Annotated in this window: 47 protein-coding genes (1 of these 47 running past the window's edge); 22 read left to right on the forward strand and 25 right to left on the reverse strand. The window is 72.2% G+C overall.

Features of this window, described 5'->3' with window-relative positions:
• Positions 1–1023: 1023 nt before the first annotated feature.
• From QSK31_RS37605 to QSK31_RS37650, 10 genes are all read right to left on the reverse strand, one after another.
• Positions 1024–2640: a tetratricopeptide repeat protein gene (locus QSK31_RS37605; protein WP_285689476.1), complete on the reverse strand. Its 1617-nt coding sequence runs from the start codon at positions 2638–2640 to the stop codon at positions 1024–1026.
• Positions 2633–3649 (reverse strand): hypothetical protein, encoded by a 1017-nt coding sequence (locus QSK31_RS37610; RefSeq protein ID WP_285689477.1) that lies wholly within the window; start codon positions 3647–3649, stop codon positions 2633–2635. Before QSK31_RS37610 ends, QSK31_RS37605 begins: the two co-directional genes overlap by 8 nt.
• Positions 3646–5130, reverse strand: a complete 1485-nt coding sequence (locus QSK31_RS37615) for a hypothetical protein (protein WP_285689478.1) — start codon at positions 5128–5130, stop codon at positions 3646–3648. Before QSK31_RS37615 ends, QSK31_RS37610 begins: the two co-directional genes overlap by 4 nt.
• Before the next feature lie 177 nt (positions 5131–5307).
• Positions 5308–6558, reverse strand: a complete 1251-nt coding sequence (gene mmsB, locus QSK31_RS37620) for a multiple monosaccharide ABC transporter permease (RefSeq protein WP_285689479.1) — start codon at positions 6556–6558, stop codon at positions 5308–5310.
• Positions 6555–8081, reverse strand: a complete 1527-nt coding sequence (gene mmsA / locus QSK31_RS37625; protein ID WP_285689480.1) for a multiple monosaccharide ABC transporter ATP-binding protein — start codon at positions 8079–8081, stop codon at positions 6555–6557. The genes mmsB and mmsA overlap by 4 nt, the downstream gene beginning before the upstream one ends.
• A complete protein-coding gene (chvE, locus tag QSK31_RS37630) occupies positions 8078–9208 on the reverse strand; it encodes a multiple monosaccharide ABC transporter substrate-binding protein (protein ID WP_285689481.1) in 1131 nt (376 codons plus the stop codon). The genes mmsA and chvE overlap by 4 nt, the downstream gene beginning before the upstream one ends.
• Positions 9209–9225: 17 nt before the next feature.
• Complete coding sequence (gene araA / locus QSK31_RS37635) at positions 9226–10710, reverse strand: L-arabinose isomerase (RefSeq protein ID WP_285689482.1); 1485 nt, start codon at positions 10708–10710, stop codon at positions 9226–9228.
• Positions 10707–11381 (reverse strand): L-ribulose-5-phosphate 4-epimerase, encoded by a 675-nt coding sequence (locus QSK31_RS37640; RefSeq protein ID WP_285689483.1) that lies wholly within the window; start codon positions 11379–11381, stop codon positions 10707–10709. The genes araA and QSK31_RS37640 overlap by 4 nt, the downstream gene beginning before the upstream one ends.
• Positions 11378–13003 carry a ribulokinase gene (araB, locus tag QSK31_RS37645; protein WP_285689484.1) on the reverse strand — a complete coding sequence of 542 codons (1626 nt, stop codon included), beginning with the start codon at positions 13001–13003 and terminating at the stop codon, positions 11378–11380. The genes QSK31_RS37640 and araB overlap by 4 nt, the downstream gene beginning before the upstream one ends.
• Before the next feature lie 70 nt (positions 13004–13073).
• Positions 13074–14051: a LacI family DNA-binding transcriptional regulator gene (locus QSK31_RS37650; RefSeq protein ID WP_285689588.1), complete on the reverse strand. Its 978-nt coding sequence runs from the start codon at positions 14049–14051 to the stop codon at positions 13074–13076.
• Positions 14052–14231: 180 nt separating this feature from the next.
• On the opposite strand from QSK31_RS37650, the gene QSK31_RS37655 reads away from it, so the two are divergent.
• The 5 genes from QSK31_RS37655 to QSK31_RS37675 all read left to right on the forward strand — a co-directional run bounded on the left by QSK31_RS37655 (position 14232) and on the right by QSK31_RS37675 (position 24614).
• Positions 14232–15629: a DUF2252 domain-containing protein gene (locus QSK31_RS37655; RefSeq protein WP_285689485.1), complete on the forward strand. Its 1398-nt coding sequence runs from the start codon at positions 14232–14234 to the stop codon at positions 15627–15629.
• 28 nt (positions 15630–15657) lie between these two features.
• Positions 15658–16077 carry a TIGR03618 family F420-dependent PPOX class oxidoreductase gene (locus tag QSK31_RS37660; protein ID WP_285689486.1) on the forward strand — a complete coding sequence of 140 codons (420 nt, stop codon included), beginning with the start codon at positions 15658–15660 and terminating at the stop codon, positions 16075–16077.
• Between the two features lie 9 nt (positions 16078–16086).
• Positions 16087–17034 (forward strand): pirin family protein, encoded by a 948-nt coding sequence (locus tag QSK31_RS37665; RefSeq protein WP_285689487.1) that lies wholly within the window; start codon positions 16087–16089, stop codon positions 17032–17034.
• Between the two features lie 162 nt (positions 17035–17196).
• Positions 17197–17634, forward strand: a complete 438-nt coding sequence (locus tag QSK31_RS37670; RefSeq protein ID WP_285689488.1) for a hypothetical protein — start codon at positions 17197–17199, stop codon at positions 17632–17634.
• 698 nt (positions 17635–18332) lie between these two features.
• Positions 18333–24614: a hypothetical protein gene (locus QSK31_RS37675; RefSeq protein ID WP_285689489.1), complete on the forward strand. Its 6282-nt coding sequence runs from the start codon at positions 18333–18335 to the stop codon at positions 24612–24614.
• On the opposite strand, the gene QSK31_RS37680 is transcribed toward QSK31_RS37675, so the two are convergent.
• The 4 genes from QSK31_RS37680 to QSK31_RS37695 all read right to left on the reverse strand — a co-directional run bounded on the left by QSK31_RS37680 (position 24544) and on the right by QSK31_RS37695 (position 28863).
• Positions 24544–25608, reverse strand: coding sequence for a GGDEF domain-containing protein (locus QSK31_RS37680; RefSeq protein ID WP_285689490.1), 1065 nt, complete (start codon positions 25606–25608; stop codon positions 24544–24546). The genes QSK31_RS37675 and QSK31_RS37680 overlap by 71 nt on opposite strands.
• A gap of 65 nt (positions 25609–25673) precedes the next feature.
• Positions 25674–26858, reverse strand: coding sequence for an ABC transporter permease (locus QSK31_RS37685; protein ID WP_285689491.1), 1185 nt, complete (start codon positions 26856–26858; stop codon positions 25674–25676).
• Complete coding sequence (locus tag QSK31_RS37690) at positions 26855–27535, reverse strand: ABC transporter ATP-binding protein (RefSeq protein ID WP_285689492.1); 681 nt, start codon at positions 27533–27535, stop codon at positions 26855–26857. Before QSK31_RS37690 ends, QSK31_RS37685 begins: the two co-directional genes overlap by 4 nt.
• Positions 27532–28863: an efflux RND transporter periplasmic adaptor subunit gene (locus QSK31_RS37695; protein WP_285689493.1), complete on the reverse strand. Its 1332-nt coding sequence runs from the start codon at positions 28861–28863 to the stop codon at positions 27532–27534. The genes QSK31_RS37690 and QSK31_RS37695 overlap by 4 nt, the downstream gene beginning before the upstream one ends.
• A 164-nt stretch (positions 28864–29027) precedes the next feature.
• Between QSK31_RS37695 and QSK31_RS37700 the strand changes: the two genes are divergently transcribed.
• On the forward strand, positions 29028–29237 hold the full coding sequence (locus QSK31_RS37700) for a hypothetical protein (protein ID WP_285689494.1): 210 nt from the start codon (positions 29028–29030) through the stop codon (positions 29235–29237).
• Here the strand turns inward: QSK31_RS37700 and QSK31_RS37705 are convergent.
• Positions 29234–29956 (reverse strand): L,D-transpeptidase family protein, encoded by a 723-nt coding sequence (locus QSK31_RS37705; protein ID WP_285689495.1) that lies wholly within the window; start codon positions 29954–29956, stop codon positions 29234–29236. The genes QSK31_RS37700 and QSK31_RS37705 overlap by 4 nt on opposite strands.
• Positions 29957–30202: 246 nt before the next feature.
• Here QSK31_RS37705 and QSK31_RS37710 point away from each other — a divergent pair, with 246 nt between their 5' ends.
• From QSK31_RS37710 to QSK31_RS37720, 3 genes are all read left to right on the forward strand, one after another.
• Complete coding sequence (locus QSK31_RS37710; protein WP_285689496.1) at positions 30203–31570, forward strand: ABC transporter substrate-binding protein; 1368 nt, start codon at positions 30203–30205, stop codon at positions 31568–31570.
• Positions 31571–31678: 108 nt separating this feature from the next.
• On the forward strand, positions 31679–32686 hold the full coding sequence (locus QSK31_RS37715; RefSeq protein WP_285689497.1) for a carbohydrate ABC transporter permease: 1008 nt from the start codon (positions 31679–31681) through the stop codon (positions 32684–32686).
• A complete protein-coding gene (locus tag QSK31_RS37720; protein WP_285689498.1) occupies positions 32683–33606 on the forward strand; it encodes a carbohydrate ABC transporter permease in 924 nt (307 codons plus the stop codon). The genes QSK31_RS37715 and QSK31_RS37720 overlap by 4 nt, the downstream gene beginning before the upstream one ends.
• 45 nt (positions 33607–33651) lie before the next feature.
• Here QSK31_RS37720 and QSK31_RS37725 read toward each other — a convergent pair whose 3' ends face one another.
• Positions 33652–34521, reverse strand: coding sequence for a CAP domain-containing protein (locus tag QSK31_RS37725; protein ID WP_285689499.1), 870 nt, complete (start codon positions 34519–34521; stop codon positions 33652–33654).
• Positions 34522–34748: 227 nt separating this feature from the next.
• Between QSK31_RS37725 and QSK31_RS37730 the strand changes: the two genes are divergently transcribed.
• The gene (locus tag QSK31_RS37730) at positions 34749–35120 is read left to right on the forward strand and encodes a DoxX family protein (RefSeq protein ID WP_502873071.1); all 372 of its coding nucleotides are present in this window, start codon (positions 34749–34751) and stop codon (positions 35118–35120) included.
• On the opposite strand, the gene QSK31_RS37735 is transcribed toward QSK31_RS37730, so the two are convergent.
• Positions 35114–35512, reverse strand: coding sequence for a nuclear transport factor 2 family protein (locus QSK31_RS37735; protein WP_285689500.1), 399 nt, complete (start codon positions 35510–35512; stop codon positions 35114–35116). The genes QSK31_RS37730 and QSK31_RS37735 overlap by 7 nt on opposite strands.
• A 69-nt stretch (positions 35513–35581) precedes the next feature.
• Here QSK31_RS37735 and QSK31_RS37740 point away from each other — a divergent pair, with 69 nt between their 5' ends.
• The 8 genes from QSK31_RS37740 (at position 35582) to QSK31_RS37775 (ending at position 45324) form a co-directional block, all read left to right on the forward strand.
• Entirely contained in the window at positions 35582–36160 is a 579-nt protein-coding gene (locus QSK31_RS37740; RefSeq protein ID WP_285689501.1) for a TetR/AcrR family transcriptional regulator, read from the forward strand.
• Positions 36161–36254: 94 nt separating this feature from the next.
• Complete coding sequence (locus tag QSK31_RS37745; RefSeq protein WP_285689502.1) at positions 36255–36737, forward strand: chemotaxis protein CheW; 483 nt, start codon at positions 36255–36257, stop codon at positions 36735–36737.
• Entirely contained in the window at positions 36734–38116 is a 1383-nt protein-coding gene (locus QSK31_RS37750; protein ID WP_285689503.1) for a CheR family methyltransferase, read from the forward strand. The genes QSK31_RS37745 and QSK31_RS37750 overlap by 4 nt, the downstream gene beginning before the upstream one ends.
• A 55-nt stretch (positions 38117–38171) precedes the next feature.
• Entirely contained in the window at positions 38172–38729 is a 558-nt protein-coding gene (locus tag QSK31_RS37755) for a chemotaxis protein CheW (RefSeq protein WP_285689504.1), read from the forward strand.
• Positions 38726–40192, forward strand: coding sequence for a methyl-accepting chemotaxis protein (locus QSK31_RS37760; RefSeq protein WP_285689505.1), 1467 nt, complete (start codon positions 38726–38728; stop codon positions 40190–40192). The genes QSK31_RS37755 and QSK31_RS37760 overlap by 4 nt, the downstream gene beginning before the upstream one ends.
• Positions 40192–42231: a hybrid sensor histidine kinase/response regulator gene (locus tag QSK31_RS37765; protein ID WP_285689506.1), complete on the forward strand. Its 2040-nt coding sequence runs from the start codon at positions 40192–40194 to the stop codon at positions 42229–42231. The genes QSK31_RS37760 and QSK31_RS37765 overlap by 1 nt, the downstream gene beginning before the upstream one ends.
• An 85-nt stretch (positions 42232–42316) precedes the next feature.
• Positions 42317–43375: a chemotaxis-specific protein-glutamate methyltransferase CheB gene (cheB, locus tag QSK31_RS37770; RefSeq protein ID WP_285689507.1), complete on the forward strand. Its 1059-nt coding sequence runs from the start codon at positions 42317–42319 to the stop codon at positions 43373–43375.
• Positions 43372–45324 carry a response regulator gene (locus QSK31_RS37775; RefSeq protein WP_285689508.1) on the forward strand — a complete coding sequence of 651 codons (1953 nt, stop codon included), beginning with the start codon at positions 43372–43374 and terminating at the stop codon, positions 45322–45324. Before cheB ends, QSK31_RS37775 begins: the two co-directional genes overlap by 4 nt.
• A 1-nt stretch (position 45325) precedes the next feature.
• On the opposite strand, the gene QSK31_RS37780 is transcribed toward QSK31_RS37775, so the two are convergent.
• From QSK31_RS37780 to QSK31_RS37790, 3 genes are all read right to left on the reverse strand, one after another.
• Positions 45326–47464, reverse strand: a complete 2139-nt coding sequence (locus QSK31_RS37780) for an N-acetylmuramoyl-L-alanine amidase (protein WP_285689509.1) — start codon at positions 47462–47464, stop codon at positions 45326–45328.
• A gap of 119 nt (positions 47465–47583) precedes the next feature.
• On the reverse strand, positions 47584–50097 hold the full coding sequence (locus tag QSK31_RS37785; protein ID WP_285689510.1) for an FtsX-like permease family protein: 2514 nt from the start codon (positions 50095–50097) through the stop codon (positions 47584–47586).
• Positions 50094–50855: an ABC transporter ATP-binding protein gene (locus QSK31_RS37790; RefSeq protein ID WP_285689511.1), complete on the reverse strand. Its 762-nt coding sequence runs from the start codon at positions 50853–50855 to the stop codon at positions 50094–50096. The genes QSK31_RS37785 and QSK31_RS37790 overlap by 4 nt, the downstream gene beginning before the upstream one ends.
• Positions 50856–51005: 150 nt before the next feature.
• Here QSK31_RS37790 and QSK31_RS37795 point away from each other — a divergent pair, with 150 nt between their 5' ends.
• Positions 51006–52181 (forward strand): sensor histidine kinase, encoded by a 1176-nt coding sequence (locus QSK31_RS37795; RefSeq protein ID WP_285689512.1) that lies wholly within the window; start codon positions 51006–51008, stop codon positions 52179–52181.
• Positions 52178–52816 (forward strand): response regulator, encoded by a 639-nt coding sequence (locus tag QSK31_RS37800; protein ID WP_285689513.1) that lies wholly within the window; start codon positions 52178–52180, stop codon positions 52814–52816. The genes QSK31_RS37795 and QSK31_RS37800 overlap by 4 nt, the downstream gene beginning before the upstream one ends.
• Before the next feature lie 642 nt (positions 52817–53458).
• On the opposite strand, the gene QSK31_RS37805 is transcribed toward QSK31_RS37800, so the two are convergent.
• The 4 genes from QSK31_RS37805 to QSK31_RS37820 form a co-directional block, all read right to left on the reverse strand.
• Positions 53459–53986 (reverse strand): GNAT family N-acetyltransferase, encoded by a 528-nt coding sequence (locus QSK31_RS37805; protein WP_285689514.1) that lies wholly within the window; start codon positions 53984–53986, stop codon positions 53459–53461.
• Complete coding sequence (locus QSK31_RS37810; protein WP_285689515.1) at positions 53979–54569, reverse strand: hypothetical protein; 591 nt, start codon at positions 54567–54569, stop codon at positions 53979–53981. Before QSK31_RS37810 ends, QSK31_RS37805 begins: the two co-directional genes overlap by 8 nt.
• An 11-nt stretch (positions 54570–54580) precedes the next feature.
• A complete protein-coding gene (locus QSK31_RS37815; RefSeq protein ID WP_285689516.1) occupies positions 54581–55456 on the reverse strand; it encodes an ATP-binding cassette domain-containing protein in 876 nt (291 codons plus the stop codon).
• Positions 55457–55544: 88 nt separating this feature from the next.
• Positions 55545–56501 carry a glycoside hydrolase family protein gene (locus QSK31_RS37820; RefSeq protein WP_285689517.1) on the reverse strand — a complete coding sequence of 319 codons (957 nt, stop codon included), beginning with the start codon at positions 56499–56501 and terminating at the stop codon, positions 55545–55547.
• Positions 56502–56561: 60 nt separating this feature from the next.
• Here QSK31_RS37820 and QSK31_RS37825 point away from each other — a divergent pair, with 60 nt between their 5' ends.
• Both QSK31_RS37825 and QSK31_RS37830 read left to right on the forward strand, forming a co-directional pair.
• Positions 56562–57236: an aminoglycoside adenylyltransferase domain-containing protein gene (locus QSK31_RS37825; protein WP_285689518.1), complete on the forward strand. Its 675-nt coding sequence runs from the start codon at positions 56562–56564 to the stop codon at positions 57234–57236.
• 9 nt (positions 57237–57245) lie between these two features.
• Positions 57246–57593 carry an MmcQ/YjbR family DNA-binding protein gene (locus tag QSK31_RS37830; RefSeq protein ID WP_285689519.1) on the forward strand — a complete coding sequence of 116 codons (348 nt, stop codon included), beginning with the start codon at positions 57246–57248 and terminating at the stop codon, positions 57591–57593.
• 33 nt (positions 57594–57626) lie between these two features.
• Here QSK31_RS37830 and QSK31_RS37835 read toward each other — a convergent pair whose 3' ends face one another.
• A protein-coding gene (locus tag QSK31_RS37835) for a polysaccharide deacetylase family protein (protein WP_285689520.1) crosses the window boundary here: on the reverse strand, positions 57627–57671 show its 3' portion. Its footprint extends 924 nt past the window's final position; 45 of the gene's 969 nt are visible here — the last part of the coding sequence; its start codon lies off the right edge, out of view; it ends in the stop codon at positions 57627–57629.

Here is a 57671-nt window from a genome sequence, read left to right on the forward strand (position 1 = left end):
CGCCTCACACCCATCACCACCAGCCAAGACACCCAACCCGACCTCGAACCCGCCGAGATAGCCGCCTAACATCAACCCACACGGATCAGCGCTGGCCGCCTCTTACACCACGCCAGCGGACGCGACCCAATGCGCGTCTGCCAGGCGCCCGCCTGCCCACTCACCGTCGCTGCCGCCGCTCACGCCCGGCACGAGTCAATGCGCGTCTGCCAGGCGCCCGCCTGCCCACTCACCGTCGCTGCCGCCGCTCACGCCCGGCACGAGTCAATGCGCGTCTGCCAGGCGCCCGCCTGCCCGCTCACCGTCGCTGCCGCCGCTCGCGGTGGTAGCCGGGCACGGCAGTGGTAGCCAGGCACGGCAGTGGTAGCCAGGCACGGCAGTGGTAGCTGAAGGCGGCATCTGCGTCGTCGGCCCAGGCCCGGCCGTTGCGCGCCGCCGGCGCCCGCGGCCGGTGGTAGGACCGGGCGCTATCCACTGAGCTTGCCCCGCTCTGAGCTACCACGCGCGCGGACCGTGGTGGCTCAGAGCGCTATTTCGGCCCGGATACCGCGCTGGCCCACCACTGCGTGCCTGTCCTGCCACCCGCGCCCGCTCCTACCACCTGCGCCCGCTCCTACCACCAACCGCGCCCGGCCACGGCCGCGAGCGGCGGCAACAACAGCGAGCGGGCACCCGGGCGCCTGGCAACCGGCCCGGCCCCGCGCCGGGGCGCAAGCGGCGGCAACAACAGCGAACACGCACCCGCGCGCCCGACACACCCGAGCGAACCCCGCGCCGAGCGCAAGCGGCGGCAACAACAGCGAGCAGGCACCCGGGCGCCTGGCAACCAGCCCGGCCCCGCGCCGGGGCGCAAGCGGCGGCAACAACGGCGAACACGCACCCGCGCGCCCGGCACACCCGAGCGAACCCCGCGCCGAGCGCAAGCGGCGGCAACAACAGCGAGCGGGCACGCGGGCGCCTGGCAGCGCCCAAGCCAAAGCCCACAGCGAGGCCAGACCTTCGCCCCGAGGGGTGTCTGGCGGCTCAACGAAGGGGGGTCAGCTCCTGGAGCCTCTGCTGGGTCTCCCGGAGCCGGGCATCCGTCTCGAGGGCCTCGTCCGGGCGGTCCAGCCGCTCGTAGCAGCCCTGCAGGACGCGCAGGAAGACCGCCTGCCGTTCCAGGTGCACCGGGGCGGGGGCGGTGATCCCGGCCATCAGGTCGACCGCCCGCTCGTACCGCTCGGCCGCCGTCGCGAGGTCGCCGCGGCCGAGCAGGGCGTCCAGGCCTGCCCCGGCGGTCGCCTCGGCGGCCAGCCAGCGTGCGTTCCGCGAGTGGTTGCCGTCCGCGTACAGCATCCGCACCTCGGCGTAGGCGGCGTCGGCGGCCGCCCACGTGCTCGTACCGCCGCCGGCCTGGCCCCGGCAACTGGCGCTCAGGCCGAGACCGAGGTGCGCCTTCATGCCGAGCAGCGGGTTCTCCGGCGAGCCGGCCGCCGCCAGCCGGTAGTGCGCCTCCGCCTCGTCCAGCAGGCCCAGGTCGGCGCCCCGCTCGCACCGCACCTGCGCCCGGTACGCCTCGGCGAGACCGACCCGGGCGCGGCCGTACCCGGGCTGCTCGTCCAGCGCCCGCCGGAAGTGCGGGATGGCCCGGGCGGGGTTGATCCGGCCGGCGGCGTTCCCGGCCATCAGGTCGACGACCACCCGGTGGATGTCCGGCGCCCGGGTCGCGACGGCGATCCGGTCGAACTCCTCGCCGGCCCTGATGAAGTGGCCCTCGGCGGCCGGGTAGTCCGCGTTGGCGAAGGCGCTCAGGCCGCGCAGGAACGTGACCACCGCCTCGAGGTAGCGCCGCGTCGTCCCGGTGAGCCGGCCGGGCGACGGCGCCGGTTCGCTGACGGTCAGGTCGTGCCGGCCGGCGAACTCGGGCACCTCCCCCAAGGCCCCGTCGCTGACGAAGATCTCGGCCGTGGTGACCGTCCGCGCGCCGGCGGGATGCACGACCGGCCGCAGCACCACGTCGGCGCCCAGTTCGGCGGCGGTCCGTTCCAGATCGGCGGCTGCCCGGCCGGGCAGCGCGCGGATCTCGATCGCGGACGGGTCGCCGGCCCAGGACCGCAGCTCCGCGGCGAGCGACCGGGCAAGCTCGGGCGAACCGCCCGCCGCCACCGCGATGTTGAAGGCGCCGCGCATCGGCGCCGGGCCGTCCGGTTCGTCGGACGCGAGCAGGAAACCGGTCACCAGCAGCAGGATGACGACCACGAGCGCGTGCGGCGCGGACCGTCGCGGCGCCTTTCCCGTCACCACGACCGGCGCGGGCGCTGGCGCGAGCACGGGCTGCGGGGCGGGCGCCGTCACGGCCCGCTCCCACAGGACTTCCCAGCGCGGCAGGACCCGGTCCAGCTCGGCGGTCCGGCCGGCGAAACGCAGACACCCGATCACGTACGACCGGGTGGTCTCCCAGGTCGGCGCGCGGCGTCCGCTCGCCGCCTCGGACAGCGTGCTGGTCGCGCAGTGCGCCAGGCCGCTGAGCACCCGGTACGGCGGCCCGCCGCACTCCGCGCGCAGGTCACGCAGCCGCTGGGCGAGCTCGCGCAGGTGCTCGGGAACGCTCTCGTCCAGCTCGGCCTCACGCCGGCCCCGCCGCGCCGCCGTGTCACTCACCTCCCGGCTCCTGTGCCTCGGCGTACGTGCAGAAGACATCGAGGTTGGGGCCACCGGCCAGCACCGGATGCGTCACACCCCAGCAGGCGTCGGGCAGATCGTTCCCGGTCCGGATCACCGCGTGCCCGCCGCCCAGCGCGTCCGCCCGCACCCGGAACGTCGAGAAGAACCGCTCCTCCCGATAGAGCGTGAAGTCCACTGTGCCACCTCGCGGGAACCCCGCGAAGTACAGGTGCAGGTCGACACTGTGGTCGATCTGCTCGTGCCCGCGGTCCAGCCAGATCCGGGGCGTGGCCGGCCGGCTGATCGCGAACGACCGGCTCGCCGTCCGGCCGCCCTGGCTCGCGGTCACCCGGTACGTCCCGGCCCGGTCGGACGGCAGGATCGGCCAGGGCAGGAAGACGCCGCCGCCGGTCGTCTCCTGCGGCGGCACGGTCCGGGTGACCGGCCGGCCGACGGGCGGCGTGACGGTGACCCGCAGCGGCCGGTCGTCCCGGAAGCCGAGGAAGCAGAGCAGGAACTGGGTCGGGATGATCGGCTTGCTCTGCATCCCGACGCTGGGCCCACCGGGTTCGGCCTCCCAGCACTCGGGTCCGCCACCGAGGAAGAAGTCGACCTGTTCCCGTACGCCGGGCGGCAGCGTGTCCGGGGTCTGCAGGGCGCCCTCGATCAGCACCGGGTCGTCGGCCGGCGGCCGAGCCTCCGGCGGGTCGCCCGGTGCGCGCGGTCCGGTGGACGAGGGCCCGGCCGGCCCGCCGGCCGGTTGCACGGCGTGCAACCGGCCGGCCGGCGTCGTCCAACGTTCCGGGCCGGTGGGCGACGTCGCCGGGGCTGTCCCGGACGGGCCGGCCGGCGCCGGGGCAGGCGTGGGGGTGGCGGTGGACGCGGGACCGGGCGGCGCTCCGGTGGGTTCCGGCCGGGAGACCGCGCCCAGCACGGCACTCACGAGGGTGATCCCGGTCAGGGCGGTGGCGCCGGCGATCGTGGCGCGTCGACGCGTGAACCTCATCGAGGCAACCACTCGATGGCGGTCCGCGCCTTCTCCGCCAGCACCGTCGCCTCCCGGGCGCGCGCCCCGGTGAGCCGGGTCGTCTCCCGCAGCCGGAGCACCTCGGCGTACTCGCGTCCGGCCCGCGCCCAGGCGCCCGCGAGACCGGCCCGGCCCTGGCACTCGGCGTTGCGGCCCAGGTTGTAGTGGGCCGTCATGTCGAGCAGGCCCGGGCCCTCGTCCGGGGGACGGCGCAGGAACCGCTCGTAGTGCGCGTCGGCGTCGTCCAGGCGACCGGCCACATCAGACGACGGGCGGTCGCATCGCGCCAGGGCGCTCAGGGCGGCGCCGAGCGCGACGTGGGCACGCGGGTCGTCGGCGGCCGCCCGTTCCAGCGGCTCCACGGCACGGGCCGGGTCCTGTGCGGTCCGGGCGATGCCGAGCAGGAGGTCGGTCGTCGCCCGGCCGACCGGCCGCTCACCGGCGTCGCCGACCAGCCGCAGCTCGTCGCCCGCCCCGGCGAAGTGGCTCTCGGCGGCGGCGAAGTCCCCGTACGCGTAGGCGCCGGCGCCGCGGACCACGCTCAGCACCGCGTTGCGGTAGGACAGCACCGCGGGGCGCACGTCGCCGGTGACGCCGGGGTGGTAGCCGGTCGGTTCGAGCAGGCCGAGGCGGTAGACGCCGGCGTACTCGGGGGTGCCGCCGAGCGCGCGGCCGGTCAGGTAGATCTCGACCGCGGTGAGCGACCGGACGCCGTCGTCCCCGGCCAGGACCGGCCGCAGCACGACGTCGGCGTTCTGCTGGTCGGCGAGCGTGCCGAGGTCGCCCGGCGAGGTGTCCTCCGGGATGCGCACCTGAACCGCGGACGTCTCGGCCGACCAGGCCCGGAGATCGCCCTCGAGCAGCGCGTGCAGCCGGTCGGCGGCGGCCGGGACCGCCCCGGTCCGCTCCGGCGCCGCCAGGAGCACGTTGAAGAGGCCGCTCATCGGCGGGGCGCCGACCGGCCGCCCCACGCGCAGCCCGGCGACGGTGAGGATCACGAGAAGCACGATCGGCAGGAACAGCAGGGGGCGGGTGCGGCGGCCTCGGCGTGCGCGCGGGACCGCGGAAGGTGCGGGGACGCGCGGGGCGAAGGGCGTGTACGGCGTGCGCTCGGCGCGGGCGGCACGCTCCCAGTCGGCACGCCAGCGGTCCAGCTCGGCGGCCAGCCCGAGGTCGCGTCCGGCGTGGCGCAGGCAGCCCGTCACGTACGCCCGGGTGGTCTCCCAGGTCGGCAACCGCCGGCCGCTCGCCGCCTCGCTCAGCGTGCCCGTCGCGCAGTGCGCGAGAGAGCTGAGCACCCGGTAGGACGGCGTGCGGCACTCGGCCCGGAGATCGCGGAGCCGCTGCGCGAACGCGCGACGATGGACCGGCGCCGCCGCGTCCAGTCGCGACTCCCGCCGCCCGCGCCGCACCGCGTCCGCTCGTCCCTGCCCAGCCGCTCGTCCCAGCCCAGCCGCCATCTTGCCGCCTCCCGCAATGCGCGCATCCATGGTGGAGGGAGCAGGCGGAACGGTGCTGGAAGAGTCGGATTCAGGTCAGTAAGGCAACAGAATCGGCGGTCGTGGGGCGCGATATCTGCTGAAACCGCGAAAAAGGAGGTGAGGGCGCCTGCCCTCACCTCCTTCCGCGTGCCAGGATCAGCGGGCGGCGCCGGCCCGGCGCTTGGTCCACACGTCGAAGGCGACCGCGGCGAGCAGCACCGCGCCCTTGACGAACATGACCGACTCGGTCTGCGCGCCGATCAGGCTCATCCCGTTGTTGATCACACCCATGATCAGGCCGCCGGTGATCGCACCGACCACCTTGCCGACGCCACCCTGCACGGCGGCGCCGCCGATGAACGCGGCCGCGATGGCGTCCAGCTCGAACTGGTCACCCGCGGTCGGGTTGGCCTGGTTGAGCCGCCCGGCGAAGATGATGCCGGCCAGCGCGGACAGCACGCCCATGTTCACGAAGATCCAGAAGATCACCGACTTGACCTTCACGCCGGACAGCGTGGCAGCCTGCAGGTTGCCACCCACGGCGTAGATCTGCCGGCCGAACACCGCCCGGTTGGTGAGCAGCGAGTAGCCGATCACCAGCGCGGCCAGCAGGACCAGCACCCAGGGCAGGTTCTTGAACCGGGCGAGCTGGACGACCACGAACATGATCACCAGTCCGGCCAGGGCGATCTTCGCGATGAACAGCGGCATCGACTCGACCTGCTGCTCGTACCGCAGCCGGGCGGCCCGGGTGCGCCACTGGGTCACCGCGATCACGCCGACCGCGACCACGCCGACCAGCAGGCTGAGCAGGTCGGCGCCGCCGAGCGCGCCGCCCAGGCCGATGTTGCCCAGATAGCCCTCGGTGAACCCGTTGGCCAGGGTCCGCACCTCCTCCGGGAACGGCCCGATGCCCCGGTTGCCCAGCACGGTCAGCGTCACCGCGCGGAACAGCAGCATGCCGGCCAGCGTCACGATGAACGCCGGGATCCCGAAGTAGGCGACCCAGTAGCCCTGCCACGCGCCGATCAGCCCGCCGATGAGCAGGGTGACGAGCACGGCCAGCGGCCACGGCCAGCCCTGGTTGACCATCATCACCGCGGCGAACGCCCCGCTGGCGGCCACGATCGAGCCCACCGACAGGTCGATGTGCCCGGCGATGATCACCAGGATCATCCCGATCGCCAGGATCAGGATGTACGAGTTCTGCACCACGATGTTGCTGATGTTCTGCGGCGCCAGCAGGTCACCACCGGTGAGGATGGTGAACAGCACCACGATCGCCGCGAAGGCGAAGTAGATGCCGCTCTGGCGCAGGTTCAGCTGGAAGCGCCGCGGCGGACCGGCGTTGGCGGTCGGGGCCGGGTCGACCGCCAGGTCGGCGTTGCTGGGCGCGACGCTGGTCATTGCGCCGTCCCTGCGGTCATGAGCGTCATCAGGCCCTCCTGGGTGGCGTCGGCCCGGGGCACCTCACCGGTGATCCGGCCGGCCGACAACGTGTAGATGCGGTCGCAGAGTCCCAGCAGCTCGGGCAGCTCACTGGAGATGAGCAGCACCGCCTTGCCGGCCTCGGCGAGCCGGTTGATGATCGTGTAGATCTCGTACTTGGCGCCCACGTCGATGCCGCGGGTGGGCTCGTCGAGGATCAGGACGTCCGGGTTGGTGAAGATCCACTTCGACAGGACGACCTTCTGCTGGTTGCCGCCGGAGAGCTTGCCGGTGATGCTCGAGACGCTGGGCGCCTTGATGTTCATCGACTTGCGGTACTCCTCGGCGACCTTGAACTCCTCGTTGTCGTCGACCCAGCCGCGTTTGGCGAGCTTGCGGAGGCCGGCGGCGGAGACGTTCCGCTTGATGTCCTCGATCAGGTTCAGGCCATACCGCTTGCGGTCCTCAGTGGCGTACGCGATGCCGTGCCTGATCGCGTCCTGCACCGAGCGCAGCTGCACGAGCTGCCCGTCCTTGTAGACCCGCCCGGAGATCCCGGTGCCGAACGACCGCCCGAACACGCTCATCGCGAGCTCGGTGCGGCCGGCGCCCATCAGCCCGGCCAGGCCGACGATCTCGCCCCGGCGCAGGTTCAGGTTGGCCCCGCGGACCAGGACCCGGCCGTGCTGGGTCGGGCTGTGCACCGTCCAGTCCTCGATGCGCAGGATCTCGTCGCCGATGATCGGGTCGCGCAGCGGGAATCGGTGGTCGAGATCGCGGCCGACCATGCCGGCGATGATCTTCTCCTCGGTCACCTGGTCGGCTTCCATGCTCATCGTGCTGATCGTCCGGCCGTCGCGCAGGATCGTGACCCGGTCCGCGATGGCCATCACCTCGTTGAGCTTGTGCGAGATGATCACGCAGGTGATCCCCTCGTCGCGCAGGCCGCGGATGAGGTCGAGCAGGTGCTCGGAGTCCTCGTCGTTGAGCGCCGCGGTCGGCTCGTCCAGGATCAGCAGCCTGACCTCCTTGGAGAGCGCCTTGGCGATCTCCACCAGCTGCTGTTTGCCGACGCCGAGGTCGACCACCGGGGTGACGGCGTTCTCCGCCAGGCCCACGCGGCGCAGCAGACGCTGCGCCGCCTGGTTGGTGCGGTTCCAGTCGATCATCCCGCGGGTCGCCTGCTCGTTGCCGAGGAAGATGTTCTCGGCGATCGACAGGTTCGGGGCCAGCGCCAGCTCCTGGTGGATGATGACGATGCCCCGGTGCTCACTGTCCCGGATGCCGGCGAACCGGCACGGCTCGCCGTCGAAGAGGATCTCTCCGTCGTACGAGCCGTGCGGGTAGACGCCGGACAGCACCTTCATCAGCGTGGATTTGCCCGCGCCGTTCTCCCCGCAGATCGCGTGGATCTCGCCCCGTTCCACATCCAGCGTGACGTCCTGCAAGGCCTTCACCCCGGGGAAGGTCTTGGTGATGCCCCGCATCGACAGGATCGTCATCCCAGGTCGGACTTCTTGTAGTAGCCGGTGTCGACCAGGGTCTTCTCGTAGTTGGTCTTGTCCACGATGACCGACTCGAGCAGCATCGCCGGCACGACCTTCACGCCGTTGTCGTAGTCCTTCTCGTTGTTCGTGGTCGGCTTCTGACCCTTGAGCACGGCGTCGGCCATGCCCACGGTGGTCTTGGCCAGCTCACGGGTGTCCTTGTAGATCGTCGAGTACTGCTCGTTGGCGATGATCGACTTCACCGAGGCGAGCTCGGCGTCCTGGCCGGTGACGATCGGGTAGGGCTGGCCCGCGGTGCCGTAACCGTTGCTCTTCAGCGCCGACAGGATGCCGATCGAGAGGCCGTCGTACGGGGACAGCACGCCCTGCACCTTGAGGCCCGAGCGGTAGGTCGAGGTCAGCAGGTTCTCCATCCGGTCCTGGGCGGTCTTGGCCTGCCACCGCAGGATCGCGATCGTCTTGAACTCGGTCTGCTTGCTGGGCACCTTGATCGTGCCGTCGTCCAGGTAGGGCTTGAGCACCGACATCGCGCCGTTGTAGAAGAACGTGGCGTTGTTGTCGTCCGGCGAGCCGGCGAACAGCTCGACGTTGAACGGGCCCTTCGCGGTGCCCTTCGACCCGTCGGCGTTGAGCACCTTGAGGCCGGTCAGCAGCGAGGTCGCCTGCTGCACGCCGACCTTGAAGTTGTCGAACGTGGCGTAGTAGTCCACGTTCGGCGAGTTGCGGATCAGCCGGTCGTACGCGATGACCGGGATCTTGTTGTCCTTGGCGCTCTGCAGCTGGGTGGTGATCGCGGTGCCGTCGATGGACGCGATGATCAGCAGCTTGGCGCCCTTGGTGATCTGGTTGTCGAGCTGGTTGACCTGGGTCGGGATGTCGTCCTCGGCGTACTGCAGGTCGACCTTGTAGCCCAGGCCCTCGAGCTGCTTCTTCAGGTTGTCGCCGTCGCCGATCCAGCGCTCCGAGGACCGCGTGGGCATGGTGACGCCGATCAGGGCGCCGGCGTTGTCGGTGCCGGTCGACGCCTGCTGGTCGACGGTCTTCTCACTGTTGCCGCACGCGGTCAGCGACGCGGCAAGAACGACGGCGGAGGCGACTGCCGCCAAACGGGTGTAGCGCATGAACTCTCCTCTAGGTGTCACAGGGTGCGTGCCAGGCGGTAGTACGCCTGATTCCAGCGGATCCGATCCGCAAAATCATTTACATTGGTCGATGAGTCGATCAGGAGCAACTCGGTGTTCAGCATGGTGGCGAAGTCGCGGAGCGTCTCGGAGTCGACGGCCGCGGTCATCACGGTGTGGTGCGGGCCGCCGGCGGTGAGCCAGCTCTCGGCCGAGGTGGACAGCGACGGGCGCGGCTTCCACACCGCCCGGGCGACCGGCAGCTTCGGCAGCGGCGCGTCCGGCGGCACCACGTCCACCTCGTTGGCGACCAGGCGGAACCGCTCGCCCATGTCGGACATGCCGATCACCACGGCCGGGCCGGGGGCGGCGTCGAAGACCAGGCGTACCGGGTCCTCACGGCCGCCGATGCCCAGCGGGTGGATCTCCACGCGCGGGGTGCCGGCCGCGATGGTCGGGCACACCTCGAGCATGTGCGCGCCCAGGATCTTCGGCTCGCCGGGTCCGAAGTGGTAGGTGTAGTCCTCCATGAACGAGGTCCGGCCGCCGGGCGCCATCGCCTTGATCGTGGCCAGCAGCACCGAGGTCTTCCAGTCGCCCTCGCCGCCGAACCCGTAGCCGTCGGCCATCAGCCGCTGCACCGCCAGGCCCGGCAGCTGGCGCAGCCCGCCCAGGTCCTCGAAGTTCGTGGTGAACGCGCCGAACCCGCCGTCGGTGAGGAAGCGGCGCAGCCCGGCCTCGATCCGCGCGGCGTACCGCAGCGAGTCGTGCCGGTCGCCGCCGCGGGCCAGTTCCGGCGCCAGCTCGTACGCGTCCGCGTACTCGGCGACCAGCTTGTCCACCTCGTCGTCGCCGGCCGCGTCGACCCGCTCGACCAGGTCGTTCACGCCGTACGTGTTGACCGAGACGCCGAACCGCAGCTCGGCCTCGACCTTGTCGCCCTCGGTGACGGCCACATCCCGCATGTTGTCGCCGAACCGCGCCAGACGCAACGTCCGCAGGTGCTGCACGCCGGTCGCGGCGCGCGCCCACCGGTTGATCCGCTCCAGCACGCCCGGGTCGCTCGCGTGCCCGGCGATGGTCTTGCGCGGCACGCCGAGCCGGGCCTGGATGAAGCCGAACTCGCGGTCGCCGTGCGCGGCCTGGTTCAGGTTCATGAAGTCCATGTCGATGGACTCCCAGGGCAGCGCCTCGTTCAGCTGGGTGTGCAGGTGCAGCAGCGGCTTGCGGAGCGCGTCCAGCCCGGTGATCCACATCTTGGCCGGGGAGAACGTGTGCATCCAGGCGATCACGCCGATGCAGTTGCCGTCGGCGTTGGCCGCCAGCATCACGTCGCGGATGGCGGCGCTGCCGGTGAGCACCGGCTTGCCGACCAGGTCGGCGACCAGCCCGCCGGCGGTCAGCATCCGCTGGATCTGCTGCGACTGATCGGCCACCTGGTCGAGGGTCTCCGGACCGTAGAGACCCTGGCTGCCGGTGAGGAACCAGATCTGGGGTGTCACGCTCGCGGCTCCTGTCCGTAGACGTTCTGGTAGCGGTCGTAGAGGGAGTCGACGTGGTGCGCCGCGATCGGCACCGGCTCCCCGAGCTGGCGGGCGATGTGCACGGTGCGCGCGACGTCCTCGCACAGCACCGCGGCCTTCACCGCCGCCTTCGCGTCCTTGCCGACCGTGAACGGGCCGTGGTTGCGCATCAGCACCGCCCGGGACCGGCCGGCCCGCAGGGTCTCGACGATGCCACGGCCGATCGAGTCGTCGCCGATCAGCGCGAACGGCCCGACCGGGATGTCGCCGCCGAACTCGTCGGCGATCATCGTGAGCACGCACGGGATCGGCTCGCCGCGGGCGGCCCAGGCGGTCGCGTACGTCGAGTGGGTGTGCACGACGCCGCCGACCTCGGGCATGTGCCGGTAGACGTACGCGTGGGCGGCGGTGTCCGACGACGGCGCGAGATCGCCCTCGACCAGCTTGCCCTCGAGGTCGGTGACGACCATGGTGTCCGGAGCGATGTCGTCGTAGCTCACCCCGGACGGCTTGATGACCAGCAGGTCGGCGCCGGGCACCCGGGCGGACACGTTGCCCGCGGTCCACGCCACCAGCGCGTTGCGCACCAGCTCGGCGTGCAGCCCGGCGACCTGCTCCCGGAGCGTCAGAATCGTCTGGGCCACGGTCATGAGGACACCGCCCGCCGCTGGATGGCGCGAAGCTTGCGCATGACCTTGTTCTCGCCGCGGCCGAAGTAGTCGTGCAGCCGCACGTACTCGGCGTAGAGCTCGTCGTAGATCTCCCCCGCCGCCGGGTCGGGCCGCCAGACCGCCTCCTGCTTGCGGCCCATGGCCGCGGCCGCGGCACGCACGTCCGGGTACGCGCCGGCGGCCGCGGCGGCATGGATCGCCGAGCCCAGCGCCGGGCCCTGGTCCGACCCGATCACCGACAGCGGCATCTTCAACACGTCCGCGTAGATCTGCATGACCAGCGCGTTCTTGATCAGCCCACCGGCCGCGACGAACTCCCGCACCGGCACACCGGCCTTCTGGAACGTCTCCACGATCACCCGCGTGCCGAAGGCGGTCGCCTCGATCACCGCGCGGTAGCGGTCCTCCGGCCGGGTCGCGAGCGTCTCGCCGACGACCAGGCCGGACAGCTCCGCGTTCACCAGCACCGAACGGTTGCCGCCGTGCCAGTCCAGCACCAGCAGGCCGTGCCCGCCCGGCTTCTGGCCCAGGGCCAGGTCGGTCAGCTGCTCGTGCGTGTAGCCGGGCGGCACCACGTAGGCGAAGATGTCGCCGACGCCGCTCTGGCCGGCCTCGTAGCCGTACAGGCCTTCGACGATCCCGCCGTCGACCACGCCGCACATGCCCGGCACGACCTCGACCTCGTCGTGGTTGATCATGTGGCAGGTGGAGGTGCCCATCACGGCGACCATCTGGCCGGGCTCGAGCGCCTGCGCGGCGGCCGAGGTGACGTGCGCGTCGACGTTGCCGACCGCGACCGCGATGCCCTCCGGCAGGCCGGTCCACTCGGCGGCGCGCGCGCCGAGCCGGCCGGCCGCCTCGCCGAGCTGCCCGATCGGCTGGTCCAGCTTGGTCTCGACGAAGTCCGCGAAGTCCGGGTTCAGCTCGGCGAGGAACTCCCGCGACGGGTACTGCCCGTCCTGGCGGATGCCCTTGTAACCGGCGGTGCAGGCGTTGCGCACGTAGTCGCCGGTGAGCTGCCAGACGATCCAGTCGGCCGCCTCGACCCAGCGTTCGGTGGCCGCCCACACCTCCGGGTCCTCCTCGAGGACCTGCAGGGCCTTGGCGAACTCCCACTCCGAGGAGATCAGGCCGCCGTAGCGCGGCAGCCAGGACTCGCCACGCTTCGCGGCGAGGGCGTTGATCCGGTCGGCCTGCGGCTGGGCGGCATGATGCTTCCAGAGCTTGACGTACGCGTGCGGCGAGCTGACGAAGCGCTCGACCTCGTTGAGCGGGGTTCCGTCGGCCAGCGCCGGCACCATCGTGCAGGCGGTGAAGTCGGTGCCCACCCCGATCACCTGCGACGGATCCACCTGGGCGGCCCGCAGCGCCGCGGGGACGGCGATGCGCAGCACGTCGATGTAGTCGGACGGGACCTGCAGCGCCCAGTCGTGGCCGAGGGGCGTCCCGTCGGGCAGCGTCTCGGTCAGCACCGCGTGCGGGTAGTCGTGCACGGCGGAGCCGAGTTCGGCGCCGTCGGAGACCCGGACCACGACGGCACGACCGGACAACGTTCCGTAGTCGATTCCCACGACGTACGACGGCGGTGTGTGCTGCGTCATGAGGCGAAAGTGTGAACGCTAACAATCGGCCGTGTCAACGGCTGCTCGCAACATTCAGGACACGACGTATTTACGTCCGGACACTGTTGCGCACCACGAGTCTCGGCTTCACCACGATGCGTCCCGGCGCGGCCTCGCTGTCGGTCATCTGGGCGAGCAGGAGATCAAGACCGGCCAGCGCCACCGCGGCGAAGTCCGGCCGCACCGTGGTCAGCGGCGGGATCAGGAACGCCGCCTCCGGCACGTCGTCGAAACCCACCACGCTGACGTCCTCCGGCACCCGCCGGCCCCGCTCGTAGAGCGCCCGCAGCAGGCCCAGCGCCAGGTGATCGTTGGCCGTGAACACCGCCGTGACCTCGGGCATCCGGGCCAGCATCTGCCCGGCCGAATAGCCCGCGGCGGCCGACCAGTCGGCCTGCACCGGCGGCGGCACCTCGGCGCCCGCCTCCAGCAGCGTCCGCCGCCAGCCCTCGATCCGGCCGGCCGCGTCGTACCAGTCCGGCGGCCCGGAGACGTGCCAGACCGTGCGGTGACCCGCGTCCAGCAGATGTCGCGTGGCCGCCCGGGCGCCGGCCACCTGATCGACCGTGACGAGCCCGTGCGCGCGGTTGGGGTCGCCGTCGATGGTCACCACCGGCACACCCGCGGGCAGCGCCGCCAGCCCCTCACCGGCCGACGCGGTCGGCGCGATCACCACCAGGCCGGCCACGCGCTGGTCCAGATGGCGGTCCACCGCGGCGGCCACCGACTCCCGGTCCAGGCGCACCACACTGGCCACGCTCACCGCGAAGCCGGACTCCGCCGCGGCCTGCTCGAACGCCGCCAGCAGCGACGCCGGGCCGAACAGCGTGCTGTTCAACGTGACGACGCCGAGCAGCTGCGAACGGCCGGTGACCAGCGTGCGGGCAGCCCGGTTCGGCCGGTAGCCCAGCTCGGCGATCGCCGCGCGCACCCGCAGCCGGGTCTGCTCCTTGACGTTCGGGTGATCGTTCAGCACCCGCGACACCGTCTGGTGCGAGACGCCGGCGAGACGCGCGACGTCGGTCATGGCCGGGCCACGGGACCCCCTGATGTCCACCAACGCACCCTCAACCCCTCGAGAAAGGCCTGGAGAAGAGACTAACGCCGGGCCGGTCCCGTGACCCGTTGCCTCATGTTAGCGATAACACCGCTTGGGTCAAGAGCCGTTTGTTTCCAGTTCATGTGCGCCACGTAGAGTTGCGACACGATGAACAGCGTGCTGGAAACGGGTCCGGACGAGGGGTTCGCCTCCCTGCGCCGGCCCGGCCGGCCCCGCAAGGAACGGTACGAACTGGGCCGTTCCCTCCGCGAGCGCGCACACCGCTCGGACACGGCGTTCTGGACCCCGCCGCGCGACCGCGCCGCCGTCCTCCAGCAGCTCACCGACGCCCACGAGGGCCGGGTCTCCTGGCTGGTCCCGGTGCGGATCGGCCGGATGGTGGCGTCGCCCTACGCGTTCCTGCGGGGCTCGGCCAACGTGATGGCCGACGACTTCGCCGCGTTGCCCCGTACCGGAATCAATCCGGTGATCTGCGGTGACGCCCACCTGGGGAACTTCGGGTTCTACGCCTCCCCCGAACGCGAGCTGGTCTTCGACCTCAACGACTTCGACGAGGCGCACCCCGGCGCCTGGGAGTGGGACCTGCGCCGCCTCGTGGTCAGCGTGCACGTGGCCGGGCGGCAGAACGGGTTCCGGGAGAGCGCCTGCGCCGACGCCGTCCGGCACTGCGTGCGGGAGTACCGCGAACAGATCGGCCACCTCGCCGAGCAGCCCCTGCTGGCCCGTTCGTTCGACCAGCTGGACGTGGACCGGCTGCGGCAGGCCGCGACCGGGGCCGGCTTCAAGGACTCCATCGAACGGGCCGCCCGGCGGGCCCGGCGCCGCACCAGCGACCGGGCGCTGCCCCGCTTCACCGAGCAGCGCGACGGAACAGCGCGGCTGGTCTCGGAGCCGCCGCTGATCACCCGCCTGGAGGACGGCGACCGCGACCGGCTGGAGGAGGCGCTCGACGGCTACCTCAACACGCTGCCGCCGCACTGGGCGCGCATCCTGGCCGGCTACCGGATCGTCGACATCGCACACAAGGTCGTCGGCGTCGGATCGGTGGGCCTGCGGGCGTACGTCGCGCTGTGCGAGGGCAGCAGCCCCGACGACGTCCTCTTCCTGCAGATCAAGCAGGCGCGGCGCTCGGTGATCGCCCGGCACCTGCACGGCGACGCGGCGTGGCACCGGCACCAGGGACAGCGCGTGGTGGAATATCAGCAGGCGTTGCAGACCGTCAGCGACCCCCTGCTGGGCTGGGCGACGGTCGGCGAACGGCAGTACTACGTGCGGCAGTTCCGGGACATGAAGGGCGCCATCGTGGTCGAGGACATGAGCGCCGGCGCGCTCTCGGACTACGCCGGCATCTGCGGCTACCTGCTGGCCAAGAGCCATGCGCGGACCAGCGGGGCGTCCATGATCGCCGGGTACGCGGGCAGCAGCGACAAGCTCGACGAGGCGTTGAGCCGGTTCGCCCGCACGTACGCCGACCAGGTCGAACGCGACCACGCCACGCTGGTGGCCGCGGTCCGCAGCGGCCTGCTCCCGGCGGAGACGGCGTGAGCGGCGGCCTGCTCCCGGCGGAGACGGCATGAGCGGCGTCCTCGACCTGTCCTCCACGGCGCTTCGGGCCTTCTGGACCGAGCGTCACCTGTGCACGCTGACCACGCTGCGTGCCGACGGCTCCCCGCACGTGGTGGCGGTCGGCGCCGTCCTCGCCGCCGACGACGGCGTCGCCCGCGTCATCAGCTCCCGGACCTCCGCCCACGTGCGGCACATCCTGGCCGGCGCCGGCCGCGTCGCCGTGTGCCAGGTGGACGGTGCACGGTGGAGCACCATCGAGGGCACGGCGTCCATCGCGACCTCGCCCGACGACGTCGCCCTCGCCGAGCGCCTCTACGCCGAGCGGTACCGCGTCCCCCGGCCCAACCCGGCGCGCGTGGCCATCGTCATCGACGTCACCCGGATACTCGGCGCCAACTCACTGAAAGCGCCCTCCCCGGAGCGATAACGTGCAGGTGTGAGCAATCTGCAGGCGGATCCGACCGTCGGGCCCGAGGGCGGCCCCGTCGAGGTGCTGGAGGGCGCGACCGTCGCGCTGGGCGGGCCGCGCGGCATGGCGGTGACCCGGACGCTGCCCAACCGGCGGCGGCGGATGGTCGGCGCCTGGTGCTTCCTGGACGCGTACGGGCCGGACGACCTCGCCGGGACCGCCGGCATGCGGGTCGGGCCGCACCCGCACATCGGCCTGCAGACGGTCAGCTGGCTGGTCCGGGGCGAGGTGCTGCACCGCGACTCGCTCGGCAACCTGCGCGAGGTCCGGCCCGGGCAGCTCAACCTGATGACGGCCGGCGCGGGCATCTCGCACTCCGAGGAGACGCCACGGGACAACTCCGGCGTGCTCCAGGGCGTACAGCTGTGGGTGGCCCTGCCCGACGAGGCCCGCACCGGGCCGCCCGCCTTCGCCCACCACGCCGATCTGCCGGTTCTGACCACCGGCGGGCTGCGAGCGACCGTGATCATGGGCTCGCTCGGCGACACGACGTCGCCGGCGCGGACCTTCAGCCCGCTGACCGGCGCGGAGATCACCGCGGACGCGGGCGCTGCCGGGGTGGTCCCGCTGCGTGCCGATTTCGAGTACGCGGTGCTCACGCTCGACGGCGCCGCCCTGATCGACGGGCAGGAGCTGAAGCCCGGGCCGCTGCTCTACGTGGGCGAGGGGCGCACGTCCCTGCGCATCGCGGCCGGGCCGGCCACCCGGGTGCTGCTCCTCGGCGGCGAGCCGTTCGCGGAATCGCTGGTCATGTGGTGGAACTTCGTGGCCCGCTCGCACGAGGAGATCGAGGCGGCGCGCGCGGGATGGGAGTCGGGCACGTTCTTCGGCGAGGTCCACGGGTACGACGGGCCGGCCCTGCCCGCCCCGCCGATGCCGATCACCCGGCTCGTGCCGCGCGGCCGCATCCGCTGACGCCCTCGACATCGCGCGGCCGCATCCGCTGACATCCTCGACACCGGGCGGCCGCATCCGCTGGCGCCCTCGGCATTCGGGCGGGGTCGCACAAAAGCGGCTTGACGGGCCGTCCGGGCGGGCGGATCGTCGAGGTAATCCCACTTCTGCCTGGAGCAGATCGTGACCTTCCTCGACATCGGCAGGCTCGCCCTCATCGTCGCCGCACCGACGCTCCTCGGAGCGACCGTGCTCTACGCCCCGCGCTGCTGCGCCTACCTCGCCGAGAGGTGGCGTGCCCGGCAGCCGGAGGAACCGGCTCCGGTCGGGCCGCCCATCCAGCAACTCGCCACCGACCTGAGGCGGCTGCTGCGGCTGCACGGCGAACTCACCGCCTCGGCACACCTGGCGATGCGGGCCCACCGGCTGTGGGCGGTCGAGGCGGCGATCTCGGTGCGGGCTGTGGAGGCGGCGCGGGCTCTGGGCGTACCCCATCCGGAACCGCAACCACCCGCCACCTTGAACCGCACCGAGCTGGGCAGTGTGCTGCGTGATCTGGCCGAGGCCGGGCTGGTCCTGCCCGCAAAGGTCGGACCGTTCATCGGGGACGGCCGCTATTGACGACGGCCTCGCCCGGCATTGGCCTCGCCTGACGCCGGCCTCGCCTGGCACTGGCCTCGCCTGGCACTGGCCTCGCCTCACGCTGGCCTCGCCTGGCACTGGCCTCGCCTCACGCTGGGTGAACGGTGGCGAGGTGCACCTCGCCACCGTTCGGGGCCCGGCCGGCGGACTTACTGACGGGGGCGGCCGCCGCCGGCCGGGGAGATCGGAGGACCCTGTCCGCCTCGGGTGCGCTCGGCTCCCGGCAGGGGTTCCGTCATCCACCGTGACAGGCCGACCGCCAAGATCTGCGGGACGCGGACGTGTCCTTCGCCACGGACGGTTTCCGGTTGCCTGAGCTGCGGTTTAAGAATTGCTTAAGCCGGGCGACTTTTCTGCGGTCGGGTTAACGTGCTGGAAATGGTCACTGTGTGCGCATTTCCAAGATCGGAGCGTACTTTCCGCTGGTCGGGTTGAACCGGTCGGTCACCGGCCACGTACTAGACGTCGAGGGTCACCGTCGCGGGTGGCCGCCGGACGGGCTCCACGGGCCGGTGAAGCGCTTCCCAGCAGGTGGCGCGCACCACGCAACTGCGGTTAACGTTCGACATCGGCCGCGCGCGGGGGCGTCGCGGCCGCGTACACAAGGCTCTGGGTCTGAACGGGGGGACGACGATGCGGCACCAGCTTTCCCCGATCGTCGCCCATTCGAGGTCTGCATGAGTTACGAGGACGACGAATACTGGGACGACGAGTACACGGACCATTCCCCGGTCGGCTATGCGGAGAACACGGCCGTCGCCCCCGACCGCTACTCGCAGCCGATTCCCCCCGGTCGTCGCCCTCGACGCCCCGCCCAGGTCAGGACCTCCACCTGGGACGGCGAGATCGCCCAGCCCCCGATCGACCTCGACGTACGACCGCCCGACGAGCTCGCCGCCCGCCGCCGCAGCAAGCGACCCGGGCCGCCGCAGCCGCCCGGCGACGCCCCGCCGGCCGCCGACAAGCCCGGCGGCTTCGACAACACCCGGCCCTCCTGGTTGAACGACCCGGAGTTCGTGCCCACCGACACGACGGTGCCCGACCCGCTGCTCGACGGAGTGGTCGACTTCAACCGCCCCGAGCTGGGCGCCGACTTCGACAACCCCGAGTACCACGGCCCCGACGTGGGCACGCGCGCGGTCCGCTCCCGGCGCGAGCCCGAGATCATCGACTACGTCGACGACGACTACGACGATGAGGCGTACGCGGCCGACCTCGCCCGCACCCAGCGTGACCAGCGCGCCGGCCGGGCCACCGACTTCACCGACGGGCGGAGCGCCTACAAGGGCGACCGCGCGTTCCCCGACGACGATCTCGACGACCGGCGCCCGTCCCGCGACGACCGCTACCGCAACGACGACCGCTACCGGTCCGACGAGCGCTACCGGTCCGACGAGCGCTACCGGTCCGACGAGCGGCGCGGTCCCGCCGACGACGACCGGTATCGCGCCGACGACCCCCGACGCGACCCGCGCGACCCCGACCGCCGGCGCGACGCCCGACCGCGCGACGACTACGACCGCAGGCCGACACGCGAGCGCGACGACCGTTCCCGCGACCCCCGGGTGGCCGGGACGTCCCGCGACGAGGCCCGCCGCCGTCCCGACCTGGACGACCCGCGCCGCGCTACCACCCGTGACGACCTGCGCCGCTCCGACCGGGACGGCGTTCGCCGCGGCCAGGACGACGCCCGGCGTCCCGATCGTGACGGCGCCCGCCGCGGCCCGGACCGCGATGATCCGCGCCGCGGCTCCGACCGGGACGACCTGCGCCGCGGGCGGGACGATGTCCGGCGCGATCCTGATCGTGACGCTGCTCGCTCCGGCCGGGAATCCATTCGCCCGGGGCGCGACTCCGGTCGGTCCGGGCGCGACTCCATCACTCCCGGGCGCGACTCCGTTGCCGGCGGGCGGGACTCGGTTTCCGGCGGTCGGGACTCGGTTTCCGGCGGGCGCGATGGGCGTGAGGCGGCACGTCGTGACCCGCGGGTGCCTGGGCCGGATCGCCGCGCCCCTGGTCCCGACCGTGACCGTCACGTGGCCGGGCCCGACCGTCGCGGTGCCGGACCCGACCCGCGCGTCGCCCGGGATCCTCGCGTCGCCGGGATGCCTCGCGACGACCGTGGGGTCGCCCGGGTCGATCCGCGCGTGGCCGGACCGGAACGCGACGACCGCCGCGAGCCGGTGCGCCCCCGCGGTGACCAGGACGTCCGCGGGCGCCGCCGGGTCGCCATCGACGGCCCCGACGACGTGGACATCGCCGCCCCGATCGACGGCCGCTACGGCCGCCCCGGCGGCGAATACGTCGAGAACTACGAGATCCCCGCCGAACCGGTCCGCGGACGCGCGGTCATCGACGGCACGATCGTCGAGGCGCCCACCGACCCGCGCGGCCGAGCCGTCCCGGACCCCGCCGACCCGCGTGGCCGGGCCGTCCCCGACGCCCCCATCGACCCGCGCGGCAGGGGCATCCCGGACCCGAACGGCGACCCCCGTGGCCGCGTGGTCCCGGATCCGGTCACCGACCCGCGCGGCCGGGTCATGCCGGATCCCGCCGCCGGACGCGCCCGGGTCGGTGACGCGCCCACCGGCCCCGACGCCCGTGAGGTCATCGAGGGCGAAGTCATGCCGATCCGCGCCCAGCGCAGCCGGATCACCGTCGACGGCATGGACGAGGCCGTCTTCGAGGGCCAGTACTCCCCCGACGAGCCCGCCGACCCGCGCCGCCGCGGCGCCCGCCGGCCCGGCCCGCAACGTCGTCCCGAGCAGCCGGTCGCCGGTCGCGCCCAGGTCCCGCCCGCCGGGGTGGAACCGCAGGAGGGCTACGACGTCTACCGCCCGCGGCGTGACGACGAGAACTGGCCGGTCTCCGGCGCACCCGCCGTCGACGAGGCACGCCCGGTCTCCGGCGGCCACGCCCGGCCGGCCATGCCTGACGACAGCCGCCCGGTCTCCGGCGGCCACGCCCGGCCGGCCACGCTCGACGACAGCCGCCCGGTCTCCGGCGGCCACGCTCGCCCGGCCATGCCCGAGGACAGCCGTCCGGTGTCCGGCGGTCGGTCCTACCCGGACGGCGACCAGGGCGAGGACCGCTTCGGCGGCGAGACCGGCGACAGCCCCCGCGTGCTTCACAGGACACCGGCGCCGACCTTGCCCCGCGTCATCCACAAGGCCGAGCCGCCGGCCCAGCCGCGCGTACTCAAGAAGGCGGAACCACCCGCCCAGCCGCGCGTCGTCAACACCGCCCCGCCGGCCGCGCCGCCGCGCGTGGTCCCGGCCGCGCCGGAACCGCCTGCCCAGCGGCCCGAGACCGCTTCACCGGCGCCCGCCGTGCCCGCCGCGACGGCGTCGCCGCAGGCACCTCCGGGACGGCGTCCCGACAACGTGCCTCCGGCATCGCGCAACCCCGCGGCGCAGGCCCCGGTCGTGCCGGGCCGCCGCCCTGAAACGTCGGCGCCGCAAACCCCGGCGGGGTTCACCCCCGCTGCCCCGGCCCAGACGCCACCGGGCCGTGGTCCGGACGCCGCACCTCAGCCGCCGTATGGAAGCGCGACGCCGTATGAGGGCGTGCCGCCGTATGGAAGCGCGACGCCGTATGAGGGCGTGCCGCCGTATGGAAGCGCGGCGTCACAGGCGGGCGCTGCGCCACAGGCTGGCACGGCGCCACGGGCTGGCACGGCTTCGTATGACGGTGCGGCGCCGCATGCGGGTGCGGCGCCGCAGGCACCAGACGGCCAGTGGCCCGGCACCGCGGCTCCGGGATCGCGTGGCGCGGTCCCGCCGCAGGCGAATCCCGGCCGCGTGGCCGAACCGCCATCTGCACGGGTTCCTGCCACGACTCAGGCACCACCTCCCCGTCGCGGGGCCGCGCCGGCGGCAGCGCGAGTATCGGCACCGCCGCCGGCACCTCCTGGCCGTCGACCCGATCAGGTCCCACTGGCGCAGACGGCTCCGGCACAAGCGGCTCCGGCACAAGCGGCTCCGGCACAAGCGGCTCCGGCACAGGGCGCGCCGCCTGCCGGCCAGGCGCCGGCCGAAGGGAAGCGCCGCTTCCCGTGGAGCCGCCTCTCCAAGCAGGGCGGGAAGCAGTCGAAGTCTCGTCCTTCCAGCTCCGCCTCCGAGCCGCTGGGCGCGGACGGCCTCGGGCTCCTGCCGTCCGCAGAGGGCGGTCAGCAGTGGCAGGCCGACGCGGATTCCTGGGCATCGCCGGCGGGATATTCCGCCGAGCAGCAGCTTTGGGCACAGCAGGAGCAGGACTGGACGGTTCCGGGTTCCTCCCCGCAGACGCCCGAGCAGCAGGCATGGACGCCCGGGGCCGACGAGCCGCAATCGTGGATGCCCCAGGGCTCCGAGCCACAGGCGTGGGCATCGCACACATCCGGACAGCAGGCATGGCCGGCGCAGGAGTCCGAGCCGCAGGCCTGGGATTCCCAAGCACCAGAGCAGGCGTGGGACCGCGAAGCGACCGACCACGCGTGGGATCCCCAGGCAACCGAACGGACGTGGGCACCCCAGCCCGCCGAACAGGCTTGGGATCCCCAAGCGACCGACCAGGCGTGGAGTCCCCAGCCGGCCGAGCAGGCCTGGGATCCCCAAGCGACTGCGCAGGGGTGGAGCCCCCAGCCGGCCGAGCAGGCATGGAATCCCCAGCCGGCCGAGCAGGCATGGGATCCCCGCGCCACCGAGCAGATGCGGACTTCCGAGCAGGCCGGGTGGCCGATCGCGAGCCAGGCCGAGAACGAGCCTTGGGCGGACCCTGCCCAGCCGCAACAGTCCGAGCCGCTCGCTGCGCCGGAAATGCGACCGGGCGGGCCGTTGCCGACGCGCGGCCGAGGACAGTCGCTGGGCGGCGGCGAGGAAAGTTGGAACGGTTTCGGGGGCTCCCCCTCTTCGGAGACGGAGAGTGGCATGCCCACTTCCGAGGCGAGGAGTGGCACGGCAGCGCCGCAGGCGGGCATGCACCCGCAACCGCGGACAGCGCAGCCCCAGACCGCGCAGCCCCAGGCCCCGCAGCCGCGGGCCGCGCAGCCGCGGGCGTGGCAGGAAAACTCGAGCGCGCTGGGGGACGGTGTTCCGCAAGGGCCGACCCCTCGGCAGCTCGGCAGCGCGGCAGCACCCGCCGCACCGGCAGCACCCGCAGCGCGGCAGGGTGGGACGCCGGCGCCGCCGCGCGGCGGAGAACCGGCGGGACTGGCACCGCGGCACGGTGGGACTCCGGAAGGACCGGCGCCTCGGCACGGCAGCGCTCCGCAGGGACCGGCGCCCCGGCACGGCGGCACTCCGGAAGGACCGGCACCGCGGCACGGCGGTGCTGCGCCTCGGCATGGTGGGGCCCCGACGGGACCGGCACCGCGGCACGGCGCGCCGCACGGGTCGCCCGAGACCTGGCGCCAGGACTCGGGTGAGCAGGCCGCCGCCTGGAACGAGGTCACGCCGCCTCAAGGCGCTCCCGCGGCAGGACCGGCGAAGCGGCAGGAGCCTGAACTCCGGGTTCCGCGCTATGCGGCTGACGCACCGGTGTCCGGAGGAGCACCGCCGGCGACCGCACCGACGGCTCAAGCGCCGGCTTCCGCGGGGACGCCTCAGGCACCCGTGCCAGGCGCTCCCGTCTCCGGCGTTCCCGGGTCGGAGGATGCGCGGGCTAACGGCGTTCCGCGTGGTGAGCGGCCCGCCCCGCCCACGCCGGTCACGGCTCCCATCGGGCGGCTGGTCATCGCCGGGCCGGACATGGAGCCGCGCAAGTATGTCGACGCCGACCTCAAGATCGACTGGTTCGGCAAGGATGGCGAAGGCCCCAAGACCGGCGATGGCACGGCGGCTGGCGGCAAGGCAGTCGGTGCCGAGGCTGGAAATAACCCTGAGAAGCCGGCGGCCGGAAGCGCCCCGAAGATGCCGGCGGCCGGAAGCGCCCCGAAGATGCCGGCGGCCGGGAGCGCCCCGGAGGAGCCGACGGCTGGGAACGCCGCAGCGAAGCTGAAGGCCGCATCCTCCGCGGAGGCGACCGACGGCGACGGCCTGGTCATCGACATGGACATCAGCGGTCTCTTCGACGGCCGCGGGGTAACCGCCCAGCAGGCCATGATCGTCGCCCGTGAGCTGCGGGAACAGAACGCCAAGGCGGTCTCGGACCAGGTGGGCGCGGGCGCCGTCGCAGAACCGCCGCGGCCGGAAACCAACGGCGCTGGACCAGCCGTAAGCGCCGGGCCGGGCATGAACGCGGCGCAGGGCATGAACGCGGCGCAGGGCACGAGCGCCGGGCCGGGCATGAACGCCGGGCCGGGCGCCAGTGATGGGCCGGCCGTGAGTGAGGGGCCGACGGCCGCTGACCTGGAGGCGATTCGGTGGCGGCTGGACGGCGGGACTTTGCGCGAGGTGGTCGACGATCACGATGCGCTGCGCAAGCTCGGTGAACAGCTGGACGGGCCGCTCGCCGCCGATCAGGACGACGACTCGATGGCGGGGCTGCTCAGTGTGCGGGCCGAGGTCTACCGGCTGCTCGGTGAGTTAGGGATGGCCGCCGCGGCCAGCCGGATGGCTCTGGTGCACGCTCAGCGGGCGGGTAACTCGCGGGCCAGGGTGATCGCTCAGGCCGAGCTGGCGCACGTGCTGCGGCTGCGGGGGGACTTCGACGAGGCGGATCGGCTCTTCGAGGAGGCGGCCAGCTCGGAGACGCCGGAGGCGTTGCGCAGCGTGGTGCATGAGAACGCGGGGCGGAGCGCCTTCGATCAGGGGCGGCACATGGAGGCGCTGGATCACTTCGCGCGGGCGGTTCGGCTGGGGCCGGAGAACGACATGGACCTGGTGGAGCGGGTCGGTGTGAGCCTGGAGGCGATCTACATCCACGTGCTCCGGGACGGCTGGGGGCCCTACCCGCGGATGCGCCGGGAGATCATCGACCCGGAACTGCTGGCTCAGATGGAACAGCTGGAGCGGCGCCCGGAACCACCGGCGCAGGGCTGACCGCCACGCGGCCGCGGCCGTTGCTCTTGGCGGTGTAGAGGGCCGCGTCCGAGGCTCGGACCAGGTCGTCGACGGTTGCCGCGTGGGCGGGCAGGGACGCCACGCCGATGCTCAGGCCGGGCGGGCCGGACGGCAGCGTGGTGTCCGCGCGGACCAGGGCCCGCATGCGGTCGACGGCGTTCAGGGCGGCCCGTTCGTCGCCTCGGATCAGCATGACGAATTCGTCGCCGCCGAAGCGGGCCACGAGGTCGCCGTCGTTCGCGACCTCCTGCATGGCCGCCGCCACGACCTGCAACGCGTCGTCGCCGGCCGCATGGCCGTACGTGTCATTGATGCTCTTGAAGTGGTCGAGGTCGATGGTGACGACGGCGAGGGGGCGACCGCTCAGCTCGGCCCACCGGCCGGCGGCGGCGAGCGCGTCGTCGAAGGCGCGGCGGTTGGCGAGGCCGGTGAGCGGGTCGGCGAGCGCCTGTCCCTCGAGCTTGCGGCGCAGTTGGTCGGCACGGTCGCGCAGGCTGTAGACCACGACCGCGGTCATGATCAGCGCGATGCTGAGGGCGATCCAGTCGGCGAATCCGTTCGCGGCGCGGAGGGCGATGACCACGACGAGCCCTTCGCCGACGCTCACCGCGATCACGTTGAGGTAGATGACGCGGCGGCTGAGGAAGTTCGCCGCGTAGAGCACCGGCCACAGGTAGAACAGTTGGGAGCCGGTGCTGGCGTCCGAGGTCATCAGGTTGAGTCCGGAGATGACCGAGGTGGCGATCAGCGGGGCGGCCCAGAAGAAGAGGTCGGGCAGCAGGTGCGGGCGGGACCAGCAGACCCACGCGCCGAGGGCCAGCGCGAGCGAGGTGGTGATGACCGCGATGAGGATCGGCGGCGGGTTGTGCGGCTGCAGGATGACGCCGGTGAGCAGGACGAACGGCGCGGCGGCGAACTGGAGGTACGCGACCGAACGCGACGCGCCGTGGCGGTCGCGGATCTCGAACGCCATGGCGCCTCCTCCGGGATCTACTCCGCTCAGATCGGCGGACCGGCGGCCCGGTTGAGTGTTGGCGGCTATTCCGTGCGCAGCGCCACTACCGGGTCGAGACGGCCGGCCCGTTGCGCGGGAACGACGCCGAAGATGATGCCGACCGCCGCGGAGACGCCGAAGGCTAGTGCCAGCGCCCACCAGGTGACGGCCGCGGGCACCGGGGACAGCCGGTCGACGAGCAGGGCGGCGGTGATGCCGAGGCCCATACCGAGCACACCGCCGATCGTTGTCAGAAGCACCGCTTCCAGGAGGAACTGGACACCGATGTCGCGGGGTCGGGCCCCGACCGCTTTCCGCAGCCCGATCTCCTTGGTCCGCTCGCGCACCGAGACCAGCATGATGTTGGAGACGCCGACGCCGCCGACCAGCAGGCTGATGCCGGCGATGGCGGCGAGCACCCCGGTGAGCACGCCCAGGATGTCGCCGAGCACGCCGAGGATCTGTTCCTGGGTGACCGCGCTGAAGTCGGTGTCCGGGTGGCGTTCGACCAGGGCGGCGACGACCGCGTCACCGAGCGCGCCGATGCGTTCCCGGTCGGGCGCGCGGATGGCCAGGCCGTCGATGCGGTCGGTGCCCAGGAGCCGCTGCGCGGCGGTGATGGGTACGTGTACTTCGCTGTCCCGGTCGACGCCGAGACTCTGGCCGAGCGGCTCGAAGGTGCCGGTGACCCGGAACCGGACGCCGCCGATGGTGATCTGCCGCCCGATCGGGTCACGGTCGCCGAAGAGTTGCCGGGCGACCGCCGAGCCCAGGACGGCGACCCGGCGGCCGGTGCTGACGTCGGAACGGGTGAAGTAGCGGCCGCGGTCCAGGTTGCGGACGAACACGGTCGGCGTGGTCTCCAGGACGCCCTGCATGCTGGCGAAGCTGCTGCGGCTGCCCGCGCGTACCGTCTCGCCGGAGGCGACGGTGACCGCGACCCGCGACCGGTCGCCGACCACCCGGGTGACCGCGTCGACGTCGTCCAGGGTCATGGTGGAGGCGGTGGCGGCAGCGCCCGCCTCGAGCCGCCCGGGCACCACCAGCAGCAGGTTGGAGCCGAGCCCCTCGACCTGCGACTCGATCTGCTGCTTGGTGCCGGTGCCGATGGCCACCAGGGCGACCACGGCGGCGACGCCGATGACCACGCCGAGCATGGTCAGGATGCTGCGCAGGCGGTTGGCGCGCAGCGCGTCGACGGCGACCCGCCAGGCCTCGGAGATCCTCATGCCGGCACGATCTCGCCGTCGCGCATCCGGATCTGCCGGTGGGCGCGGGCGGCGACGTCCTTGTCGTGGGTGACCAGGACGACCGCGACACCCTCGGAGTTCAAGGACTCGAGCAGCGCGAGTACGGCTTGGCCGGTCGCCGAGTCGAGGTTGCCGGTGGGTTCGTCGGCGAGCAGCACGGACGGGCCGGTGACCAGGGCGCGGGCGATCGCCACCCGCTGCTGCTCGCCGCCGGTCATCTGGTTGGGCCGGTGCCCGGCGCGGTGCGCGAGGCCGACCCGCTCGAGCATGGCGGCCGCGCGTTCCCGCCGCTCGCGCCGGGGGACGCCGCGGTAGACCAGCGGAAGGGCCACGTTGTCCTGTGCGGTGGTGCGGGCGAGCAGGTGGAACGACTGGAAGACGAAGCCGATGGTCTCGTTGCGCAGCTTGGCCATCTCGCCGGGGTCGAGCGTGGTGACGTCGCGTCCGCCGATCAGCAGGGTGCCGGAGGTGGGCCGGTCGAGCGCGCCGAGCAGGTGCATGAGCGTGGACTTGCCGGAGCCGGAGGTGCCCACGATGGCCAGGTAGTCGTCCGCCTCGACGGTCAGCGAGACGGCCTTGAGGGCGGTCACCGAGACCCCGTCCAGCTCGTACGTGCGCGCGACATCCGTGGCGACGATGGCCGGGGAGCCGGTCACGGCAGCTCCTGGCCGGCCCGCACCTGGTCGGCGCCGGACACCACGATCCGCTGACCGTCGCTGAGCCCGTCGGTCACCTGCACCGCGTCCTCACCCTGCACGCCCAGCGTCACCGGCACCCGCTCGGCCTTCCCGTCACGGACCGCCCAGACCGTGGATCGCCCGTCGGCGTCGACGACCGCGGAGGCCGGAACGGTGACCGCGTCCTCCGCCTCGCGCACCCGCAGCCGCACCACGGCGCTCATCCCGGGCCGCGGCACGGGTGCGGCACTGCCGTCGTCGCCGGCGCCCTTGCCCAGGTCGAGCCGCACCCGGTAGGACACTCCCCCGCGCGCCGAGGTGGTGGGCAGCTGGTCGATCGACCGGACCGTGGCCGGATAGGAGGCCCCGGTCGCCGCGTCCAGCTCGACAGTGGCCGCGCCGCCCGGCTTGACCAGCAGGATGTCGGTCTCGTCGACCTCGGCGGACAGCCCGAGCCGGGACACGTCGACGACCGTGACGATCGGGGTGCCGGGGCTGACCGGGCCGCCCTCGGGGACGGCCGGGTCGGCGCCGGCCGGTGCCGCGGCGGGCGCGGCGGCCGGCGCTCCGCCGGTGGTGGCGCCGCCGCCGGAGAGCAGGTCGGTGAGCGAGGCCCCGGAGGCGGCCGGCGAGCCGCCGAGCTGGACCACGCCGGCGACGGGCGCTCGCAGGGTCAGCGCGTCGTCGGCGGCGACGGCCAGGTCGTACGCCTGCTTGGCCTGAAGTTGTTGAGCGGCCGAGAGTGCGCCCAATGCGCGGGAGAGGCCGGCCAGACCCTGCTGGACGGACCGGACGGCGGCGGACGCGGCCTCGGACGCCGCCTCGTACTGCTGCTCGGCGGCGTCGATCTGAGCCAGCAGCGCCGCACGCACCTGGAGGTCGGCGACGTCGCCCGCGGCCTCCCGTGCCGCGTCGAAGGCCTTGCCCGCGCGTTTGTCGGTGGTGCGGCCGACGGTCACATAGTTGCCGGTGGAGACCGGCGGCGCGGCGTCCAGGGCGCGCTCGGCGTCGGCCAGCCGGTCGGCGACGCCGGGCGAGTCGATCACCGCGACCACGTAGCCCTTGGCGACCCACTGGCCGGGCGTGACACGCAGGTCGGCGAGGGTGCCGGCGGCGGGCGAGGTGACCGTGGCGGCGGCCCGCGCGGTGACCGAGCCGGGGGCCTCGACGATCTCGGCGACCTCGCCGCGGGCTGCGGTGCCCAGGCCGACGCCGGAGGGCTCGTCGCCGCACGAGGCGGCGGTCAGCACGGGCAGCAGTACCGCCGCAACGAGCAGCGCGAATGTGCCCCGGGGGTGGCGATTCACGAGCGCAACTGTAATGCGGCCCTACGACAAGATCGCCGGCGTGATACCTGGGCCCTGTCGGGTTTCTGCCGAAACAGTGGACCTTTCGCCGACTACGCGGCGTGCGCCGGGCTGTCACCGTAAGAGTTCGACCCGCGGCGCCGTCCGCGGAAAAGGGGGAGAACATGCTCCGCGCCGATGAACTGACCGTGGTGCACCATGACGACACGGTCACCCGGTTCACCGACGTGCGCTACACCCTGGGACGACGGGGGCTGCGCGTGAAGATGGCGACCGGCGAGGAAATCCTCTTCCCGCAGCATGACGTGCTCACCACGCATGCGGTCACGGCCGCCATCATCCACAACAGGCTGGACTACGCCATCGCGGCCTAGGTTCCCGGGCGGCGCCCGTACACCTTGACCGTGGTGCCCTTCTTCAGCTTGCCGTACAGGTACACGGCGTCCGACTTGAGCAGGTTGACGCAGCCGTGCGAGCCGCGCCACGCGTCATGCAGGTAGGTCGTGGTGCGGTGCAGCCCGACCCCGCCGACGAAGCGCTGCCAGTTGTACATGTTGACCTTGTACTTCTCGGAGTACTCCGGGTTGGCACGCTGCCACGTCTTGTACGTGCCGGTGGGCGTGCGGTACCCCTTCATGCCGGTCCGCGTGACGGTCGGCTTGAAGTAGACCTTTCCACCCTTCATGACGAAGACCGTCTGGTGCGTCAGGTCGACGCAGACCGTGGTCTTCGACTTGCTGGCCTTGCAGGTCGACGTATTCGTGCCCGCCAGCCGCTTGGCCACCCCGAAGGTGGTGGGCCCGGCCAGGCCGGATGCCGGCTTGATGCCGAACCGGCTCTGGAACTTCTTGATCGCCTTGCAGTCGCCGGCCGACTGCTTGCCGTCGACGCTGAGCGTTCCGTACCCGCCCAGCTTCTTGAGGTAGCCCTCGACCTGCTTCTGGTACTTGCCCGTCGAGCACGAGGCCGCAGCGGCCCGTGTCACGACGACCACAGCCGACGGCGTACGCGCGGCGGCGCCCGCGGCCGGCGAACCGGCCACCAGCAGGCCCGCCCCGGTGACCATCGCGGTAGCGATGGCACCGATGCGCACGATTGTCCGTTGGACTCCCAATTCGTCCTCCCCAGTAATGCGTGCGGACATCGAAGCACACCGACGCACGGAGGCAGATCATCCGGACGTCGGTACAGAAGCAGCCCGACAGGCGAGAATCGTTACGCGGAAGATCCCTGGAAACCGTTGCGTAACCTTCGCGTTCGCTTTTGACTATGCGCGGTGAGGCTTCGCTCGGTCACGGTGCGTCAACAGACCGATGCGAACAAGGAAATGAGGAGAGCCATGTCAATAAACTCCGTGGGGCCGCGGTGGCGAGCCGCGCTCGCCGGAACGGTCGGTGTCGGGCTGGTTCTCGGCCTGGCCGCCTGTGGTGACGGTGGCGGTGACGACAGCGGGGAGGACACTCCCTCGGCAGCGGCGATCGACTGCGCTCAGTTCAGCAGCTTCGGCGACCTCAAGGGCAAGACGGTCTCCATCTACACCGGCATCATCACGCCGGAGGACAAGCCGCAGATCGACTCGTACAAGCCGTTCGAGCAGTGCACCGGTGTGACCGTGAAGTACGAGGGCGACAAGGCCTTCGAGACTCAGGTCCTGGTCCGGGCCAAGGCCGGCAACCCGCCGGACCTCGCCTACGTTCCGCAGCCCGGCCTGCTCGCGCAGCTCGTGGCGACGGGCAAGGCCGTCGAGGCGCCCAAGTCGGTGTCCGACAACGTCGACAAGTTCTTCGGCAAGGACTGGAAGGCGTACGGCACGGTCAACGACAAGTTCTACGCCGCGCCGCTGGGCGCGAACGTGAAGTCCCTGGTCTGGTACTCGCCGTCGGAGTTCAAGGAGAACAACTACAAGGTTCCGACGACGCTGGACGAGCTCAAGACCCTGAGCGACACGATCGCCGCCAAGGACAAGAAGCCGTGGTGCGCCGGCATCGCCAGCGGTGAGGCCACGGGCTGGCCGATCACCGACTGGATGGAGGACTTCATGCTCCGGCTGAGCGGGCCGGAGAAGTACGACCAGTGGGTCAAGCACCAGATCCCGTTCAACGGCCCGGACTCGTCCGCGGCGCTGGACGCGGTGGGCGGCTACCTGAAGAACGACAAGTACGTCAACGGTGGCTACGGCGACGTGAAGAGCATCGCCACCACCACGTTCCAGGACGGCGGCCTGCCGATCGTCGACGGCGGGTGCTCGCTGCACCGCCAGGCGAACTTCTACGCCGCCAACTGGGACAAGGACACCAAGGTGGCCGAGGACGGCGACGTCTTCGCGTTCTACCTGCCCGGCAAGGACGCCTCCAGCAAGCCGGTTCTCGGCGGTGGCGAGTTCGTGGTCTCGTTCGCCAACCGTCCGGAGGTGCAGGCCTTCCAGACCTACCTGTCCACCGACACGTGGGCGAACGCCAAGGCCAAGCTCTCCCAGGGCTGGGTGAGTGCCAACAAGGGTCTCGACGTGAACAACCTGAGCAGCCCGATCGACAAGCTGTCGGCAGGAATCCTCCAGGACCCGAAGGCGGTCTTCCGCTTCGACGGTTCGGACCAGATGCCGGCGGCCGTGGGTTCGAACGCCTTCTGGAAGCAGACGACCAGCTGGATCACCGGCCAGGACACCAAGACGACGGTGGACAACATCGAAAAGGCCTGGCCCAAGTGATCTGATCGGATGATCTAGATCACACCGTAGATCCCGTAACTTCTGACCGGCCGGGGCGGGCACACCGCCTCGGCCGGTCTCATCTAGAAGGTAGGTGAAGGAGGCCTGATGACAGACACGTTGGCCTTCTGGCCGTTCGATCCCGTCGAGACGACGTCGGGCAAGGTCGTCCAGATGCTCGCGGCGATCCTCGTGTTCATCGCGATCATGGGCATCATCCTGTTCCTGGCCAGCCTGGCCAAGGGACGCAGCGGCGACCGGGCAGTGGGTTACCTCTACCTGGCGCCGACCCTTCTCATGCTGCTGGTCGGACTGGTCTACCCCGGTCTGCGTACGGTCTGGCAGTCGTTCTTCAACGCCGCCGGCGACGCGTTCATCGGGCTGGACAACTACGCCACGATCTTCAGCGACGCCGACCAGCTCACCGTGCTGCGCAACACGGTCTTCTGGGTCGTGGTGACGCCGTTCGTCGCCACCGCGGTCGGCCTGATCTACGCGATCCTGGTCGACAAGGCCCGGCTCGAGTCGGCCGCCAAGGCACTGATCTTCCTGCCGATGGCGATCTCGTTCGTCGGCGCGTCGATCATCTGGCGGTTCGTCTACGAGTACCGGCCCAACCAGGGCAGCGTGAAGCAGATCGGCCTGCTCAACCAGGTTCTGGTCTGGCTGGGCGCCGAGCCGCATCAGTGGCTGATCGACTCGCCGCTGAACACGTTCCTGCTCATCGTCGTGATGATCTGGATCCAGGCGGGCTTCGCGATGACCGTGCTGTCGGCGGCCATCAAGGCGATCCCGGACGACGTGATCGAGGCGGCCCGGCTGGACGGGGTCACCGCGTTCGGCATGTTCCGCTTCATCACCCTGCCGAGCATCCGCCCGGCCGTGGTCGTCGTGCTCACCACGATCGGCATCGCCACGCTGAAGGTCTTCGACATCGTCCGCACGATGACCGGCGGCCAGTTCAACACCAGCGTGGTGGCCAACGAGTTCTACAGCCAGAGCTTCCGCAGCGACAACCAGGGTCTCGGCGCGGCCCTCGCGGTGCTGCTGTTCGTGCTCGTGATCCCGATCGTCGTCTACAACATCCGCCAGCTCAGAGCATCGGAGGCACGATGAGCAGCGCACCGATCGCTCCGGTCACGGTTTCGGATGCGCCGTTGAAAGCACCCAGGGAGACCGCGGCCGGTAAGGCGAAGAAGCGGCTCACCTCGCCGTGGGCGTCGCTGTTCGCGGTGGTCCTCGCGGTGCTGTGGACGTTGCCGACGTTCGGTCTGCTGGTGTCGTCGTTCCGCCCTCAGCGCGACATCCGCACCAGCGGCTGGTGGACGTTCTTCAGCGACCCGCAGATGACGCTGGACAACTACCGGTCCGTCCTCGGCACGGACCAGGCCGGCGGGCTGGGTGACTACTTCATCAACTCGTTCATCATCACCATCCCGTCGGTGCTGATCCCGGTGACGCTGGCGGCCCTGGCCGCGTACGCGTTCGCCTGGATCAGGTTCCCCGGGAAGAACATCCTGTTCGTCGCGGTCTTCGCTCTGCAGATCGTGCCGATCCAGGTGACCCTGATCCCGCTGCTGACGCTCTATGTCGACGGTGGGATCGCCGGGACGTTCTGGCCGATCTGGTTGTCGCACTCGATCTTCGCGCTGCCGCTGGCCGTGTTCATCCTGCACAACTTCATGAAGGAAGTGCCGGCGACCCTGCTCGAGGCGGCCCGGATCGACGGCGCCGGCCACGTCGCCATCTTCTTCCGGGTGCTGCTGCCGTTGCTGCGCCCGGCCCTGGCGGCGTTCGGCATCTTCCAGTTCCTCTGGGTCTGGAACGACCTGCTGGTCGCTCTGACCTTCGCGGGCGGCGGCAACGCGGTGGCTCCGGTCACGGTGGCGCTGGCCAACCTGGCCGGTACCCGCGGCAACGCGTGGCATCTGCTGTCGGCCGGCGCGTTCGTGTCGATCGTCGTACCGGTGCTGGTGTTCCTCTCCTCCCAGCGCTACTTCGTCCGCGGCCTGCTCGCGGGCAGCGTCAAGGGCTGAGTTTCGGGCGTGCTCCTCGCTTCGGGGGGCACGCCCGAAGCAGGATCAGTCCGGTGTGGCGAAGTCCTGCACCCAGTAGGCGGTGTCGTCGGACGCGAACGCCAGGCCGATCCCCATCTGGCGCAGCCGGCAGTCCATGATGTTCTCCCGGTGTTCCGGGCTGTGCCACCAGCCGTCGACGACCTCGTAGGAGCTGTCGACCCCCCGCGCGATGTTCTCGCCGTAGCGGCTCCAGTCGTACCCCGCGTCCTCGACCCGCTCCCCCGCCTTCTCACCGTTGCGCGACTCGTGCGCGAAGTACTCGTGCCGCGCCATGTCCGCCGCGTGCCGGTTGGCGGCCGTGATCAGCCGGCGGTCGAGCGTCAGCCTCTCGCACCCGCCCCGCCGCCGCTTCTCATTGACCAGGGTCAAAACCTGCTGCTGTACGGGCGCGGCCGGGCTACCCGACACCGAGGCGGGCGTGACGTCCCGCCGCGACGCGTCGACGACGTTGGCCGGCTTGGCCGCGGGTGCCGCGGCGGGCTTCCCCGCGGGCTCGGCGGCGACCGGCGCCGGGTCCTCGGCCACGGGCGGCGCATCCTGCTGCGGCGGCTCGGCGGCCTGCGGATCCGCCGCCTGACCACCCGGCCGTTGCGGCGCCGCGGCGGCCGCGGCGGGATCGTCGTCCGCCGCCGGCTCGGCGTGGCCTCCGGGCCGGGCCACGTTCGCCGCCGGCTGCTGGCCCGGTCCCGGCAGATCCAGATCCGGTACGCCCGGCGCCCCGCCGCCCATGGCGGGCGACAGATCCGACATGCCCGGGAACTCCATGGCCGGCACGTCAGGAGTCGTATCCGCTCCCGCCGTCGTCGCGGCGACGGCACCCGCCAGCAACACCACCGACGCCGTCACACACACCACCACCAGCGGTTTCCGCATCCAGAGCTTCCCTACATCCATTGCGCCGTGGCCGACTCCACAACGCCCCGGCCGGACCAACGCCCCACCGGCGGCCCCGGTGACTTCCCGCCCACCCCGCCCGGCCCTCGCCACCCGCGGCAAAGATCCACTTGACCTGCGCTTTCACGCCCCTGCCGCTGTCCGGACAATGCGGACACTTCATCCGTACGGGGTAACCCACCCTGCCGTTCTTGTCACACTTTCCGGTGCCGTCTCGTCCAGTCCGCATGCACACCGCGTACGTCACGCTCACCATCACCGCGGCGGTCTTCACCGCCGTGGCCGCGGTCACCTACCTGATCGGCCACGACTACCCCAGGGCCCAGGCCGACATGAAACGCGTGCCCCGTTCCTGGCTGCCGTTCCTGGGCGTGGCGCTGGCCTCGGGCGCGCTCGGCCTGGTCGCCGGTCTGGCCGTGCCGTGGCTCGGCGTCATCGCCGCCGCGGCCCTGGTGCTCTACTTCATCGGCGCATTGATCGCCCACCTGCGCGTGGGTTCCCGCAAACTGCTCGGCTGGGCCGTCTTCTTCACCACCGAGCTGGCAACCCTGATCGTGACGGTCGCCTACCGCTATTGAGCCAGAGCAGCGGCCATCTTCAGAGTGTCCTGATACTCCCGCAGCAACGTGACCTTTCCATCATGGACAGTCAGCACGGTGATGAAGTCCGCCTCGGCCTGCCGCCCGGTGGCGACAGCGGTGGCGGTGAGGGAGTACTCGACGACGATCGTCGACGGATCGACCAGGGAATGAACCGTCCTCACCGCACAGTCGTCGATGCGAAGAGGCAGCGCCGCCCGCGCGGGGCCGGCGAAGGCCAGGAACTCAGCCTTGCCCTGGATGCGTGACGGCCGGCCCGGCGCCGCGAACGGCCATTCGACGATCACGTCGTCGGCGAGGTCGTCGGCGCCGACGGTGGCGCCGGCCAGCCACCGGTCGCGCATGCGGTTGAAGGCATCCCGCGGGGTCATGAACACTCCTCGACGAAGGCTAAGATGAGTGACGACTCACGTACGCACGATAATGAGTGGTGACTCATCTTGTCCAGACCCCTACGCGCGGATGCCCGGCGGAACCGGGCGAAGATCCTGGCCGCGGCCGAGCAGGTGTTCGCCGAAGGCGGCCCGGAGGCGTCGACCGAGGAGGTCGCGCGACGCGCCGGGGTGGCCGCCGGGACGGTCTTCCGGCACTTCCCCACCAAGGCCGACCTGCTGCGGGCGCTGATGAAGGACCTGCTGGAACAGGTCACCGCCGACGCGGCCGAACTGGCCACGAGCGGGGATCCGGCCACCGGCCTGTTCGAGTTCTTCGGCCGGCTGGTCCGGCGCACGGCGGCCAACCGCACCGTCGTCGGCCTGCTGGCCGTGCCTCTGAGCGGCCCGATCACCTCGCTCGCCGACGTGGTGGCAGAGCTGCTGCGCCGGGCGCAGGAGGCCGGCGCGGTCCGCCTGGAGGTGCGCCCCGACGAGGTGATGGCCCTGCTGGAGAGCACCTGCCAGGGCGCCCTGAGCGGCGCCTGGACCGACGACCTCCGCGACCGCACGCTCGAGATCATTTTTTTCGGCCTGCGCGCGCACCGCCCCCTCCCCCACCCCGGCACTGGGTGGGCGGAAAGTTAGGCGGCGGGTACGGCAGTTTTGCGGCTCGTCCACAGGTGCGGAGCTGGCGAAGCATTCTCGAAACTTCCGGGCATATTGTCGTTAATCTGGGCCAATGGCACAGAGCGAGAGGGCTGGGCCCGAGGGTGAGGGCGGGAACTCGCTCGTCTTCCGGGCCGGTTCCATGCTGTGCGCGCTCCGCCTGGACGAGGTCATCGAGACCATGCGCCCGCTCGCGACCCGGGCCCTGGCCGGCGCCCCCGCCTTCGTGCGCGGGGTGTGCATCATGCGCGGCGTGCCCGCCCCGGTCGTCGACGTCGCCCGGCTGCTCGGCGGCGAGGAGGCCGAGGTCGCGCGGTTCGTGGCGGTACGGGCCGAGCACGGCCCGGTGGCCTTCGCGACCGGTGAGGTGCTCGGGATCCGGGTCACGGCCGCCGGTGGGACGCACCCGGGGCTGCTGACCGGCGCCTCCAGCCGGCTCGTCGCGGGGGTCGGCACGCTCGACGCCGAGCCCTTGCTGCTGCTGCAGGGCATGCGGGTGGTCCCGGACCATGTCTGGCAGGCCGCCGCGGGTCAGGCGGAGGCGGTGGCGCCGTGATCGAGACCAGTGACGTGACCCGCTTCCGCGAGCTGCTGGCGGCGCGGCTGGGCTGGACGTTCGCCGACAACGACGTGCCGCACCTGACGCAGGAGCTGCTGCGGCGGGCCGAGACGAACGGGCTCGCCCAGGGCGGCTATCTCCGGCGGCTGGCGGCCGGTTGGGGCCACGAGCTGGCCGCGCTCGCCGAGGAACTGACGATCACCGAGACCTACTTCTTCCGGCACGGCGAGCAGTTCCGGGCGCTGGCCGGAGCGGCGTTGCCGGAGCGGATGGCGGCCCGGGCCACCCAGCGGGTGCTGCGGCTGCTGTCGGTCGGGTGCTCGTCCGGCGAGGAGGCGTACACGCTGGGGATCGTGGCCCGCGATCTGCTGCCGGATCCGGGCTGGATCATCTCGGTGCTCGGCGTGGACGCCAACCCGGCCATGCTGCGCAAGGCCGGGCGCGCCCACTACTCGGCCTGGTCGTTGCGGGAGACCCCGGATGACGTACGGGAACGCTGGTTCCATCCGCACGACAGCACGTACGAGGTGGATGCCGGCGTCCGCGCGATCGTGCGATTCCGCCAGCACAACGTGGCCGAGGACGACGCCGATCTGTGGCGCCCGGAGCAGTACGACGTGATCTTCTGCCGCAACCTGCTGATGTATCTGACCCCGGACACCGCGGGCGCGCTGATCGCCCGGATGACGGCGGCGCTGGCCCCGGGCGGTTACCTCTTCCTCGGGCACACCGACTCGCTGGGCAGCCGCCCGGCGGGTCTGGAGCCGATGCACAGCCATGCGACGTTCTACTACCGCCGCACGACCGCCCCGAGCCCCGCACCGCCGCCGCAGACAGCGATCCCGGACGTCGTACGCATCGCGCCCGCCCCACCGGAACCCACCCGGGCGCCGGAGGGGATCCTCACGCTGATCCACCAGGAACGCTTCGCGGAGGCGCTCGCCGAGAGCGAGCGGACCGACCGTTCCGGCCCGCGCGACCTGCTCGTGCACGGCGTCCTGCTGGCGCAGGCCGGGCGTCTCGCGGACGCCGAGATGGAGGTGCGCGCGCTGCTCGACGCCAACGGCCTGGACGCCGACGCGCATCACCTGCTCGGTGTCTGCCTGGAGGGCGGCGCGGCGGTGGACGTGGCGATCGGGCACTACCGGCTGGCCGCCTACCTGGATCCGGCGTTCGCGATGCCGCGCCTGCGGCTGGGTCTGCTGGCCCGGCGCCGGGGCGACCACCGGACCGCGAACGCCGAGCTGGACCGTGCCCTGCATCTGCTGCGCGACGAGCGGGACGACCGGATCGTGCTGTTCGGCGGCGGCTTCGGCCGGATCGCCCTGACCACCCTGTGCCGCACCGAGCTGGGCACCGCGGGAGCCCCGCGATGAGCCCGCTCCTCAGCATCGGGCCCAGGCCACGACCTGGCGCGGCGGGAGCCCGGCGATGAGCCCGCGGACCGTGGTGGAGCAGCTGGGTGAGCTGCGGAAGGATTTCGACTCCTCGTTCGCCTCGCCGGCTCGGCGGCATGACGCGGAGCACGACGAACTGCTGGCGGTGCGCGCCGGCGGCCGGGCGTACGCGCTGCGGTTGTCGCAGACCTCCGGCCTGTGGCCGGACCGCCCGGTGACGCCGCTCCCCAGCCCGATCGCGGCCCTGCTCGGCGTGGCCGGTTTCAGCGGCGCGATCGTCCCGGTGTACGACCTGGCCGCCCTGCTCGGCCACCCGGTGCCGGACCGGCCGCGCTGGCTGGTGCTGACCGCCGGGTCGCCCGCGCTGGCGCTGGCGTTCCACAAGCTGGACGGGCACGTGCGCGTCCCGGCGAACACGATCGTCACCGAGGCGGCCGAGCATCCGCAGGGCTGCCTGCGCGGCATGGTCCCGCTGGCGGGTGACACCCGCCCGATCGTCGACCTGCCCGCGGCCCGCGCGGCGGTGCACAGACTGACCGGCCACGAGGTGCCGGTGGACAAGCCGATGCAGCAAACCGAGGAGCAAGCATGATGGCCAACCGCACCTTCGGCAGCAAGCTGGCCGGTGGCTTCGCGCTGACCGCGCTGCTCACCCTGCTGATGGGCGCGGCCTCGGTGGGCGCGCTGACCGTCGTGGTGAACAGCAAGGACGGGGTGATCACCTCGGCGAGCGAGTCGCTGGTGGACGCCGAGCGGCTGAACAGCCTGATCGAGAGCCGGGTCAGCGACTACCGCGCCTTCATCCTGAACGGCAGGCCCGAGTACCTGAAGCTGACCAACGACGGCCGCACCCGGTTCCTCGAGCAGGTGGCGCGGCTGCGCGGGCGGCTGACCGACCCGGCCGAACTGCGCCTGCTCCAGGCGGTGTCCGACGCGGAGTCGGCGCACGCCGGCGCGCTGGCGCCGCTGATCCAGCGCCGGCAGGCGATGAAGGTCCTGGACCTCCCGAAGCTCCAGGGCTCGCCCGTCGGACCCGCCCGGGAGAAGCTGGAGCAGACGATCACCGACCTGATCACCCGGGTACGCGCGGACGTCGAGAGTGCCCGGCGCGAGTCGTCGACGCGGGCCACCCAGGCGATCGTGTTGATCATCGTGCTCGGTGTGCTGGCGATCGCCTCGGCCATCGTGATCGCGGTCCGGCTGAACCGGGACCTGCGCCGCGAGGTGGGCAGCGCGGTCGGCCACATCCAGAGCTCGTCGGCGCAGCTGGAGGCGGCCGCCGCGCAGCAGGCGTCAGGCAGCCGCGATCAGGCCAACGCGATGAACGAGATCACCACGACGATCAGCGAGCTGCTGATCACCTCGCGGCAGATCGCGGACAACGCCAAACGGGTGTCGCAGATCGCCGAGGACACGGCGGGTGCGGCCGAGGCCGGCGACTCCACGATCGACCAGACCCGGCAGTCGATCCAGGCGATCCGTACGCAGGTCGATCTGATCGTCCAGCACATGCTGACGCTGGGCGAGAAGTCGCAGCAGATCGGCGGCGTGGTGGATCTGGTGTCGGAGCTGGCCGAGCAGACCAACATCCTGGCCATCAACGCCACCATCGAGGCGAGCGGCGCGGGCGAGTGGGGCCGCCGGTTCGCGGTGGTGGCCGAGGAGATCCGCAAGCTGGCCGACCGGACGCAGGGGTCGGCGAAGGAGATCCGGGCGCTCATCGACGACGTGCGCGGCGCCGTCAACACGACCGTGATGGCCACCGAGATCGGCGCCAAGAGCGTGGACGCGGGCAGCCGGCAGTTCGACGACGCGACCAGTTCCTTCCGTCGCATCGCGCAGCTGGTGGCCACCACGAACGACGCCACCCGGGAGATCGAGCTGTCCACCAAGCAGCAGTCCACGGCGGTGGAGCAGGTGAACGTCGCCGCCTCGGACACCGCCCGGGTGACCCGGGAGACCGAGGCGAGCGCGGTGCAGACCAGGCAGACCGCCTCGCATCTGTCCAATCTCTCCGGTGACCTGCTCCAGCTGGTCGGCACGGGCCGCGGCTGATGGCCGGTGACCCGCTCAAGTACTTCCGGGTCGAGGCCCGTGAGCTGATCGACCAGATCAGCGCGGGCGTGCTGAACCTCGACCAGGACCACGACCCGGAGGTGGTGGCCCAGCTGCTCCGGTACGCGCACACGCTCAAGGGCGCCGCGCGGGTGGTCCGGCAGCCGGAGATCGCCGAGCGGGCGCACGCCTTCGAGGAGGTGCTGGTCGACCACCGGGAGAGCGACTCGCCGCTGGCCGCCGACGAGATGCGCGAGCTGCTGCGCCTCAATGACGAGATCGAGCAGCGGGTGGCGGCGCTGGAACCCAAGGCGGCGCCCGCGCAGGCCCCGGCGGCCGCCCAGAAGGAGCAGCCCGTCGAGGTGGCGCCGGCCCGGGCGTCCAGCGGGGACGTGGACGACCTGCTGGACGCGATCGGCGAGGCGCACACCCGGTTCGCGCCGCTGCGTACCGGCAGCAAGGGCCTCGAACGGCTGCACCGGGACGCGGAGGCGCTGGCCGACCGGCTGCGGGTGGAGCAGCCGGGCGCGTTGCAGGCCGCCCGGTCCGCGGCGCTGCGGCTGTCCGGCGAGTTCAGCCGGCTGTCCCGGCGGATGGCCGACGTGGTGGAACAGGTCGAGCGCGAGCTGGACGAGGTGCGTGGCCGGGCCGAACGCCTGCGCCTGGTGGCCGCGTCGAGCATCCTCACCGCGCTGCACCGGGCGGTCCGGGACGCCGCCGACTCGCAGGGCAAGCGGGTCCGGTTCGAGGGCCACGGCGGCGACCTGCGCATGGATCCGCACGTGCTGACCCTGGTCAGCGGCGCGTTCCTGCATGTGGTGCGCAACGCGGTGGCGCACGGCATCGAGGCCGCGGAGGCACGCACGGAGGCCGGCAAACCCGCGGAGGGCACGGTGGTCGTCGAGGTCGAGCGCCGGGGCCGCTTCGCGGCGTTCCGGTGTACGGACGACGGCCGCGGTTTCGATCTGACCGCCGTGCGCCGGACCGCCGAGGCGCGCGGCCTGCTCATGCCCGGCAGCGCCGAACCGGACGAGCGCACGCTGATGGACCTGCTGATGCGCGGCGGGATCAGCACCTCGGCGACGGTCACCGACGTGTCCGGCCGCGGCATCGGCCTGGACGTCGCCCGGGACGTGGCCGACCAGCTCGGCGGCGACGTCACGGTCCGCACCGAGGCGGGCCGTGGCGCCACCGTGGAGCTGGTCGTGCCCCTCGCCCTGCTGTCGTTGCACGGGCTGGTCGTGGAGGCGGCGGGCACCGTGGCGACCGTGCCCCTGGACGCCGTGCGGACCTGCGTACGCCTGGATCCCGAACAGGCGGCCGCGGCGGCCGCGGCGGGCCGGATCGCGCACGACGGCCGCGCCCTGCCCTTCCTCCCGCTCGCCCGGTCGCTGTACGCCGGCACCGTCGTGCCGGACACGGCCGGACCCGGCGTCGCGGTGATCGTGACCGCCGACCAGGACGCGGTGGCGATCGGCGTGGACCGGCTGGCCGGCACGTCCACCCTGGTCGTGCGTCCGCTGCCGGACCTGGCCCCGGCGGCGCCGGTGATCGGCGGCGTGGCGATGGACCTGGACGGCAACCCCCGGCTGGTGCTGGACGCGCACGGCATGATCGCCGAGACCGGGCGGGGCGGCGGCACCGGCGGCTCCTCCCCCGCGGTGGCCGCGCGCCGCCTGCCGATCCTGGTGATCGACGACTCGCTGACCACCCGGATGCTGGAGCGCAGCATCCTGGAGTCCGCCGGGTACGAGGTGGAGCTGGCCGCGTCCGGCGAGGAAGGCCTGGACAAGGCCCGCAGCCGCGAGTACGCGCTGTACCTCACCGACATCGACATGCCGGGCATCGACGGCTTCACCTTCGTCGCCGAGACCCGGGCCGACCCACAGCTCCAGCACGTCCCGGCGATCCTGGTCAGTTCCCGGGCGAGCGCCGAGGACCGGCAGCGCGGCGCCGACGTGGGGGCCAGCGCGTACGTGGTCAAGGGCGAGTTCAACCAGGAAGACCTGCTCGCCCACATCGGACGGTTAGTGGCATGACCGAGCGCACCGGGCGCGAGTGGCGCCGAAACAGTGACGGGCTGTCGGAGGGCCACGAGGGCATGCCGAAGACTGGCTCAGTCGCATGATCCGGGTGCTGGTGGTGGAGGACTCGGCGACGATGCGGCACCACCTGCGCTCGGCGCTGGCCGGTGACCCGGAGCTGCAGGTGGTCGGCGAGGCGTTGGACGGCGGCCAGGCGGTGGAGATGTGCGGCCGGCTGCGCCCGGACGTGGTGACCATGGACATGATGCTGCCGACGATGACCGGGCTGGTGGCCACCGAGCACATCATGGCGGACTTCCCGACGCCCATCCTGGTGGTGTCGTCGGCGGACCGGCGGGAGCTGTACAGCACGTACAACGCGCTGGCCGCGGGGGCGGTGGACGTGCTGGAGAAGCCGCGCGGCGACGCCTCGGACGCCGGCTGGGAGCGGCGGCTGTGCCAGGCGGTCCGGCTGGTGTCCCGGATCCGGGTGATCACCCATCCCCGGGCCCGGCTGGCCCGGCCGGCGCCGGTGTCGGCCACCCCGGCCCTCGAGCCGGTCCGCGCGGGCGAGCCTCAGGTGGTCGCGCTGGGCGCGTCCACCGGCGGGCCGGGCGCGCTCACCGACCTGCTGCGGGCGTTGCCGGCCGGATTCCGTACGCCGGTCCTCTGCGTCCAGCACATCGCCGCGAGCGAGCCGTTCGCGGTGGCCTTCTCCGACTGGCTGGCCGACCAGACCGGGCGCGCGGTCAGCTACGCGGTGGACCGGACGCCGCTGCCGATGCTCAGCGGCCGGGTCGTGCTGGCCCCGCCGGACCGGCACCTGCTCGTCCGGGACGGCGCGGTCCGGGTCACCGACGGCGCGCCCCGGCACTCCTGCCGGCCCAGCGTGGACGTGCTGTTCGAGTCGGTGGCCGCCGAGTTCGGCGCGACCGCCGTGGGTTGCCTGCTGACCGGCATGGGCCGGGACGGCGCCGAGGGCCTGCTGCGGATGCGCGGGCGCGGCGCGGTCACCTTCGCTCAGGACGAGGCCAGTTCGGTGGTCTTCGGGATGCCCCGGGAGGCCGCGCTGCTCGGCGCGGCGTCCGCGATGCTGTCGCCGGTCAAGATGGCCGAGCGGCTGGCGGCGATGGTCCCGGCGAGCGGGGCACGGCGATGACCGTGTCCACCGTCCTGATCGTGGACGACAGCCTGACCGTGCGGATGGACCTGCACGAGGCGTTCGAGGCGGACGGCTTCGTCACGGTGCTGGCGGCCACCGGCGCGGAGGCCCGGTCCGCGTTCGCCGACGCGCACTTCCAGGTGGCGGTGCTGGATGTGCTGCTGCCCGACGCGGACGGCCTGGAGTTGTTGCGGGAGTTGCGGTCCCGGCCGGGGCGCGCGCAGGTGGTGACCGTCCTGTTGTCCACCGAGGCCGACGTGGCCGACCGGGTCCAGGGGCTGCGCACCGGCGCCGACGAGTACGTGGGCAAGCCGTACGACGCCGGCTACGTGGTGGCCCGGGTGCGCCAGCTGCTCAACGAGCAGTCGCCCGGCTCGGAGAATGCCCAGGTCACGGTGCTGGTGATCGACGACAGCATCACCTTCCGGGAGCAGCTGCGCGAGCTGCTCGTGCCGGAGGGGTACGCGGTGCTGACCGCGTCGTCCGGTGAGGACGGTCTGCGCCTGGCCGCGGACCGGCGGCCGCAGGCTTTGATCGTGGACGGCGTGATGCCCGGCATCGACGGCGCCACGGTGATCCGGCGGATCCGCCTGGACCCGGCCCTGCGGGACACGCCGTGCCTGCTGATGACGGCCGCCGACGACTACGCCACCGAGGTGCAGATGCTCGAGGCGGGGGCCGACGGCTTCATCCGCAAGCAGCAGGACCTCGCCGTGGTGATCGCGAAGCTGGCCGCGGTGCTGCGCCAGAGCACCGAGCAGCTGCCCATCGACCCGGCCGGCAGCCTGCACGGGCCCAGCAAGCTGCTCGCCCTGCACCCCGACCGGAACGAACTGGCCCTGCTGATCGACGCGCTGCGCAGCGACGGCTACGACATCGCCGGGGCGGGCACCGCGACCGAGGCGCTGGCCCTGCTCGCCGCGCAGCCGGTCGACTGCATCGTGCTGGGCTACGACGGCGCCGAGGGGCGCGCCACCTGCCGGCAGATCAAGGAGGTACCACGGATCGGCGACACCCCGCTGGTGATGACCGGTTCGCGGGACGACTCGATCCTGGAGTGCCTGGCGGCGGGCGCGGACGACTACGTGCGCTCGTCGGACGGGCCGGAGGCGTTGCTGGCGCACGTGCGTGCGCAGATCAGACGCAAGCAGAGCCACGACGAGAGCCGGCGCATCCGTGAGGAGCTCGCCCGGCGGGAACTGGCCGCGGCCGAGGAACGCGCCGCGCGGCAACTCGCCGAGACCCGCGCCGCGCTGGTCGAGGAGCTGGAGTGGCGCAACCGGGAGCTGGAGGCGTTCAGCGGGTCGGTGTCGCACGACCTGCGCGGCCCGCTGCAGATCATCTCCAGCTTCGCCGAGACGATCCTGGACGAGGACGACGGGCCGCTCGGCGATGAGGTGCGGCACCGGGTGCAGCGGATCCACGCGGCCGCTAACCGGATGGCCGACCTGGTGGAGTCGCTGCTGATCCTGGCCCGGGCCAGCCGCGGCGACCTGCGCCGGGAGCTGTTCGACCTGACCGCCACCGCCTGGGAGGTGACCGCGGAGGTGCAGGCCCGTGACCCGGGCCGCAAGGTGGAGTTCCGGGTGGCCGAGGGTATGGCCGCGAACGCCGACGAGGGCCTGGTCCGGGTGATTCTGGAGAACCTGATCAACAACGCGGTCAAGTTCACCCGCAGGGTCGAGCACCCGGTGGTCGAGGTGGGCTGCGAGAACTCCCGTTTCTTCGTGCGGGACAACGGCGCCGGTTTCCCGGCGGGCAAGGCGGGCGAGTTGTTCCGGCCGTTCGCCCGGCTGCACTCCGCGGAGGATTTTCCGGGTACGGGCATCGGCCTGACCACCGTGCATCGGGCGATCGAGCGGCATGGCGGCGAGATCTGGCCCGAGGGCGAGGACGGGCGGGGGGCGACCTTCTGGTTCACCCTCCCGCCCGCCGGACGCCGCTGATCTACTTGAGGTAGGCCAACCCGTCGATGAAGACACCGGCGGTGCCGGTCTTCACGATCTGCACGGTGTGCTTGCCGCTGACCAGGCCGGTGGCCCAGACCACCTGCCGGTACGCCGTGCTCTTGTTCTTGGTGTTGATCGAGACCTTCTTCTTGCCGTCCACATAGATGTCGAAGGTTCCGGTGCTCTTCGACTTGTCGACGATGACGCCCGCGGCGGTGCCGGTGACCGTGAAGGTCAGCTTGGAGTTCTTCTTGGTGCTGTAGTAGGCCTTGCCGTTCAGGTAGTTCTTGTTCGACTTGGTCGACCAGGTGCCGGACTTCTTCGCCGACGACTCCGCCAGCAGCGCCGGGGTCCGCGTGAGCTTCGCCGTGAGGACCGAGTTGCCCGGGATGTCGGCCGCCCGCAACTGGTAGGCGAGCGCCTTGCCGGGGCGGCCGGTCAGCTTGGCGTACTCGGTGGTCGTCGCGCCGAAGGCGACCGTGGTCGGCGTGATCAGGCGCACCGTGGAGAGCTTGGTGTTGTCGACGACCTTCCAGCTGACCTTCATCGGCACCGACGTGGTGGTGACCGTGCCGGGGCGCAGGCCCACGCCCAGCGGGCTGAAGACCGGCGGCTTGTTGTCGGAGATCACGCTGGTCGCCGGGGTGATCGGCGTGGTGCCGTCGGCACGCAGCGAACGCACCTGCACCTTGCGGGTGCCGAGCGCAAGCTTGACCGCCGCGGTCCGGACGTCGGCGCCCACCGTCTGCACCACCTTGCCGTCGACCAGCACCTCGAACCCGGTCAGCTCGGCCTCCGGCGTGATGGTCGTCCAGTTCACGGTGACCGTGTCCTTGACGTAGTACGAGCCGCCGTACGCCACGCCGCCGGCCGGCGCCCGCAGCACGATCGAGCCGTCGGTGCCACCGGCCAGGATGCGGATCGCGTTGAGCTGGCCGTAGAGCACGTCGCCCGGGCACTCGGTGATGACCGCGTCCCGGTGGCCGGAGATCCGGTCGAACGGGAACAGCGTCCCCTTCTTGCCGGGGAACTTGTTGCTGTCGCTGACACCGAGCTCGAGGCTGGACCGGCCGACCGTGCCGAGGTTGTACTGGCCCAGCTTGGCCGCCGCGACCCGGGCGATGACCGTCTTCACCACGTCCGGCACGCCGGTGTTCATGAAGTTGCCGAGCACCGCGATGCTGGACGAGTCGGTGTTGAAGCCGTAGGTGTGCGCGCCGATGACCGGCCGGTCCGCGCCGCCCTTGCGACCCTCGTAGAGCACCCCGCACTTGTCGACCAGGAAGTTGTAGCCGATGTCGTTCCAGCCGCGGTTCTTCACCTGGTCGGTGAGGATGCTGCGGAGGATGGCGGGCGAGTCCGCGCAGTCGTAGGTGTTGCCGCCCGCGGTGTGGTGGACGAACTCCACCTTCACCGAGTTCCCGTAGGTCGGGGCGTCCTTGACCAGCTTCTCGTCGGCGCCCCACTGGGCCCGCGTCCGGTACGCCGGCAGGTCGGTCACGGCGCCGCCCTGGCCGCCGCTCCCGGTCGTCCCCGGCTTCGCCGAGCCGGTGCCCTTACCGGGGTCGATCAGGTTGAGCTGCAACCCTTGCGGCAACGCCCCCTGGGTGTTGCGCACCCGGGCGGCCACGCCGTCCGACTCGCCGACCCAGAGCCCGCCGGTGCCGCCGCGGATGCCCTCGGCCTCCGCGCCCTGCGGGGCCAGGCTCTCCTCGGTCTCCAGCGCCTGCCAGCCGGACCACTCGCCGGTCTTCGCCGACTTGGTCCGCACCTCGACGCCGCCGGTCGGGCGGTCCTTCGGGTCCGTCCAGGTGACGCTGACCATGCTGAACGACTCGGTGGCCTTCTGCGGCAGCTCGGACCGCGTGGCCTTGGTGTCGGCGGGCGCGAGGCTCACCGGGCGGGTGGTGGCGCGGGCGGGCCGGGCGGCCTTCGCGACGATCGGCGTGCCGTCGCCCGCGTTGTCCACCTCGGCGACCGGTTCCGCGTCACCGGGCGGCTCGGCCGCGACCGGCGGGTCGTAGAATTTCGCCGTCGCCGAAGGCTCGGCCTCCGGCCACGCCAGTGCCACCGTGGTTCCGCCCGCGACGACCAGCGCCGACGCCGCCACCAGAGCGAATAACCGCCCGTGCTTCACAATCTCTCCCCCGCTGTCCCCTGCTGAATCGCGCGAAGACTAGCGGATCTCACGTCCCGAAGTCAGTCCAGACCGATTCGCCGGGAAACGCCGGGCGAGAGCCGATGTCCGCCGCTTTCCTACTCGGTGGCCAGGGCGACCACCGGACTCACCTTCGCGGCGCGCCGGGCCGGTAGCACCCCGGCCAGCGCCGTCAGGAGGACGAGCACAGCGAACACCGCGAGCAGGCGGAAGCCGGGCAGTTGCAGCGGCGCACGCTGGCCGAGAGCCGAGACCGCGAGCCAGGCGTACGGGACTCCGAGCAGCAGTCCGAGCACCGCGCCGAGCACCCCGTACAGGCCCGACTCGGTGGTCAGCATCGCCCGCAGCCCGAACCGGGACAGCCCCAACGCGCGCAGCAGACCCGATTCGCGGACCCGCTCGACCACCGACAGCGCGGTCGTGGTGCCGACGCCGACCACCGCGATGATCACCGTCAGGCCGACCAGCCCGATCGCGATCAGCAGCAGCGTGCCCAGCGCGCTCTCGATCTCGTCCCGCTGGTCCGCCAGCACCGTGACACCGACGCCCGGCCCGTTCACCGCCTGCCGCAGCGCGGCGTCCGCGGCGTTGCGGCCCGCGTCACCGGACCCGGAGGCGTCGGCCAGCAGCCCGGAATAGCCCGCCGGAGCGCCCAGCCTCGTCAGGTCCTGCGGGGTGAGCACCAGGCCCGAGCCGAGCGGCGCCGAGTCCGGCAGCACCGCGGCGACGGTGACCTCGATCGACCGCTTGCCCGAGGTGACCGTGGTGCGGTCGCCCGCCTTCAGGCCGCCGACGTCCACGGTGAAGGCGGAGACGACCGCCTGGCCGGGCTTGAGGTCATGCCAGCTGCCCTGCTTGACGTCCAGCTTGGCGATGCCCGGCACGGTGTCCATGGCCAGGTCGTTCGCCTCCAGCTTGGCCTGGCTGCCGGCCACGGTCACGCCGGTGACCTTGCGGTAGGGCACCACGTGCGTGACTTCGGTGCGGGCGCGGACCTGGTCGGCCAGCTTCGCGTCCAACGGGGTGTCCGCGGCGGTGACCTCGAAGTCGGCCGGGGCGCTGGACGCCAGCTCCCGCTCCATCAGGGCCTGCACCGAGGAGGCGCCGACCAGCGAGCCGGCGATCAGCGTGACGCCCAGCGCGACCACCACGGACACCGCCGCCGCCCGCCGGGGCGCTCCCCCGACGCCGCCGACCGCGAGCCGCCCCAGCGGACCGAACCGGCGCAACGGCCAGCCCGCCGCGGCGAGCAGCGGCCGGACCAGCACCGGGCCGAGCGCCATCAGCGCCAGGAAGGCCAGGCCGCCGGAGGCCACCACGACGAGGAGCATCGTCTGCGGGTCGTAGTTCTCCTGGTCGGGCTTGGGGAGGTTCAGGATGACGTACGCGGCCAGCAGCCCCGCCCCGCCCGCCAGCAGAACCCCGATCGCCGCGCGCGGCCAGCCGATGCCCGTCCGGCCCGGCGACATGCTCGCGGTGCGCAACGCCTCCAGCGGCGAAACCTTCGAGGCCGAGATCGCCGGCGTCAGCACGGCCAGCACGGTCCCGACGACCGCCAGGGCGACCACGCCCAGCGCGGGCAGGACCGGGAAGCCGGGCGAGGCCAGGTTCGTGCCGGTGGCGCGGGCGATCACCGGGACCAGGTGGCCCAGTCCCAGCGCGGCGAGCACACCGGTGACGCCGGTGATCAGGCCGGTCAGCGCGCCCTCGGCGATCAGGGCGCCGACCAGCGACCCGCGTCCGGCGCCCACCGCCCGCAGCAGGGCGAGCTGGCGGGTGCGCTGGGCGAAGACGATCCGGAACGTGGAGGCGGCGACCAGCCCGGCGGCGACCAGCGCGATCGCGACGAACATGGCGACCACCGCGAACAGGTCGTCGACGTCGTCGGCCTTCGACCGGACCTCGTCGAGCCGGACATCGGCGCCGGAGCGCACCTTGCCGCCCGGGCCGGCGATCGCCTCCACCGCCGACCGGACCTGGGCCTCCTGGCCCGGCGCCACGGCCAGTTCGACCTGGTAGAAGGAGTCCTCGCCGCTCAGCGCGGAGATCGCGGGCTGTGGGGCGTACGCCTGCTGTCCGTAGTCGTCCTGGGCCTTGACCAAGCCGACCACCGTGAGCGTCCGCGGCTTACCCGGGTTGCCCTGGTCGTCGTGGCTGGTGGCCATCCGGAACGTGGTGCCGATCGCCAGGCCCATCCGGTCCGCCGTCTTCGGCGTGACCGCCACCTCACCCACCTTGCTCGGGTAGCGGCCCTTGCTCACCTCGACCCGGGCGAGCGGCCCGGAACCCGGGTCGGCCGTCAGGTTCAGCCCGCGCCCGGCCAGTTCGCCGCCGGCGTCCGCGCGGGCGGCCGCCGCGGTCACCCCCGGCACCATCTCGATCAGCGACAGCTGCGCGGCGGTCAGCCCGACCTCCTCCTTGCCCGTCACCACGAGCGCGGCGGCCTTGGGCGTGTCGCTCAGGCCGTCCAGCATGCTCGCCCTGGTGATCTGCTGGGCGAGCACGGTCGCGTAGACCACGAACGACGCGACCAGCACGGCCATGCCGGTCAGCAGCAGCCGCGACGGCCGCCGGGCCGCCTCGCCCAGCTGGGTGCGCAAAACCCCGCTCATCGCCCGGCCGCCAGGTCGCGGAGGGCCTCGGCGATGGTGTCCGGGTTCGGCCGGTCCAGGTCGCCCGCGACCCGGCCGTCGGCCAGCAGGACCACCCGGTCCGCGTACGCCGCGGCGCCCGGATCGTGCGTCACCATGACGATCGTCTGACCCAGTTCACGCACCGAGTTCCGCAGGAACAGCAGCACCTCGGCGCCCGACTTCGAGTCCAGGTTGCCGGTCGGCTCGTCGGCGAACACCACCTCCGGCCGGGTGACCAGCGCGCGGGCCACCGCGACCCGCTGCTGCTGGCCGCCGGACAGCTCGGCCGGCCGGTGACTCAGCCGGTCGGTCAGCCCCAGCCGCTCGGTCAGGTGCCGCAGCAGGCCCCGCTCGGCCCGCCGGCCGGCCAGGTCCAGCGGCAGCATGATGTTCTGCTCCGCGGTCAGCTGCGGCAGCAGGTTGAACGACTGGAACACGAAGCCGATCCGCTCCCGCCGCACCTTGGTCAGCACCCGGTCCGGCTGGGCGGTCAGGTCGGTGCCGCCCAGCAGCGCGCTGCCCGAGGTGGCCTTGTCCAGCCCGGCCAGGCAGTGCATCAGCGTGGACTTGCCGGAGCCGGACGGTCCCATGATCGCGGTGAACTGGGCGCGCTCGAAGCCGACGGTCACGCCGTCCAGGGCGCGGACCGCGGTGTCGCCGGCGCCGTACACCTTGACCAGGTCGACCGCGGAGACCGCGGCCAGGGTGGCCGAGGCCGGGTTCGCGAAGGTCGTCATCACATGTCCTCTGTCGTCGTTTAACGTCGGGCACATGGTGTCGACCGCGAGTCGCGGACCACATCGGCTCCGGGGAAGAGATCACGTCCGGGTACGGATCTGTCTTTCGGCCGATGGGACCGGCCCGACCAGGACCTACGCTGGGTGACGATGACGAACCAGCCGAATCGGAACCTGCTGTTCCACGCGGGGCAGGCGGGCGCGCTCGTCGTGATGGCCGTGCTGGGCGCCATCGACCTGCTCACCGGTTCGTCCGGGGCGGGCCCGTTCGTGCTGCTCATGGTCCCGGCCGCCGTCTTCGCCGCCGCGGTCTGGCTGCCCCGGCACCGGCAGGGCTCACTCCGGCTGCCCAAGGCCGCGCTCGTGCTCGCCGCCTTCTCGCTGTTCGTCACCGTCGTGGTCGGCGCGGCCGGCCCGACCGACGCCAGCTTCGGCACCGCCGAGTCGCTCGCCCTGCTCGGCGTGCTGTTCGTGGTGAGCCGCCGCGGCGACCCGGCCTGGTCGGTGATGGCCGTCATCGCCACCGTCATCGCGCTCGGCCTGATGCCGATCCGCGGCGGCTTCGAGTACCAGTTCGTCATCGCCGGCCTGATCCTCGCGCTGGCCGCCACCGTCGCCATCGGCGGCGGCGTCTACCTGCGCACGCTCGACTCCAGCCGGCGCCGTGCGATGGACGCGGTCCGCGCCGAGCAGCGCACCGAGTTCGCCCGCGACCTGCACGACTTCATCGCCCACCACGTCACCGGGATCGTGGTGCAGGCACAGGGCGCCCGGTTCATCGCCGAACAGGACCCGAAACGCGTGCTGATCGCCCTGGAACAGATCGAGCAGGCCGGGGCCGAGACGATGGCCTCGATGCGGCGGATGGTCGGTGTGCTGCGCGACCCGCAGGCCCGGCCGGACGCGCCGCTCGCCCCGATCGCCGGGGTGCCCGAGCTCACCCAGCTGGTGCAGCAGTTCACCGCGGCCGGTGGCCCGCTCGGCCGGCTGCACACCGACGGCGACCCGCACGGGCTGCCGGTGGAGGTGTCCACGTCGGCGTACCGGGTGGTGATGGAGGCCTTGACCAACATCCGGCAGCACGCGGACGGCGCCCGGGTGGTCGACGTCTGGGTCCGGCGTACGCCCGACTGGTTGCTCGTCCGGGTGGCGAACGACGGCGCGGCGCCCCGCGCCGCCCTCCCCCGCGAACGGCCGGGGTACGGTCTCGTGGGCCTGACCGAGCGGGTCCGGACGGTGGGTGGCCGGATCACCGCCGGGCCGGGCATCGACGGCGGCTGGGTGGTCGACGCGGCGCTGCCGCTGACTATGGAGGTTGGCCGTTGATTCGGGTCATCATCGCTGACGACCAGGCCATGGTCCGGACGGGCTTCGGCATGATCATCGGGGCTCAGCCGGACATGGAGGTCGCGGGCGAGGCCGCCGACGGCATCGAGGCGGTCGCGCTGGCCCGCCGGATCAAGCCGGACGTCGCCCTGCTGGACATCCGGATGCCCAAGATGGACGGCCTGGAGGCGCTGCGGCTGCTCGCCGGCCCCGGGGTCGCCGAGCCGGTCAAGGTGGTCGTGGTGACCACGTTCGACCTCGACGAGTACGTGCACACCGCGCTCCGCAACGGCGCGGCCGGCTTCCTGCTGAAGGACTCCGGCCCGGCGCTGCTGATCGAGGCGGTCCGGGCGGCCGTCTCCGGCGACGCGCTGATCAGCCCGTCCATCACGGTCCGGCTGCTGGAGCACCTCAGCCCGCCCGCCCCGGTCAGCGACGACGGCGGCCTGTCCCCGCGCGAACTGGACGTGGTCCGGCTCGCCGCCAGGGGCCTGACCAACGCCGAGATCGCCACCGAGCTGTTCATCTCGATCGGCACGGTCAAGACACACCTCGGCAGCGTCCAGACCAAGCTGGGCGCCCGCAACCGCGTCGAGATCGCCGCCTGGGCCTGGGAACGCCGGCTCGTCGCCTAGGTGGTCGCCGTGCGGCGTGTGTGGGGGTGTGTCGGGCGCCAGGTCACTCTCGCTGCCGCCGCTTGCGCCGGGCGCGGGGTCGGGGCGGGTTGCCAGGCGCCCGGGTGCCCACTCACTCTCGCTGCCGCCACCCGCGGCCGTGGCCGGGCGTGGCCGGGCGTGGCCGGGCGCGGCCGGTGGTAGAAGCAGGCGCGAGTGGTAGGACCAGGCATGCGGTGGTGGGACAGGGCGGTATACGGGCCCGAAATGGCGCTCTGAGCTACCACTGTCCGCGCGCGTGGTAGCGAGGAGCGGTCAAGGCGGCCCAGGTAGCGCCCGGTCCTACCACCGGCCGCGAGAGTGGTAGGCCAGGCCGGTCGTGACGGGCCGCCCAGGGCGCCCGATACCGCCTTCGGCTACCACCCGCTCACCCGGCTACCACCGTGGGCGGCGGCTACCACCGTGAGGACGGCTACCACCGTCAGCGACGGCTACCACCGTCAGCGGCGGCAGCCACGGTGAGCGGCGGCAGCCACGGTGAGCGGGCACCCGGGCGCCTGGCAGACCCGGCGCGACCGCATGCCCGGCGAGAGCGCCGGCGGGCGGCGCGCGCACCGGAACGACCCGGCGGTGCGAGCCCTCACCAGCCCCGCTGCCGCTGTATCAACGCAGGTCGAACCAGTAGCGGCGGGTGGGGCCGAGGCGGCCGTCGCGGATGTCCTCGAAGACGCCGCCGGCCCGCTCGATCACGCGGCGGGAGGCGGGGTTGGTGACGTGGCAGGTGACCAGGGCCTTGGACAAGCCGCGGTCGCGTGCCTTGCCGAGCACCTCGTGCAGGGCCCACCCGGCCAGGCCGCGGCCGCGTGCTGACGGGCGTACGCCATAACCGATGTTTCCGCCCTGCTCCAGGAGAAAGTCGTTGAGCTCGTGGCGCAGGGAGATCGAGCCCAGGATGGTGTCGCCCTCGGCCATCCACCAGTAGGCCGTGTCCACCCGGCCGGGCTCGGGATCGATGTCCGGGTCGGCCTCGTCGTGCAGGCGCCGGACGAAACGCGCGAAGCCCTCCGGCGAGTCGAAGTCGTCGAAGTCCCGGATCCCGGAACCGTCCTGGTGGACGCCCCGGCCCCAGTCCTCGAGGGACGCCAGCCAGGACCGGTGCAGCGCGGTCGTGGGCTCGATCAGCTCAGTCATTGCTCAGATCCTTGTACAGGGCCAGCACCGCCCCGGCGAGCGCCACCACCGCCCAGCCGATGAAGAAGAACCTGCCGAAGCCGACGCCGCGGGCCGCGTCCAGGTACGACGAGATCGGCAGCGGCCACCGCATCTGGCCGGCCAGACCCTCGACCAGCACGAACCACAGGGCGAAGCCGTAGAAGATCCACGACGAGCGGCGCACGATCGCGGCGGTGGCAGCCCCGAAAACCGCCATGACGGGTACGACGAACAGCGTGCGCCGGTACATCAGGTGGCCGTCGTCGAAGAGCACCGCGATCCCGGTGACCGCGGCGAAGACCCAGGTGACGGCGACCGTGGTGGCGACCAGCGAGATCAGCACGGGCAGCCGCTTCGGCTGGGCCAGGTAGAGCAGGGCGGCCGTCCGGTGCTGGTAGTGCTGGGCCACCGTGAGGACCGAGATGCCGAACGTGCCGATGCCCACGAACAGGGCCCACCAGTACGCCTCGAGTACGCCGAACGAGGTGGCCAGGACGGCGAACAGCGCGATCGACAGCCAGCTGGACCGGATCGTCGCCATCCGGTAGAGCTGGCTCCGCATCATGAGGAGCATCAGGCCGCCGCCATTTCCAGGAAGATCTGTTCCAGGTTGGCTGTCTCGATGGTCAGCTCGTACAGCGGAACGCCCTCCGCGAAGGCGATCTCGCCCGCCTCCCGGGCCGACAGGCCGACCACCTCCAGCACCTCGTCGACCTCGACGACCTTGCCGCCCGCGCCCTCGAAGGCCCGCGACAGCCGCCCCGGGTCGGCGCCCTGCACGCGGAGCCGCTGCACGGCCAGGCCGTACAGCTCCTCCAGCGGCATCGCGCGCCTGATCTGTCCGTTCGCGATGATCACCACGTCGTCGATGAGCTGGGCCAGCTCGGCCAGCAGATGGCTGGAGATGAGCACGGTGCCGCCGTTCTGAGCGTGGTCGCGCAGCAGCCCGCGCAGCCAGGCGATGCCCTCCGGGTCGAGCCCGTTGGCCGGCTCGTCGAAGATCAGCACGGGTGGCTCGCCGAGCAGCGCCGTCGCGACGGCGAGCCGCTGCCGCATCCCGAGCGAGTAGTCGCCGGTGCGACGGTGGGCGTCCTCGGCCAGCCCGACCTGTTCCAGCAGCAGGTCGACCCGGCTTCTGCTCGCTCGGGCCAGGATCGCCTGCGCGACCAGATGCGCCCGCCCGCTCTGGCCGGGGTGGCTGATGCCCTGCTCGAGAACGGCGCCGACCTGCCGTAGCGGCCGGTCCAGCGCGGCGAACGGCACGCCGTCGATGAGCGCCCGGCCGGACGTCGGCCGGGTCAGCCCGAGCAGCATGCGCAGCGTGGTCGTCTTGCCCGACCCGTTGAGCCCGAGGAAGCCGGTCACCCGGCCCGGCCGCGCGGTGAAGGAGAGTCCGTCCACCGCCCGGACCTTCCCGTACGTCTTGGTGAGCTCGATTGTCTCGATCATCGCCGCGCATCTTAGGTCTTTCGGCGGCGGGCCGGGGGACTGACTTCGGGGGGCCACCCCGACCCGCCATATCGATGAACTTTATTGGTCAGACGGCTCGGGCGATGCAGATGCGGGCGCTCAGGCGGGCGCCGGCCTCGTAGAACATGTACTGCACGCCGCCGTCGGTGCCGAACGACGGCGCCGCCGCCCGCCCGTTGTCGGAGGCCACCGGCGTGTAGAAGACGCCGAGGTGGTTCTGCCGGTCGAACGCGGCGCCGACCTCGGTGATGCGCATCCTGCCGTCGTTGCCGTGATAGGCCACACAGGTCAGTCCGCCGCGCTTCACCAGGTGCGGGCCGGAGATGTCGGTCAGGCCGTCCGGCTCCGGGTCGACCAGCGCCGCCGGGCTGAACTGCCACTGGTCCCAGCCGTTCGGCGACCACCCGTGGAACAGCCTCCGCTTGCCGGCGACCACGCCCATGAAGATCATCACGTAGCGGTTGCCGCGGCCCGGCAGGACATGCTCGAAGACCCGGGCGTACGAGGTCTCCGTCGTGCCCGGGACCAGGCGAGTGCTCAGGATCGGCGTCTCGTCGGTGAAGGTCACGCCGTCGGTGGAACGGGCGACCCTCGTCGTGGTGTTCTCGCCGTGGAAGTAGCAGAAGAACTGCCGGGTGGGCGCGTCCCAGATGACGTGCGGCGAGGACACGTGGCTCACGGTGGTGCTCGGCAGCACGTTGTCGATCAGCGGGTTCGCGGTGTGGTCGGTGAACGGCCCCTCGAGCGAGTCGGCGAAGGCCACGCAGATGCCGCCGGGCTTCTCATGCGGCGCGTAGTACAGGTGGTAGCGGGCGCGCGGGTTCGACAGCTTGTCGTAGACGCCGCGGATGCACGGGAAGATGAACTCCCCGGTCGGGTTGTAGCGCAACGGCATCCGCAGCGCGTCCCGCAGGTAGCGGTAGGTGGGCATGTTTCCGGGCAGCGCGGCCTGCGCGGCCCCGCCGGTGATCACGGCGGCGCCGGCCGAGGCGAGGCCGGCCGCCAGGAGGGAGCGTCGTCTCATGCGGGGACGGTAGGCGTTAATAAGTTGGTAATGATAGGGACTCATACGTATAACCGTGGGGTGACCCTGGCCCTGGCGACGTCGCTCGCCCACGCCTGCGCCGACGTGGTCGACGGGACGGTGATCCTGCACGGATCGCTCGCCCTCGGCGGCTACCGGCCCGGCCGCAGCGACATCGACCTGCTGCTCCTGACGCCCCGCGCCCTGACACCCCCGCAGGTGACCGCCTTGCGGGAGTTGGACGGCCCGCTGGACCTGCACGTGATCGCGGCCTCGGCGGCGGCCCACCCGACTCCCGCGCCTCCGGTGGAGCTCTACTCCGGGCACGGCGAGTTCACGGTCGGCGTGCCGTCGGACCCGGACGTGATCGCCGAGCTGTCGACGGCCCGGGCAACCGGCATCTCCCTGATCGGCCCACCGCCGGCCTCCGTGATCGGCCCGGTGCCGGCCGCATGGGTGCGGGCGCGCGGCCGCCACTGGCTGACGGCTTGGCTGGGCCTCACCGACGACGCCGAGCACGCCACGTTCATGGTCCTCACGGCGTGCCGGATGTGGCGCTTCGCCGCGGAAGGCGTCCACTCCCCCAAGACCGAGGCGGCGCGGTGGGCCCTCACACAGGACCCGTCACTGTCCGCGATCCGCCAGGCGATCCTCGGGTACGAGACGGGCACGGTCACGCCCCTCGAGCCGGCCGGCATCGCCCGCGTGCTCGAGGCCGCGCTGCGCACCACCTAAGGTGGTCGGATGGCGGGCGCGGACGACGTACGACGGCTGGCCCTGGGGCTGCCGGATGTCGTGGAGATGGACAGTGACGGATTCGACTTCCGGGTGCACAACCAGGGGTTCGTGTGGTCGTATCCGGAGCGGCTGCCCGGAAAGCCCCGGGTGATCCGGACCGACGTGGCGGTGCTCTTCGTGGGGGACGAGGCCGAGAAACAGGCGCTGGTGCTGGGCGAACCGGAGCTGTTCTTCACCACGCCGGGCTACGACGGGCTGCCGCTGGTCATGGTGCGGCTGGCGGCGGTGGGCGTGGAACGGCTCCGGGAACTGGTCACCGACGCGTGGCGGATGCGGACCGGGGCGGAGGTGTGATCCCGCCCCGGTCCACATCCGGTCCAGGCTTTTCTAGGCGGCGCAGGCCAATGAGGGCCAGGTCCAGTTTCCGTTGTG

Origin of the sequence: Actinoplanes sp. NBRC 103695 (assembly GCF_030269485.1) — a bacterium.
Taxonomy (GTDB): Bacteria; Actinomycetota; Actinomycetes; order Mycobacteriales; family Micromonosporaceae; genus Actinoplanes.

Coding starts and splice junctions, on each gene's coding strand:
- QSK31_RS37610 (WP_285689477.1), bottom strand. CDS start 3,649: ATGAGGTTCACGCGTCGACGCGCCACGATCGCCGGCGCCACCGCCCTG.
- QSK31_RS37615 (WP_285689478.1), bottom strand. CDS start 5,130: ATGGCGGCTGGGCTGGGACGAGCGGCTGGGCAGGGACGAGCGGACGCG.
- mmsB (WP_285689479.1), bottom strand. CDS start 6,558: ATGACCAGCGTCGCGCCCAGCAACGCCGACCTGGCGGTCGACCCGGCC.
- mmsA (WP_285689480.1), bottom strand. CDS start 8,081: ATGACGATCCTGTCGATGCGGGGCATCACCAAGACCTTCCCCGGGGTG.
- chvE (WP_285689481.1), bottom strand. CDS start 9,208: ATGCGCTACACCCGTTTGGCGGCAGTCGCCTCCGCCGTCGTTCTTGCC.
- QSK31_RS37640 (WP_285689483.1), bottom strand. CDS start 11,381: ATGACCGTGGCCCAGACGATTCTGACGCTCCGGGAGCAGGTCGCCGGG.
- araB (WP_285689484.1), bottom strand. CDS start 13,003: ATGACGCAGCACACACCGCCGTCGTACGTCGTGGGAATCGACTACGGA.
- QSK31_RS37650 (WP_285689588.1), bottom strand. CDS start 14,051: ATGACCGACGTCGCGCGTCTCGCCGGCGTCTCGCACCAGACGGTGTCG.
- QSK31_RS37655 (WP_285689485.1), top strand. CDS start 14,232: ATGAACAGCGTGCTGGAAACGGGTCCGGACGAGGGGTTCGCCTCCCTG.
- QSK31_RS37660 (WP_285689486.1), top strand. CDS start 15,658: ATGAGCGGCGTCCTCGACCTGTCCTCCACGGCGCTTCGGGCCTTCTGG.
- QSK31_RS37675 (WP_285689489.1), top strand. CDS start 18,333: ATGAGTTACGAGGACGACGAATACTGGGACGACGAGTACACGGACCAT.
- QSK31_RS37680 (WP_285689490.1), bottom strand. CDS start 25,608: ATGGCGTTCGAGATCCGCGACCGCCACGGCGCGTCGCGTTCGGTCGCG.
- QSK31_RS37685 (WP_285689491.1), bottom strand. CDS start 26,858: ATGAGGATCTCCGAGGCCTGGCGGGTCGCCGTCGACGCGCTGCGCGCC.
- QSK31_RS37700 (WP_285689494.1), top strand. CDS start 29,028: ATGCTCCGCGCCGATGAACTGACCGTGGTGCACCATGACGACACGGTC.
- QSK31_RS37710 (WP_285689496.1), top strand. CDS start 30,203: ATGTCAATAAACTCCGTGGGGCCGCGGTGGCGAGCCGCGCTCGCCGGA.
- QSK31_RS37715 (WP_285689497.1), top strand. CDS start 31,679: ATGACAGACACGTTGGCCTTCTGGCCGTTCGATCCCGTCGAGACGACG.
- QSK31_RS37720 (WP_285689498.1), top strand. CDS start 32,683: ATGAGCAGCGCACCGATCGCTCCGGTCACGGTTTCGGATGCGCCGTTG.
- QSK31_RS37725 (WP_285689499.1), bottom strand. CDS start 34,521: ATGCGGAAACCGCTGGTGGTGGTGTGTGTGACGGCGTCGGTGGTGTTG.
- QSK31_RS37735 (WP_285689500.1), bottom strand. CDS start 35,512: ATGACCCCGCGGGATGCCTTCAACCGCATGCGCGACCGGTGGCTGGCC.
- QSK31_RS37745 (WP_285689502.1), top strand. CDS start 36,255: ATGGCACAGAGCGAGAGGGCTGGGCCCGAGGGTGAGGGCGGGAACTCG.
- QSK31_RS37755 (WP_285689504.1), top strand. CDS start 38,172: ATGAGCCCGCGGACCGTGGTGGAGCAGCTGGGTGAGCTGCGGAAGGAT.
- QSK31_RS37760 (WP_285689505.1), top strand. CDS start 38,726: ATGATGGCCAACCGCACCTTCGGCAGCAAGCTGGCCGGTGGCTTCGCG.
- QSK31_RS37765 (WP_285689506.1), top strand. CDS start 40,192: ATGGCCGGTGACCCGCTCAAGTACTTCCGGGTCGAGGCCCGTGAGCTG.
- cheB (WP_285689507.1), top strand. CDS start 42,317: ATGATCCGGGTGCTGGTGGTGGAGGACTCGGCGACGATGCGGCACCAC.
- QSK31_RS37775 (WP_285689508.1), top strand. CDS start 43,372: ATGACCGTGTCCACCGTCCTGATCGTGGACGACAGCCTGACCGTGCGG.
- QSK31_RS37785 (WP_285689510.1), bottom strand. CDS start 50,097: ATGAGCGGGGTTTTGCGCACCCAGCTGGGCGAGGCGGCCCGGCGGCCG.
- QSK31_RS37790 (WP_285689511.1), bottom strand. CDS start 50,855: ATGACGACCTTCGCGAACCCGGCCTCGGCCACCCTGGCCGCGGTCTCC.
- QSK31_RS37795 (WP_285689512.1), top strand. CDS start 51,006: ATGACGAACCAGCCGAATCGGAACCTGCTGTTCCACGCGGGGCAGGCG.
- QSK31_RS37805 (WP_285689514.1), bottom strand. CDS start 53,986: ATGACTGAGCTGATCGAGCCCACGACCGCGCTGCACCGGTCCTGGCTG.
- QSK31_RS37810 (WP_285689515.1), bottom strand. CDS start 54,569: ATGCGGAGCCAGCTCTACCGGATGGCGACGATCCGGTCCAGCTGGCTG.
- QSK31_RS37815 (WP_285689516.1), bottom strand. CDS start 55,456: ATGATCGAGACAATCGAGCTCACCAAGACGTACGGGAAGGTCCGGGCG.
- QSK31_RS37820 (WP_285689517.1), bottom strand. CDS start 56,501: ATGAGACGACGCTCCCTCCTGGCGGCCGGCCTCGCCTCGGCCGGCGCC.
- QSK31_RS37830 (WP_285689519.1), top strand. CDS start 57,246: ATGGCGGGCGCGGACGACGTACGACGGCTGGCCCTGGGGCTGCCGGAT.